Below are 57671 nucleotides of genomic sequence, written 5' to 3'. Positions count from 1 at the left end.
GGGCCTTAACGTCATCCGCAAGCACTACCTGGGCAATCGTGCCGGAGCGGCTATAGTCAAACTCGGGCGCCTTAAAGATGCCGGGGCGCACCGTTGCCATCTGAGGACGGTGGTTGGGGCAGATAATGGTGGCCATCAGGTTGCCGCCAAACGCCGGGCGCGTCTGCTGCAGCAGACCCGTCTCCGTATCCATAGAAAGCACCGTGCAATCGGCCGTAAGACCCGTCTGCAAGCGCACGGCCACACCGGGCGCCAGCTCGCGACCAAAGGCGGTCGCGCCGTACAGAATGGCCTCGGGCTTGCGCTCGGCTACCAAATCGCAGATCAAGCGAGCGTAGACCTCCGCGTCGTTCTGACGCAGGCGCTCGTCACGACAGACCAGAACTTCGTCCGCACCGGCGCAAATCAGATGCTCCAGGTCCCCGAGTGAGCCCTCGGGGCTCATGCCGACCAGTGCCACCAGACGGCAGCCGCGGGCATCGGCAAGCTCGCGCCCCTTGCCCATGAGCTCGAAGGCCACGGATGCAACGGCATCGTGCTCGTCAGTCTGCACGAAGATCCAGATGTCTCGATATGCGTCAAGGTCTGCCGCGCCGGCGGCCTCGTCGCGCTCAATCGAGATGGCGTTGACGGGGCAGGCGTCGACGCACCCACCGCACAGGATACAGCCGTCGGTTACGCGGGCACAGCGATTGGGGCGCTCACCCTCCACCACAATGCCGCCCGAGGCGCAGGCGCGAACGCAGCGACCGCAGCCGATACAGGCTTCGCTATCGATAATCAGCCCGCTCATCTATGCCATCCCCTCAATAATCTTGGCAAGTTTTACCGCCTGCTCGGACGCCGTTCCCTCAACGGCCTCGCACGTTTGGTCACGGTCGGGCACAAACGAGCGCACGACCTGCGTCGGTGATCCGGCAAGGCCGCAACGCGAGGGATCGGCGTTTACGTCGGCAGCGCTGGCCACACGCACGTCTGCATCCTCGGCCGCGCGAATACCGGCAATACTCGGCATGCGCAGCTGGCCAATCTCCTTGGCGGTCGTCATCGCACACGGCATCTCCAGGTACACCGTCTCCTCGCCGGCATCGCAGCCGTGAACGAGCGCCAGCGAGCCACACGTCGTAAATCCCGCGCTCTGCACACAGCTCACGTCGGTCACGCAGGGGACCCCAAAGGCGCCGGCCAGCTCGGGGCCGATCTGGGCCGTATCGCCGTCCACTGCCATCTTGCCGCAGATGAGCAGGTCAAAGTCCTCATCGAGTGCCTCGATGCCGCATTTGAGGGCATAGGTGGTGGCTAGGGTATCGGCGCCCGCAAAGGCGCGATCGGTCAGCAGCAGCGCGTCGTCGGCACCGCGGGCGATGCAGTCGCGCAGCAGCGATTCGGTCGCGGGGATGCCCATCGACACCACCGTCACACGCACGTCCATGCCAAAGCCGATAAAGTCGTCCTTCAGCGCTAGCGCACATTCGAGAGCACTTGCATCGAAGGGATTAACGACCGCCTGCTTGCCATCACGCACGATAGTATTGGTCTTGGGGTCCATCTTGACCTCGGTGCTTCCGGGCACCGCCTTGACGCACACCACCATATGAAAATCACTCATCTTCACGCGCCCCCTTTCTGGACGAGCTCATCCAAGAGCTTCTCCGTAAACAGGTTGCCGCGACCCAGCTGGCCGGCAGGATCGAGCTGGAGTTTGAGATGCGCCGACTCGACCATGGCCTCGTGGCCGTACATCGTCTCCAAGAAGCCCGCCTTGATCTTGCCGACGCCGTGCTCAGCAGAAACGGCACCGCCCATGGCCGTGACCTCGGAAGCCCACTGGGCAAAGAGTTCTCCACCACGACGGTAGTCTTGCGCATCGCGCGGCAGGATGTTCACATGCAGATGGTTGTTCCCGATGTGTCCCCAGGCAGCAGGCTCAAGCCCGCTTTCGGCCAGCGTGCGGCGATAGAGGACCACGACATCGGCAAGGCGTGCATTGGGCACCGACATATCCGATCCCAGCTTGGTAATGGTGGGGTCGGTGCGGCGACGCTCGTCAACGAGCATGTTGACACTCTCGGGGACCGCGTGGCGGAAAAACCGCTGGCATTCGCGATCGACTTCGGTGCGCGCGACCCATGTCGCATCGTCGCGGCCGCCCGCAAGCTCCAAAACCCATCCCAGGTGGTACAGCTCCTCGGTCGCCTGCGCCTCGTCGTCGCAGTCAAGCTCCACGTAGACACAGACCTTTGCCTCGTCGTCGAGCGCCGGCAGCGAGGCAAACGCCGTCGACTGCTCGCGCTGGCGACGTAGAATATCCAGGGCGCCAGCATCGAAGTACTCGATGGCAGCCGCATGGGACAGGACAGGGCGCACGGAATCGGTAAAGGACACCGCCTTGTCCTCGCTATCGAAAAAGCAACTCACACCCCATACGACCGAAGGTGCCGCCTGCAGGGCGATCTCGAGCTCGGTGACAACGCCGAGCGTGCCGCACGCGCCGATAAAGAGGTCGATGGCGTCCATATCGTCCGCAACGAAATAGCCTGAGGCATTTTTTGTCTCGGGCATGGTATAGCCGGGAAGATCGAGTTCGAGCGTACGGCCCGCTGCCGTCACGAGCGACAGGTGGCGGTCCTGGGCAAAAGCCTCGCCGCGCTGAAGCTCAAGCAAATCGCCATCAGCCAGCGCGACGTGGAGTCCCGTGATATGCGGGCGCATGGGACCGTAAGCGTAGCTGCGGGCGCCGGAGGCGTTGCATGCCGCCATGCCGCCCAGACAGGCAGATGCCTCGGTGGGATCGGTGGGAAAGAACTGCTCGGGGGACTCTTGGAACTCCTCGTAGGCCTCAAGCGATGCCTGGTCCCAACCAGCGGTCGGCAGTACCTTCTTGCTCAGCTGCTTACGCAGCTCCGAGAGCACAACGCCCGGCTCCACGCGCAGCAGAAATTGGTCTTGTTCATCGCGGCGAAGGCCCAAGTAGCGATTCATACGGGAAGTATTGAGGATATGCCCACCGTGGGGCACGGCACCGGCGGCAAGGCCGGTTCGGGCGCCCTGAACCGTTACCGGGACACGCTCGGCATGGAGCGTTTCCAAAATGGCACGGACCTCGTCTTCCGTTGTCGGAAACGAGATGCTCGATGCTTCGCCCGATGCGCGAGATTCATCGCGGCCATACTCTTCGAACTCGTCGGTGAAGGGTTTAATGGTTGCAGACACGCGAACTCCCCCTTTAGCTAACTACAGTGTTTGCAGGGAGATGTTACCGCATCGTTTCGTCGACGTGTTCGAGACCGTCTCCATAATTGGCGATTTTTACGTTTGTGCAATTCGGCGAACGGCAAGGCTTCCTCGGCAGACGATGCTTTTGACACATATCGCCCCGCCGTCGCCGACCGCTCGATTGTCGCTCGAAAAAAGTTGAAGTAATTTTTTCCACCTTTTACCTGCGGAGATGTCAATCCGTCAAGCATTTGGTCAGAAATTGGTCAAGTAGCGGCTGATACGGTCGGCGTCGACAGCCAAAACCGATAGAAGTTTTGGCCCCAGAAGCAGGGAGGTTCCCATGGCATATTACTGGCCCCAGTACGGCGTCGCCATCGAGGTCGACGACGATCCCTATCTCCTGCCTTTCGACGAAGAGGCGTTCCCCGAAACGGCGGTCTACCACGTCACCACCGATGTTATCTGCGACCCCGAGTCGTTCTCGGCGCTCGCCCACCACATCGCGCGTATCCACGACATCGAGCTCCCTCACGACTTTGACGAGCTCATCTACTCGCGCCGCCTGATGCTTCACATGCTCTTTGGAGCGGACCCGTCCACGTTCGCACGTGTCTACACCACCAAGGACGCCGCATGAGTGCGAAGAAGCCGCCCCGCCTCGCAGGACTGGGGCGTCGCAAGAAACTCGTCGTTGTCTGTCTGGCTATCGTCTGCGCCCTTGTCGCCGTAGGACTATACGCCTGGCAGTCGCAGCCCGTGCCCGAAGCGGGCGCCTCAGTCACGACGGCAGAGGGTAAATCGCGACAAGAAATCCAAGATGAGCTCGATGCCATCGTCCGCGACAACATGATGACGATTTCGGTCGCGCCGGTCGCTCAGCTACAGGAGGACGGCAAGCTGCGCGTCAACGTGCAAAACGTCCAAGACAATAAATTTCCCCAGCGATTCCGCGTCATCCAAAACGACGAGACCATGTACGAATCCGGTGTGGTCGAGACCGGCAAGACAATCGAGACGTGCCCCGCCGGCGACATCAAAGAAGGCGAGGCATACATCGAGATCCAGGCACTCGATGCCAAGACCCTCGACAGCCACGGCAATCCGACACGTGTCAAGGTACGGGTTGAGCAAGCCGAGAACTAGCTTTTTCGACCGACGCGGCACCGCACGCAATTCACCAGCATTCGTCCAATCATCGCGGGGACGGCCCGCGGCGAATAGAAAGGAACGACCATGGACATCACCAGGAACATGAACGGAGCCAGAGCGCTCGTCGTGGGCGCAGGGCTCGCGCTCTCGCTCGCAATGGGCGCCGCCCCGACGCCAGCTCTGGCAGCCGGGCGCGTTGGAACCACAAAAGTAATGGTCAGGACCGAGATCGACAACGTAGAGTTCAAAGTTCCGACGGTTATTCCCTTCGTCGCCAAGGCCGACGGCACGCTTCAGGGCCCCTCAGAAGACGCGACCACCATCGACAATCATTCGGCCTACGGCATCCATGTCACCAACATGAAGATCGACGCCATGAACACCTGGACCATTGCCGCCGACGCCAAGGCCGGAACCGCGCAGAATTCCATCGACTTTAAGGTCGGCCCCAACGGCGCACTCCAGAACGCCAGCGCCGCAATGCAGGAGACGGGCCTCGATCTTTCCAAGAATGCAGCCTTCGACATGGGCTACCAGGGCATTGCCGGCGGCACGGACAAAATTAAGCTCAAGACAAGCGGAAACGTCGCCCGCGTCACGCGCGACATCTTCCGCGTAACCGGCGAAGGCGATCAAGTTGCAACGATCACCTGGACGGTCGAGCCCGGTGCGCACACGGCATAAGGCCGTCGCCCTGGCCACCGCCGTCAGTATCCTAGCGTTTGGGCCAGCCATGGCCTTTGCCCAGCAAGAACAGGCGCAGGCCGCCACGCAGGTGACGGTCGACCTCTCGGAGCTCGACCGCGGCAACTGCAAGGAACCGTTGGCACAGACAGACGACAGACGATGGCTCTTGGCAGCAGGCGCCACGACAGCAGGCGCGGGAACCGCCGGCCTCGGTCTGCACATCAAACGCAGCCAGAAACGAAACACGGACAGGCCGCACTAAATTAGCTAAGGAGACCCCATGGCATCGAAGAACCTTTTGCCCGTCGTCGCACTCTGCGGCGCGCTCGCAACCGGAACGCCTGTCGCCGCTTGGGCGACTCCCGTCATGGCAGACTCCTTACCAGCAGCCCTAAGCTCCGCACCAAATCCGTCGAGCGCCATTGCGTGCAAGCGTTTTTCGTTCGCACAGGCCGCAATCTCAACCTCGGGATGCCTTCGTCGTAATACGGACGGCTCGATAGTCGTGGATATCAATCGTTCGAACAAGGCAAACGGCTCCCAGGCGGGGTGCGCCGTCTGCACGTGGCGCTCGATTGTGCTCGATGCAGATGGCGATCCGTGCGATTTGGGGTTGCGCATCGATATCGCTTCGGTCGATGACTCGGCGAACGGAGCGAAGGTCGCCTTCGACGGTGCGTTTTTCGAGAAAGGAGGCGGTATATGTCTGGGCTGCGCCGCCGCGAATGCAGACGATGTGCAGCCCACCCTCTCATTCACGGCATCGCTGCGGCTGACCAAGGCGGGCACCGATGCCATCGCGGCGGGAGAAGCATCCCTGCTGTTCTACGCCGCCAGCACCGAAGACACAGACATTCATTTCGAGAAGCCAGCCGGATCGCTCAGCCTTACGCGCGGGACGGAGGCAGGCCCTATTGCGATCGATACCCACACGCTAGGCAGGCAACGCATTCTTGCCGACCCGGCGCTTCTCGAGATGGAGTGGAACGGATCCGGAGCCGTCGGGATTGTCCCCTCCGCGCTTGACGCCAAGACGCTCCCCTCAAACGACGAACCCATCAACGCAACCATACAAGAAGAGAGCACGGACAAAGAAGCAGGTGCGGGCGACACGCCGTCGCCGACAAACAGCGTCCCAGCTTCTTTCGAAGCACCGAATGAGCCCGCTACCGGTCCAAACGATCCCGAGCTCGCGGACAGTCTGGGGCTTGCTGATCCTCAGGAGATCGATGAAGGTAACTGCTGCGTGCTTGCCGCCCTCGACCACACAGAGGTCATCGATGCTGCAAACATCGAAGTTGCCGCCGCCAATCAGCCCGTCCGCAAGTCGGCCATCATCGCATTTCCCGAATCCATCGAAGTCGTCTTTTTGCCATCGGGCGAGGTCGTGGCCCCAACACTGCTCACCTTGTTGGGCGCCAAGAATACTCGAAACGAAATTAAAAAGGTCACGGTTGTCGACCCTGCAACCACCGCTAAACTGCGTCTATACGCCGTTGCCCCAGACGGAGGCAAGACCTTGGAATTCGATGGCGACACACTTCTAGCCTGGCGACGTCTGGACATTATGCAAGACGTCTCGTATCAGATCGAACTCGAAGGGTTTGATCGTGCCCGCGATGCCAATATCATCGCCGCGGCTATTGAATCCCCGCAGCGGCTTATGACACTGCGCTTTGACTACTACCCCTATGTCCCGACAACCACCTGAGGCTTAAATGCTGCGCATCATTCCTAATACCACTTATATAACGTATTAGATGAGTCGCGATGTGCCTCGCATTTCGTTCTGCTACGATTGCCACGTTGGCATCAATACAGGAGGGCTCATGCCGGGCTTGGGAACAATCATCAACGTTGCGCTTTTAGTTGCGGGCGGTCTTTTGGGATTAGCGGGCGGCCGCTTCATTACACCGCGCATCCAAGACACGCTCATGAAAGCATCGGGGCTGTGCGTCCTGTTTATCGGCCTGGGCGGCACCATGCAAAAGATGCTCATCATCGATGGAAAGGCGCTAGCGACCACCGGTACCACCATGCTCATCGTCTCATTTGCGCTCGGCTCGCTCATCGGCGAGGCCGTCGACTTGGAAGCCGCCATTGAGAACCTTGGCGAATGGCTCAAGCGCAAAACCGGCAGCGAGGGCGATAACGAGTTCACCAACGCTTTTGTCTCGACTTCGCTCACCGTGTGTATCGGCGCCATGGCCATTGTGGGATCGATTCAGGACGGCCTGCTCGGCGACTGGTCAACGCTTGCCCTCAAGGGCGCACTGGACTGCATCATCGTCTGCACCATGACGGCCTCACTTGGCCGCGGCTGCATCTTTTCCGCCCTGCCCGTCGCCGTGTTCCAGGGGACGATCACGCTGTTTGCCGGTGCACTCTCCCCCATCATGACCACGGCAGCCCTCGACAGCCTTTCGCTCGTAGGCTCCATGCTCATCTTCTGCGTCGGCGTCAACCTCATCCGTCCTCAGACCTTCCGCACGGCCAATATGCTTCCCTCCGTCGTCATCGCCGTCATATACGCCCTCCTGTTCTAAATCTAGCAACGCAGCGGTATCTCGAACATCTGTTTGATGCTGTGCTATGATATGAGGTCACCGTAGCTGCGTTCGAGAGGAGGAGCGGTGGCCGACCAGGACATCAAGATGCTCATCGAGCGCATTATGGCCGAGGCCCGGACCCATCAGTCCGCCCGCTTCTCAAACGAAACCTACGCAGACGAGCCGATTCTCAAAACCGGCCGACAGATGCAGAATTTCCTCCCCGACCAGTACCGTAAAATGCGCGAGATATCGCGCTGGCAGGATGACCCCAAGGGCGGTGCGGGCCGCTGGCTTTCGGAAGCCGAGCTTTTTTACCGCCAGGGCCTGCTGATGGCCGACTTTGAGGACGACTGTCCCTACAACGGCACCTTTAAGTCGTACTTTCCCACCTACAACGCCATGAGCGACCGGCAACTGCGCGGCTACTTTACCTGGCGTGCCCAAGTGCGCCGCGGAACCGTCGAGGAAACGTCTACGTCCTTTGCCTTTCTGTATCTCTATGAGCTGATCTGCGGCATTGGCGTAGATAATCCACTCGATGGTTTTAACAAGATCAAGGCTTTTTGGGATGTCTATCGCGCCTTCGAGCCCGGCATCGACCGGTTTGCGCGCGTGTGGCTGCAAGATTACGCCGTGTTCCACGGGCTCGACCCCAAGCTGCTTCGCGACTCTAAAACCGTCATGTTCGATAACGCCCTTATCGAACTGCGGCGCGCGGCACGAGACCTTGTACCGGCACCGTCCGGCCAGACCCCTAAGCGTCGCAAAACCTCCGAGCCCACGCTCCCCCTTCCGCCCGATGAGGTGCGCGAGGAGCGACTCATGGCCGCCATCAACGCCCTCTCCACGTACAACCTAAGTAGCTCGCGGCTCGACCGCAGCCACCACCGTGATCTGCGCCACGTGGCGTGCGCCGTGTATGTCCGCATGGCGCGCTACTATGACACGCACCGAAAGACCGGCATCGTGGCAAGTTTATTTGGGGAGGAGACGGCCATGCCCTACACCATGTTTGCCTCGGCCGTATTCTTTGCGCCCGAGCGCCACGAGGACTGCGAATACCGTCTGGACCCCATCCATATCTACCGTTGCCAAAACGGTTTTTGGGAATGCATGCGGATTCACGGCAGCAGACAAAAGAGCAGCAAACTTGGCGAGATGATGCGCGCCTGCGACCAACGCCTGCGCCTGGCCCTAGACCCTGCCCATCCCCTTAAGGAAGAAAAGGTCCCCAAATATCTGGCCAAGATTATCGATGACGAGATTGTGGCATGGCTTTCGTGGGACGCCGCACACCAGCCCGTCAAGATCGATATCGATCTGAGCCAGCTGGGGCACATTCGGAGCGCTGCCGCACAAACGCGCGAAGCGCTTTTGATCGACGAGGAACGCGAGGACGGCGCGTCCGCAGAAGCCGAGGCAGCGGACTCAGGGCAACCGGAAGCCGAGCCCGTAGCCGACGCGACGGTCGAGGCGGTCGCGGCGGCCGCAGGGCAGGACGAGTCCGACGAGCCGACCATATCCACCGAACAGTTTGGTGTCGTGGCACCGCTTCTCGCGCCGACGCCCGCGTTCGCAGCGGCTGCGCCCGCTGACGCCACGAACGAACTCGCGCTCGCCGCAGACGCCTATCTCCGCGCGCTGCTCGAGCACAACGCAGTACAGGCGGAATCGGCGGTAGTGCAATCGGAGCAGAGCGAGGACATGCTCGTCGATACCATCAACGAGGCGCTCTTTGACCTGGTGGGCGACACCGTAATTGAATTTAGCGCGGCAGGGCCGCAGATTATCGAGGACTACGAAGCAGACGTGAGAGGATACCTAGACCATGAGTGATACCGCATCCGCAGCACCTCGCGTGCCCAAGCGCGTCGCTGCCGTCATTCTCAACTCGCTCAAGGGCGGCGTGGTCCCGCGCATCGGCCTTCCTTACATCACCGTAGGCCGCGAGGTCGAGATCCGCGCCCTGCTCACCGATCTGAGCCTCATCGCCGACGGTGGCGCGAGCTTCCGCTTTCTGGTCGGTCGTTACGGCGCCGGCAAGAGCTTTTTGCTCCAGACCATCCGCACGCACGCCATGGGCGAGGGATTCGTCGTCGCTGATGCCGACCTGTCGCCCGAGCGCCGCCTGCAGGGCGGTCAGGGACAGGGCCTTGCCACCTACCGCGAGCTCATCCGCAATATATCGACCAAGACGCGCCCCGAGGGCGGTGCGCTCAACCTTATCCTAGATCGCTGGGTCGCCTCATGTGCCGACGTCGACGAGCCTGCCGTCAATGCCCAACTGGCCCCGCTCGAGGAGATGGTCCACGGCTTCGACTTCACCCGCATGCTCCGCCGCTATCGCATGGCCGCATCCGGGGGCGACGAAGAGACCATGAGCCGCGTGACCAAATGGATCCGCGGCGAATACCGCACCAAGAGCGAGGCGCGCGCCGAGCTGGGCTCCTCGACCATCATCAGCGATGACGACTGGTACGACTACGTCAAACTCATCGCGCGTTTTTTGGTTTGCAGCGGCTACAAGGGCATGCTGGTGCTCATCGACGAGCTCGTGAATCTGTATAAGATTCCCAATGCCATCACGCGCCAGTACAACTACGAGAAGATCCTGACCATGTACAACGACACACTTCAGGGCAAGGCGCAGTACCTGGGCATGATCATGGGCGGCACGCCAACCTCCATCGAAGACCGCCGCCGCGGCGTGTTCTCCTACGAGGCTCTGCGCAGCCGACTCGCTCAGGGTCGCTTTGCGCGCCAGGACCTTAAGGACATGCTCGCACCCATCATCCGCCTGCAGCCGCTCACCTACGAGGAGCTACTGGTGCTCATCGAAAAACTCATGCAAATTCACGCCGGCTACTTTGGCTGGACGCCCACGCTTACCGAGAACGACTTGGTGGACTTCCTCAAGATCGAGTTCGGTCGTGTGGGAGCCGACACGCATCTGACGCCGCGTGAAGTCATTCGTGACTTTATCGAGTTGCTCGACATCCTATGCCAAAACCCCGACGCCAACGTGGCCGAGCTGCTGCAAAGCGTCGGCGGCGACGCGCTGGCGCCGGCAGCCGCAACAGGCGACACCGATACCGCAGGCGGCGACCGTAACTTCGCCGAATTCACCATCTAACCTGCCAAAAAGGGACAGGTTTATTTTGGCAGGCTCTATCTGGGCAAACGTTGAAGCAGTAATGCAGCAAGCCACTGCCCGCCGCGTTGAGAGATTCGCTTTTGAAAGGAGGCCTCGTGAACGCCTTTGACCGATATGCCCCGTTTATCCAAGACTTCATCTACTCCCACGATTGGGAGAGCTTGCGCTCTATCCAGGTTGCGGCGGCAGACGCCATCTTTAACACGCAGGACAACGTACTCCTGACGGCATCCACGGCTTCCGGCAAAACCGAGGCGGCCTTCTTTCCCATCCTGACCGAGTTTTGGGAGAACCCGCCCGCGAGCGTGGGCGCCCTCTACATTGGTCCCCTCAAAGCACTCATCAACGACCAGTTCGTTCGCCTCAACGACCTCTGCGAAGAGGCCGATATCCCTGTCTGGCACTGGCATGGCGACGTCTCGCAATCGCACAAGGCTAAGCTCATCAAAAAACCGAGCGGCATCTTGCAGATTACGCCCGAGTCGCTCGAGGCGCTCCTGATCCATAAGCACATGGCGATCCCGCGCATGTTTTGCGACCTGCGCTATGTGGTCATCGACGAGGTCCATTCGCTCATGCGCGGCGACCGTGGCGGGCAAACGCTCTGCCTTATTGAGCGCCTTTCGTGCATGGCGGGCGTACAGCCCCGCCGTATTGGCCTTTCGGCCACCATCGGCGACCCCGAGCGCACGGGTGCCTTTCTCTCACAGGGAACGGGCCGCGACTGCGTTATCCCCCGTTTTGAGGAACCGCGCCGCGTGTGGCGCATCTCCATGGAGCACTTCTATAACTCGGGTCCCCAGGCGCAGCAGCGAGGATTCGAGAGCGCAGGCCCGCAGGAAGCTGAGGTGCTCGCATGCGAGCGCATTGAGGCGGCACCACCCGCGGCACTGCCCGTCAGCACCCAAGACATGCGCCATAGCGGACAGCTCACACAAGAGGAGCGCCGTCAACGTCGTGAGCGGGCACGGGGCAAGGCTGCCCCCAAGGACAGTCGCGCTTCCTCGGCCCCCGAGGGCGAAGTCGACATCCCACGGGCAACCGAACAGGCACTTCTCAACCCCACCGACACCGCGCCCGAAAACGCCGACCCCGGCATGGGCTGCATCTTTGAACATACGCGCGGCCGCAAGTGCCTGGTCTTTGCCAACTCGCGCGAGGAGGCAGAGGCCGTATGCTCCATGCTGCGCAGCTACTGCGAGAGCCGGCACGAGCCCGACCGTTTTCTCATCCATCACGGCAATCTTTCGGCATCGCTACGCGAGACGGCCGAGGAGCTCATGCGCGACGAGGAGCAGACGCAGACAACCGTCACCACCTCTACGTTGGAGCTCGGTATCGATATCGGCCGCCTGGAGCGCGCCTTCCAGATTGACGCGCCGTTTACCGTTAGCTCCTTTTTGCAGCGCATGGGGCGCACGGGCCGTCGCGATCTTCCGCCCGAGATGTGGTTTGTCATGCGCGAGGAAGAGCCCGAGCCGCGCACGATGATGCCCGAAACCATTCCCTGGAAGCTCCTGCAGGGTATCGCGCTCGTACAACTCTATCGCGAGGAAAAGTGGGTCGAGCCACCCAAGCTCGATCGTCTCCCCTACAGCCTGCTCTATCACCAGACTATGTCGACCCTCACCAGCACCGGCGAGCTCACGCCGGCCGAACTTGCCCAGCGCGTGCTCACGCTCAGCTATTTCCACCGTGTCTCGGCAGACGATTACCGCGTGCTGCTACGTCACCTCATTAAGATCGACCATATCCAGGTCACCGAAGGTGGCGGGCTCATCGTGGGTCTCGCGGGCGAGCGCATCATCAACAACTTTAAGTTCTACGCCGTGTTCCAGGAAAACGAGGAGTTTACCGTCCGGAGCGAATCGGCCGAGCTGGGCACGATCGTTAATCCGCCCCCGCCCGGTGAGCGCATCGCCATCGCCGGACACTGTTGGATTGTCGAGGAAGTGGACTGGAAGCGCCACACTGTCTTTGCCACGCAGGTCAAGGGCCGGGTGCCGGCCTACTTTGGCGACTGCCCCGGCGACATTAACACGCATGTGCTCGAGCGCATGCGCAAGGCGCTCAACGAGCACGCGACATATCCGTACCTTATGGGTAACGCACGGGCCCGCTTGGCGCAGGCTCGTCATACCGCCGAGATTTCGGGTGCGGGAACCAAGCCGCTCATTAACCTGGGCGGCGATACCTGGGTGCTCTTCCCCTGGCTGGGCAGCTACGCCTTTTTGGCGCTCGAGCGCATGCTCAAGATTAAATGTGCCGCGGAGCTGGGCCTTCGCGGGCTCGATCCGTCACGCCCGTACTTTATGCAGTTTAAGATGAAGGCCGACGAGGAGACGTTCTTTGAGGTGCTCGCCGCCGAGGCCGAAAAGGACTTCGATCCCATCGAGCTCGTCTATCCTGGCGAGGTGCCTTACTTTGACCGCTACGACGAGTTTGTTCCCGAAGAGCTCGTGCGCAAGGGCTTTGCCGAAGGCGTGCTCGACATCGAGGGTATGAAGCAGCGCGTTCTCGGCTGGCGCGACCACGCCTAAGACCAGTCTTTTTTGGGACGGGGAGACTTACTTGTCGTGAAGGACGGTGCCGAGGAAGTCGGTGTCGAAGGGCACGGCTTCGGCAAAGGCGTAGTCGCCGTCGCTGGCGATGAGCAGGTAGTTCTCCTCGCCGCCGAACTCCGTATCGCCACAAGGCGCCACCCAAGCGCGGTTGAACACCTCAAGTGCCGTGGCAACGCAATCGCGCAGGAACGTCACATCGCTCCCCTCGTTTGCGCTCACGATATTGGCAACGTAGATGCCGCCGGCATTCAGGCTGCCCCGCACCAGGCGCAGCGCCTCAACGGTCGCCAGCTCGCGCACAGGCTCGGCACCGCCAAAGCAGTCGCTCACAACGACGTCGTAGCGACGATGGCCCACGCTCGTCACACCCAGATACGAGCGAGCCTCGGCGGTAATCACCCGCAGGCGATCGCCCACCGTGTGCTCCAGTTCATCCAGATAGAACCAACGGCGCGCCAAGCGCGTTATCTCTCCGTCATACTCGATGACGTCCATACGCAAGCCCTCATGCGACAACAGTGCAAACTTGGGATAGGAAAACCCACCGCCGCCGAGCATAAGCATGCGGTCGATGCCGTGACCATAAGCGTCGCGCATTGCATCCTCGGCCTCAAACACATCGTCAAATGCACGATAGTACGCAAAGGCCGGCTCCGCCCAACGATCGCCAACATAGCTCGCGCTTTGGTAGACGCCGCCCTGCACGAGCACACGGACCTCGTCACCGCCCTCATTGTGCACACGCTTCACACGTGCCAACCCGTTGCGGGTCCTCGCGACCTGCAGACAGGCAGCACGAACAGCGACAGCGGCCACACCAAGCGCCGCGGCTCCCAGAGCAACGCCGGCAACGACGCCGGCAGAAACACTTGGCTTGTTCATCTAGAGCTCCTTTTGCAGATAAAGGCCATGGTCATAAAATCCAAGATGGCGATAGTACTCGCGCGTACCGATCGCGCTGATCACGTTGATGTACGTATAGCCAGCGTCCCGAGCTATCTGGCACGCACGCTCCACGAGCAAACGTCCCAATCCATGGTGCTGCGCTGCCTGGCCCTGATCGCCCACGCGCGCCGCCATGCCATACACGTGCACCTCACGAATCATCGCCTCGTCCGGCATCGTCGGCAGCTCGTCCGCATGTGCGGCAACAAAAGCGCGATCGGGCAGCGACAACCGCAAAAAGCCCGCGATCTTGCCCCGCGGCGTCACCCACTGCAAAAAGCGCTCGTAAGTCACCGACGTCTCGTACGCTACTTCCTCATCAAGAGATAGCTCATCCAAGTCGGCACCCGCCGTGCTGATCTCGCGATAGCGAATCTCACGCACCGTCGCGCCCTCGCCACGGGCCGCCAAACGATTCTCGACGAGCTGGCGCAAGTTAGGTTTCTTGTTGCCCACCATGATATCGTCGGAGCTAAAGTCGCGAATCATACGGCTGATGCGGCAGAACGCCGGCGTCGCCACGATGTCGTCGGCCAGCACATCGAGCAGCTCTTCCTCGGTATAGGGGCGCCACTCGCCGCGCTCGTAGCAGCCCACCAGACGCGAGCCCTCGATGAGCGCACACGGGTAAACCTTGACCTCGTCGGGCATAAAGGCCCCTTCGGTCATAAAGCGCTCGTAGTCGCGCTTGTCCCCCTCGGGCGTGGCGCCCAGCAAGTTGAGCATAAAATGCGCGTGGATCTTAAAGCCAAACAGGCGCGCAAGCGAAAACGCCCGCTCGATCTGCGCCACCGAAATGCGACGCTCGTTGATATCGAGCAGATGCTGGTCGAGGCTCTGGATGCCCATCTGGATCTTGGTACAGCCCAGACGACGGATGAGCGTGAGCGCCTGCGGCGTTACAGCATCGGGGCGCGTCTCGATAACGAGTCCCACCACGCGATGCTTCGCCGTCTCGTTGATGCGCTGCTGACGCTCGAGCTCCTCCATCGTTGCCGTCTGCCACTCGGTGACCTCGCCCCACGGCGTACCGGGGCCGTACAGACGACGCACCGCGCGGTTATAGCCGCCCACGGCAACATCCACACGCTCCTGCTCGTCGGCAACGCCGGCAGCGAGCTTGGCCTCGTCTGTCGCAATGCCGGCAGCCCGATAGCGCTCGCGGCGCTCTGTTACCACCGGCGGCAGGGCATCGGCGGGAGCGTCATCGAGCAGGCGCCCCGCCTCGGCACGGCTGATGCCCGGACGCGCCAACATGGGGTTTGCCGCCACGCCCGCCACCGCATCATCATTGAGCGCACGGAAGAGCTCCGACATAAACCATGCCTGATACCCTTGCGAATAGTCGCTCCAGGTACCGCCGAGCACGATGAGCTCGATCTTGTCGGTCGCATGCCCCATCTGCGAAAGCGCCGTCAAACGGGCGCTCACCTGCAGATACGGATCGAAGCAGTTTTGCTCCGCACGGGCGCACGCCGGCTCGGCGTGCAGGTAGCTTTTGGGCATGCGCAGATCGTTGGGGCAAAACAGGCAATCGCCCGAGCATGGCCAGGGCTTGGTGATGACGGTAATGGTCGCCACGCCCGAGGCCGTTCGGCGCGGCTTCATACGCAGCACCTGCAGCAGTTGGCGTTCCAGATCGGCATCGACATTCCATCCAGCCCAACGAGCCGGCTCCTCGCGCTTCACCCGCTGGTAAAACGGCAGCAGGCGGCGCTTGGCCAAATCGCGTTTGTCGGCGCCCTCACGGCGCGCCTCGGCATGTATCAGCTTGACGAGTGCCTTGTCGTCCACGGTCTCGCCGCGACGCAGAGCCTCGAGTATGTTCAAAATAATCTGTTCCATGCCCCCATTGTAAAGGCAAAGGCGCCGGAGCCAGTCACGGCCCCGGCGCCTCCATCAAAGAGCATGCCTATATGCACCGATCTCCGAAAACCGCATGTCACACCGATTCGAACGACATGTCGCCCGAACCGACCTTAAAACGATACGTTGCAGACTTGTCACCGTTGTCGAATTCAGCATTCAATATGGTCTCGCCATCGTAGCCAAGCGGAAGGAAATCGCTCTCAAAGTCACCGCTGCCCACGGTGAGGCTCGCCTTAAAGCCCGTAGAGTTCGGAACCGATATCTCCACATCGCCCGAACCCACGCTTACGTCCATCGACTTCGCGGGGGCCTGGTAGAGCTCGAACGCCACATCGCCCGAACCGACCTCGGCATCCAAGGTGTCGGTTACGGTGCCCGCAAACTCGATGTCTCCCGAGTCCAAAGTCAAGTTGAGGTCATGACACGCAATGTCCGTGACCGTCAGATCGCCCGATCCTACATTCGCTGTAATGCCCACCATGTTATCGGCAACTTCGCGCGGCAGTTCGACGGTAACCGTGCGGTCAATGGCGCGCTCGTCATCGCAATCGAACTGGCGAATCTTGAGCGCAGAACCCTTAACCTCGGCCAGATTCTGAGTGGCAGCATCGTAGGTAGCTACCCCCTTTGCAACACGACCGCTCTCGATGACACGCACCTGCCCGCCGGAAACGCACTTGATCTCAACCTCACCCGATGTCACATCCAGGTCAAGGGACTGGAATGAGTCGGCATCAAACGTTTCGCTCGAAAGCTGCCGAGACTGAGCGGAATAGTTACCGCCATCCAAAGAATCGTCCCCGTCAACCACATCGTCCATACCGGACAAACCGGATGCAATATCGCCGAGATCCCACGGGCCATCAAAATGAAACAATATCCGCGAAGTGCCAAAGATAAGCCCGATGATGAGCACGAACGCTCCGATACCGACGCCCAGGCGGACCTTGGACTCATGCGAGAGCTTCATCATTCATCACCTTCTTTGGCGCTCGGCTCAGCGGCGGTCGAGGAAGCCACGTCAGTATCAACCGCAGCGGAAACATCCTGAGCCTTAGCCGCCTCCGGCGCCGGACCAACCTGAATATCCCCGCGTGCCCAATCGCCATCGAGCGCACGCGCCACCCAGTGATAGATGGGGATTGTAAAGAAGATCAGCGCGGCAAAGGAGCCACCAAACAGGAACATCAGCAAAAAGAACAGCAGCCAGCACACGGCCCAATACGGAAACGACTGGAACGGACCTTTCACCGGAGTCGAGCCAGCTGCGCCGCCACTCGTCACCTGCGCCGTAGCGGCATTGGCGGCCTGCGCGCTCCAGCTTGCCGCTTGCGCCGCCTTGGCGGCGGCATCACTCGCCTGTGTTGCCGCCTCGGTAGCACGTGCCGCTGCCTCATGGGTACGGGCGCGCTCCGCTGCCTCGGCCTCGCGCTGACGGGCGCGGTCCTCGTTCTCAAACTCGATATCGTCCTCGATCTCATCGCTCGGATTAAGGAGCTCATCCAAACTCACGCCATAGAGTTTTGCGAGCGAGATCAGGTTCTCGGTATCGGGCGAGCTCTCCGCACGCTCCCATTTACTGACCGCCTGGCGCGACAGCCCCAGCTTTCGCGCCAGCCCTTCTTGGCTAAAACCCTTGCTGCGACGAAGGTCGGCGAGCCGCTGCGCAGTTTCTACATTCATGGTTCCTCCCATGCGATGCCAGCCGTGCCGCCGGACCGTTTTTGTTCTTAAGGCGCCTTGCACAGTTAAAAATCTATCCGCCACCGCCAAAAGCATGCCACCTATTCTAGTGAGATTTTTGACAACCGGCGGTTGCGGGCATATATGAGCTGCGGAAATGTGTCCAAACAAAGCAATGACCCGCAGCTCGGTTGTCCCCGTTGCGGCGTTAACGGTAGTATGGTCGTACTGTTTATTCCGCACCGCCAACGGAGGGAGTTCCGCGCCGTGAACCGCGATTTCGCCTCATCGCTCATTCAGCTCAACAATACGTTCTATCGCGAGCACTCCGCCTCCTTCTCCGATACGCGCCAGGCACCGTGGCCCGGCTGGGTACGCACCATGGACATAGCGCTCGAGCAGCTCGACGTCGCCACGATCGAGCATCCCGTCCGCGTCTTCGATCTTGCCTGCGGCAACATGCGATTCGAGAACTTTGCCGCCGGCGGCGCACTTTCCGCCAAGGGCGTCGACGGCGCAAACCCCTCGGCAGACGCCAGTTGCCCGTTTGAGTTCTATGGTGTTGACTCGTGTCAGGATTTGGCTATCGATGCGCACGGTCACGCCCTGCGCATTCCCAACCTGCACTTCCAGGAACTCGACGTACTCGATGCCCTCATGAAGCTCAACCCCGCCGAGACACCCGACGTGCTTTTCGACGCCCCGCTCGCCGACATCTCGGTCTGCTTTGGCTTTATGCACCACGTGCCGTCGTGCGAGTACCGCGTACGCGTGCTCGACGCCCTGGTGCGCCAGACGCGCCCAGGCGGCATCATCGCCATCAGCTTTTGGGAGTTTATGAACGACGAGCGCATGGCGCGCAAGGCCGTTCGCGCCGAAGCCCGCGCCGAGCTCACCCCGCCGTTTGAAAGTTACGATTCCGCGCAGTTTGAAGCCGGCGACCACCTCATTGGCTGGCAAAACGACCGCCACGCCTACCGCTATTGCCATCACTTTGACGATCAGCAGATCACCGACCTGGTGCGCGGCGTGCGCACATTCTACAAGAGCGGCGAGGTCCCCGTGCGCGAGCTTGAGCGCTTCCATGCCGACGGTCGCAGCGGCGAGCTCAACCGTTACGTGATTCTCAAGCGCCTGTAGGCATCGGCGACTTGCCGCCGAGCCGCACCGCAACTTTCGGGCAAGCTATGCCCCACCCTTTTCAACCCATTGATGGAACGTGCTGCCATGCGTTCCATACTCATGATCAAGGAGCCTCATGGGAGCCGTCCACGTTCGCACGCCTAAGAACTTTGTGCTCGAGGAGCGCCTGGAGCGCTACGCCGATGCGATTGAGACGAACCCCGAGGCCTATGCCGGAGATTGGCGCGAGGCTTGCGCGCCAGTTGGCAGCAAGCCCTTCGAACACCTTCACCTGGATCTTGGCTGTGGCAAGGGAACGTACCTTGTAGAGCGCGCGGCCCACGAGCCAAACACCCTCTTTATCGGTATGGACCAGGAGCCCATCTGCATCGCCTATGCCGCACAGAAAATCTGCGAGCAGGAGCTGTCCAACGCACTCGTCCTGCCCCGAGGCGCCGCATCGCTGCCGCAGCTGTTTGCCGCAGGCGAGCTCGATGCCATTACCATTAACTTTCCCACGCCGCAGCCCAAGGCCAAGTACGCCAAAAAACGACTCGTCCATGTCGACCATCTGATGCTCTACCGCCCGCTCTTTTCAGCCGGCGCCACCGTCACACTGCGAACCGACAGTAAGCCATTGCGCGACTACGCCCTGGGGCAGTTTGCCGCGGCCGGCTACGACACGCTTTGGGTAAGCGACGACGTCCGCCGCGACCATCCCGAGCATCCCGAGACCGAGTACGAATGCCGCACGCGCGAGATGGGTGCCGTCGTCTATGGCATTTGCGCCACACCCGGCGCGCAGCCCAGCAATGAACAGCTCGCGGCGGGCCGCGCGCAGGAGCAAAGCCTTGCCTGCTACCTGCCCGAAAACCTCGATGAGCTCACCTATGTACCTCTGGGCATGGAAGAGGCCGTCGAGAACTTTAGAAACCGCGCCCGCAAAGGCAAGAAGCGCCTGCCGCAAGAGTCCTAGGGGCTTCTGATGGTCGCGGCGTCGGCAAACAAGCGCAAATTGGCGCCAGCGAACGGCCCTCAAACCTAAGTGAGTAGACTTTTTTGCAATAGCCAGGCACAGCCCGCATAGCGAAACATAAAACCGCAGGTAGAACCCTTGCGCAAAAGTCATGTGCTCGCAATATCGCAAAAAGTCTACTCACTTGGCTAGCGACTACACTAAACGGCTGGGCAGAACGCCCATTTCCTGCATTTTCTTGCCTGCGAACGCATCGATGCGACGCTACGCCATAATAGTTGGCGGACAATCGCGAGAGAAAGCAAACACATGGCACAGACCACGACAGATATCGCCGCCAGCACCGTCCCCGGTGCCGGAGCCGCCAGTTCATTCTCGGGCGGCACGGGAACCGAAGCCGAATTCGGCTCACTCGGTGCGCTCTCCCCCACCTGGTGGGAGCCCGAGGACGGCAGCGAGCCCGAACCGTGGCTCACGCCCGACCAGGCCTTCGAGCGCTTCTTTGAATGGACGAGCGATCGCGGTATTGAGCTGTGGGACCACCAGGAAGAGGCCCTCATGGATCTAGCCGCCGGCGATCACGTCATTCTGGGCACGCCGACCGGATCGGGCAAGTCGCTTGTCGCGCTGGGCATGCTCTTTATGGGCATGGCACAGGGCAAACGCTGCTATTACACGGCCCCCATCAAGGCTCTGGTCAGCGAGAAGTTTTTCGACCTTGTGCAGGTGCTCGGCCGCGATAACGTCGGTATGATCACCGGCGACACGCATATCAACACCAAGGCGCCCGTCATCTGCTGTACGGCAGAAATCCTCGCCAACGACGCACTACGCGAGGGCGAAGATGCCGATGTTGGCTGCGTCGCCATGGACGAGTTCCACTACTTTGCCGACCCCGATCGCGGTTGGGCCTGGCAGGTGCCGCTGCTCACCCTGCCTCACACGCAATTCATGCTCATGAGCGCCACGCTCGGCGATGTCACTGCCATCGCCGCCTCACTCGAGGAGCACACCGGCGCTGCTTGCGACTTGGTCGTCGACGCCCCGCGTCCTGTTCCGCTGAGTTACGACTATGTGACGACCTCCCTCGAGGGCACGGTCGAGCTCGCCATGCGCCGCGACGAGGCCCCACTCTATATCGTGCACTTTAGCCAGGATGCCGCACTTGCGACGGCACAGTCGCTCGCCAATTTTGGCATTGCCAACAAGGAGCAGCGCGAGGCCATCAAGGAGGCGGCCAAGGGCACGAGCTTCTCGACGGCCTTCGGCAAAATCCTCAAGCGCTTGCTCGGATGCGGCGTCGGCGTGCACCATGCTGGCATGTTGCCGCGCTACCGCCTGCTGGTCGAGCGCTTGGCGCAGCAGGGCCTGCTACCCGTCATCTGCGGCACCGATACGCTCGGCGTCGGTATCAACGTGCCCATCCACACCGTGGTGCTCACCGCGCTCACCAAGTTCGATGGCTATAAGATGCGTCGTCTGCGCGCCCGCGAGTTCCATCAGATTGCCGGTCGTGCCGGCCGCTCGGGCTTCGATACCGAGGGCATGGTCATCGCCGAGGCACCCGAGCACGAGATCGAGAATGCCAAGCTTATGGCCAAGGCGGGCGACGACCCCAAAAAGCTCCGCAAGATTAAAAAGAAGAAGGCCCCCGAGGGCTTTGTCACCTGGAACAAGCAGACGTTCGAGCGCCTGATCGAGACGCAGCCCGAGACACTCAAGCCGCGCCTGCGCATCACGCACTCCATGGTGATTAGCGTGGTCGAGCAGGGTGGCGATGCCCGAGCCCGCGTACACGACCTCATCGAGACGAGCCTGCAGACCCCCGAGGAAAAGGCTAAGCTCGAGGTTCGTGCCGACGAGATCTTCGCCACGCTCATCGATTCCGGCGTCGTCGTGCGCACCGAGGTGCCGCCCGCACCCGACGCTCCGGCTGACGCCGCGCCGGACATCGACTACGCACTGACGGTCGACCTGCCCGAGGACTTTGCGCTCGACCAGCCGCTCTCGCCGTTTTTGCTTGCCGCGTTGGAGCTGCTCGATCCCGAGAGCGAGACCTATACCATGGACCTGATCTCGATGGTCGAGGCAACGCTCGAGGATCCCAAGCAGGTGCTGCGCGCTCAGGAGCGCGCAGCGCGCGACCGCGCGATGGCCGAAATGAAGGCTGACGGCGTCGAATATGAGGAACGCCTGGAGCGCATCCAGGATGTCACCTACGAAAAACCGCTCGAGGACTTGCTCGACGCCGCCTTCGACAAGTACTGCCAGGAAGTGCCCTGGGCAAACGACTACCAGCTCTCTCCCAAAAGCGTCCTGCGCGATATGCTGGAAAGCGCGAGCGATTTTAAGGGTTACATTCAAAAGCTCGGCATCGCCCGTTCCGAGGGCATTTTGCTGCGTTACCTGGCAGAGGCCTACCGTTCGCTCGACCGCACCGTGCCCATCGAGAAGCGCGACGAGCGTCTGCGCGACATTATCTCGTGGCTCGGCTTTGTGGTGCGCTCGGTGGACTCGAGCCTGGTGGACGAGTGGGAGAACGCCGGCAACCCGGCAGCCCTCGATGCTGCGCCGCCGCAGGGCATCGACGAGGTCGTGGCGGACCGCCGCGGCTGCACGCTGTTGGTGCGCAACGCGCTCTTCCGCCGCGTGACCCTTGCCGCCCGCGAGCACGTTCGCGACCTGGGCGAGCTCGACGACGACTGGGGCATGAGCGAGATCCGCTGGCAAAAAGCACTCGACGCTTACCACGAGCAGCACGAGGAAATCCTCACCGACGGAGATGCCCGCAGCGCCGCGATGTTTTCCATCGACGAGTCCGACGAGAAGACCGCGCACGTATGGCACGTGCACCAGATCTTTGCTGACGAGGATGGCGACCACGATTTTGGCATCATGGGCGATGTCGATCTGGACGCCACGCAAGACGGTGGCGAGGTCATCTTCAAGAACTACCGCGTCGGTTTTATCGAGGATTTGCTCGAGGATTAGCCAAGCATATTGGGACGAAACGAAGCGGGGCTGTTGGCAACATCGCCAGCAGCCCCGCTTTTTCACTATCCGCTATGCCTTACTCGGCATCCTCGACCTCATACGAATCCGCCTCGGCTGGCTCATCGTTTGTCTCTGGTGTAGCCTCATGCGCCTCGTCAAACGCTGCCTTCATGGTCTTGTTGCCCCATGTGAGCTTGCGAATGGTAAGCTCATCGGCCTTGTTGTGGGCCAAGCGTAGGTTCTCGGTGCTGCGGCGCAAGTCGTCCTTGGTCTTCTCGAGCTGCTTAATGGCGGCATCGATCTCCTTGATTGCCGACTCGAATTGCTTGCTCGCCAGGTTGTAGTTGCGCGAGAAGCCATCCTTGAACTTCTCCATCTTGGCTTCGAAGTTCGTGACATCGATATTCTGCTGTTTGTACTCCGCCAGTTCCTGCTTATAGCGAAGCGAACCCATAGCGGCGTTGCGAAGGAGCGTAATCATGGGGATGAAGAACTGCGGGCGGATCACGTACATCTTCTCATAGCGGTAACTCACGTCGACGATACCCGCGTTATAGAGGTCACTCTCGGGCTCCAGCAGGGTGCAGAGCACCGCATACTCGCAGCCTTTCTGGCGGCGATCGTGATCGAGTTTCTTAAAGAAATCCTCGTTCTTGTGTTTGGTCGCGGTCTCGTCGTTCTCGTTTTTCATCTCGAACATGATCGAAATGATCTCGTTGCCGCTCTCGTCACACTCGCGGAAGATAAAGTCGCCCTTGGTACCCTCGGATGCATCGTTATCCTTCTCGAAATACGCGTTGGGAAACGCCGTCATGCGCAGGCGGTTAAACTCGGTCTCGCAGTGCTGCTCGAGCGACTCGCCCACCATCTTGGTGGACAGGCGGACCTTCATGTCCTTAAGGCGCTCAATCTCTTCATCCTTGTAGCGAATCAGCTCCTCGTTCGCGCGCTTGGTCTGCGCAAGTTCGAGCTCGTGTGCCGCCTTGGCCTGCTCCTCGCGTGAATCGCGCACCGCCAGCTCACTCGTGAGCTTGGCGCGGGCCTCGTCACGCTCACGCTCCGCCGCGGCGACCGCCGCCGATAGGTTCATCTTGGCCGTCAGTTCCTGTTCGCGCAGCTGAGCACGCAGACCCTCGGCCTCCTGCTCGGACTGAGCCTTTGCGACGGAAAACTTCTCCTGAACCTTCGCGCGATAGTCAGCAAGCGTACGTTCGGCCTCGCTGCGAGCGGCCTCGAGCTCACGCTGCGACTCGGCCGCAGCAGCAGCAAGCGCCATCTCCTGGGCCTTGTCCGCCGCGGCGAGCCTGGCTTGCAGCTCGGCAATCTGGGCATCACGCGCGGCTACATCGTTTTGAGCAGCGTTGCGCGCCGCCGACTCGGCAAGCTTGGCTTCATCATCCTTGCGTCCCAGCTGCGCACGCAAATTGTCGATCTCACGCTGGAGCTCGGCGTTCTCCTTTTGAGCATCGGCACGGGCCTCGACCGCCGCGCGCTGGCTTGCGCTCTCGCGCTCTGCGGCAGCGCCCTCGAGCTTGGCGCGTAGCTCGGCAAGCTCGGCATCGCGCTTGGCGACTTCTTGCGCCAGCTGTTGAGCCGCAGCGTTCTTCTGCTCTACGAGCTCAGCGTCGCGCTGAGACTCTGCCTTTTGCAAGGCAGCCGTCGAACGCGAGCGCTCAAGCTCCAGCGCCTGCTCGCCTTCGCGCTGGACTGCCTTCACGCGCTCGTCCAGGTCGCGCGAGAACTCGGCATCGCGCACCTGTTTGACGATATCCGCATAGCCGGACGCATCGACCTTAAACACTTCGCCGCAATGCGGGCACTTGATCTCGTTCATGGCAGCTCCTCGATGGACGAAAATTTAAACCGTCTACACTCTACCGCGCCGCGCGGACAAAAAAGGCGCCGCTGCCATAATGGCAACGGCGCCAGAACCACCACAAAGGTGCCTGTCCCCTTCGTGGCGGTTTGCGAGCTACAGGCCAAAGAAATTCAGGATCTGGTCTCGGCTTACGGGCTTGTAGTTGTTGGCGTCGAGGCCCACATCGTAGCGGTAAATGGGGCGCTCGCGATCGCGGTTGCGCGCGTTGACGCGGTCTCCCCTGCTGTGGATATGTCCGTGCAGCATGATGGCACCGCGCGCCTTGCCATTCCAGCTGAGCATGGGGTAGTGGCTCATAACTAGACGATGGCCCTTGGCATAGCCGGGAGCAATCTCCAGGTAATCGCGTACCTCATCCCAAATCTGCGGCACGTCGGGATCTTCCCAGTCGCCGTCATGGTTACCACGGATGAGCGTTACATTCTGGCATTCGATGCGCTCGCGCAGGCGAACCGCCTCCGCCAGGGGCAAACGATAGGTAAAGTCACCCAGAATATAGAGGCGGTCGTCCGTCGCCACGCACTCATTGATGGCATCGATGACCTTGCGGTTCATCTCCTCGACCGAATCAAACGGCCGATCCATATCGTGCAAGATATTCGTATCGCCCAGGTGCAGGTCGGCGGTAAACCACATCATCGTCTGTATCCTCATTTCGCAACGTGTCTAACACGTGCCTAGTATACAGACGCTTTGGCGCGTCGGTTAGCCAAAGAGCCCGCCGAACGGACCTCGGCGGCGTTTGTCTTTCTTTTTCGACGCATCACCCTGGGCGTTCTTGTCCTGCCGCTTCTTCCGGTCCTGCTCCAACTCATCGTCATCGAGTAGCATATCCCACTCAAACGGATCGTCTGTCAGATCGAACAGGTCGTCGTCATCAACCATGACCGCCTCCATTGCCGACTAGCGGGCATCCACCACATAGAGTCCAACGCGCACCTGATGCCACGGGCTGCGCTCGGGAGCAACCTGCTGCACACGGGCTTCAAATACGTCCCCATGCCCGTAATACATCATCAAGGACAGCGGGCCAACCTCGTCTCCCGGAACATAGCCAAGCTTGGTCTTGCCATAATAGATCGCAACCGCCTCGGGGTCGTGGGGATTATCACGTTCGGCACGCAGCGTCAGTTTATCGCCCGCTTTAAGATCGCCCAAGACCAAGGCGCCGTCGGCATACTGAAATCCCGCAATGTGAAACGACAGAAGAACACGTGAAGGCTCGTACATAGCAGCTCCTCTAACGGCCGGGATACCCGGCACTTAACCTTATCGAGAAGTCTACGGGCCCGTGCGGACACATATTCACCCTACCTGCGTCTTTCAATCGCTTGCCGCAACGTTTGCGCGGCAGAGCGCTTGCGGATAAGATAGGGACACGGATGGCACCCGTGCCCGCGGGTCTTGCCAACTCCGATACACGTTTTCATCGTGAGAAGTGGCCGTCTTCGCTTACGCGGGGCGGCCACTTTGTTTATCCCTATGCTATCGGTTCTATTGCACAAAATTGGCACGCCATACTACTTATTCAGCAAAGCAAGTGGGACACCGCGAGTCTAGCCCCGATGCCGGGCGATTGCCCAAAACGTGCAGGCGATAGCGGCCGTTGCCAGGCTTGCGCCAACAAGTACTCCCTGCACGCCAAAGGCATCGGCCAAAAACGGAGCCACAATCAGCGGCAGCACGCCGGCGCCATTGAGGCCCACGCGCATCACGCCCATGACGCGCCCCACCTTAGCAGGGTCGCTCAAGCGCTGGGTGAGCGTGACGCGCACCGGTCCCATGGCACCAAAACCGATGCCGCAGACAAGCTGCCCCACTGCAGCGACGGCAACAGAGGCGGTACCCACATACACAACGGAGCCCACGCCCGTCACCAGCAGCATCGCTGCCAAAAGCTCCAGCCTGATGCGTCCCGACGGCACGCGCATGATCAGGTACGATCCCAGTGTTCCGCCGATACCGGCAATGGCCGACAGCCATCCCATCCACTCCGCACCCACGCAGAGAACATCGCGGTAGAACAGTGACTCGAGCGAATCGAACGCCCCGTAGGCAAAGAAACCCATAAAGCCCATGAGAAAAATCAGGCGCAGGTCGGCATCGGCCGCCGTGGTAATAACGCCCTCCCAAAGCGATCGCAAGCCCGTCGCCCCATCGCGAGACTCCGGCTTGTCGACGCCCTGAACAGCAGTGCCTTCACGCAACGAGGCCACAAGCAGCAAAGCGGGAACAGGTGCTGCCGCGAGCAGGAAAAACACCCCTTGGTTGGAAAAGGCCGAGGCGATAACGCCTCCAAGGGCAGGTCCAACGATCACCGCGACACTTGTCGCGATATTGTTGAGGCCGTTTATGCGCAAAAGCTCCTCGGGCGCCTCCGTCAAAAAGCGCGGATAGGCGTCCATGGCCGTGGTCCCCGCGCCAAACAGCAACCCGGCAGAGATGGCGAGTAGCGCAAGCGCGGGATAGGACACGGGAGCTACAAGGCCAAAAACGCCCGATGCGCAAAGCAGGACGCAAACGGCTAGAAGCACATGACGCGGGCCCAAGGAGTCCACAAGTGCGCCGGCGCAAAACGTTGCAAAGATGAGCACCAGGTTGAGTCCAAACACGAGGGCGGACGTCTCAAATGCGCCGGCCCCGAGAACGTAGGTGCCGCAGCCAATGATGCCGACAAAATACGTCGACTGAAATGCAAGCTGAATAAAGAAATTTACCGCAACCAAACGGTGCGATGGAGAAAGAAGACGGGACAAAGTAAACCCCTCATGCATATGGAAACCAAACAAGACAACCTGAGCGTCATCAGTCCATGTAGGTCTCGAACATATGCATAATCTCCCCTTTGCTGCGGTCGTCCCGTATTCTAGCACCGATCTGGCGTCCCGCCCCTGCGCGTTGCCATCAGAACGCTCCACGCCCCAGCGCTTGGGCATGAGAAGTGGCCGTCTTCGCTTATGCGGGGGCGGCCATTTTGCTTATCTCTAAGTCATCTGATTCTAATGCACGAACATGCGCACGAACTTGTGCTTCCAGCTCGCATACGGGGCATAGCGGAATGGCACGTCCAGCCACGTTGCCTTGTTCACGATGCTCTTCTTGTGGCTAAACGTATCGAAGCTCTCGCGTCCATGGTACTGCCCCATACCGCTCGCGCCCATGCCGCCAAAGCCCATATGGCTCGTAGCCAGATGCATGATCGTGTCGTTGACGCAGCCGCCGCCAAAGGGCACATGGCGCACAAAGCGCTCCTGAACTGCGCGGTCCTGGCTAAAGATATATAAGGCCAGCGGTGTCGGACGATCCGTAATAAACGTCTCGGCCTCGTCTAAGCTCTCAAACGTCAGCACCGGCAAGATGGGACCGAAGATTTCTTCCTGCATCACGGCGTCATCGGGGGACACGCCGTCTAGGATCGTCGGCTCAATCTTGAGCGACGACTCGCGCGCCGTGCCTCCCAGCACAACCTTGTCGGGATCGATCAGCCCGCGCACGCGCGCAAAATGCTTGGCGTTGACGATGTGGCCGTAATCCTCGTTGTCGAGCGGATGCTCGCCAAACATGCGGCGGACCTCCTCCTTGATGAGGCCCAACAACTCATCGTGCACGTGCACGTCGACCAGCAGATAGTCGGGCGCTACACAGGTCTGGCCCACGTTGAGCCATTTACCAAAGGCGATGCGCCGTGCCGCGACCTTCAAGTTTGCCGTCGCATCCACAATGCAGGGACTCTTTCCGCCCAGCTCAAGCGTCACGGGCGTCAGGTTTTTACTTGCCCGCTCCATGACGAGTTTGCCGACCGGAACGCTGCCGGTAAAGAAGATCTTGTCCCAGCACTCATCGAGCAGCGCTTCGTTCTCGGCGCGCCCGCCCTCGATAACCGTCACCAGGCGCGGATCAAACGTCTCTTCGCAGATTTGCTTGAGCACCGCGCTCGAAGCCGGCGCATAGGCACTCGGCTTGATGACCACGGTGTTACCCGCAGCGAGCGCGCCGGCGAGCGGCTCGAGCGTCAACAAAAACGGATAGTTCCATGGAGCCATGATGAGCGTGACGCCATAGGGCACGGCTTGCGTTTTGCACACACTCACGGCATTGGCGAGGTCACACGGACGCAGGCGCGGACGACTCCATCGAGCCACATGCGCGATCTGATGGCGAATCTCGGAAAGCGACGTGCCGATCTCGCACATATACGCCTCGTCATGCGACTTTCCCAAATCGGTCTTGAGCGCATGGACGATATCGGCCTCGTGCGCACGAACCGCATCACGCAGGCGCACGAGCGCACGGCGGCGAGCGTCGACATCAAACGTGGCGTGCGTCTTAAAGTAGGCGCGCTGATCGCCGACGATGCGCGCAATTTCCTCGGTGTTCATGGCACTCTCCTAGTTCTCGTCCTCAAACATACCACCCGCGACGACCTCGTACATACGCTCGAGCTCCAAGCGGTCCATTAAAAGCGGAACGGGGTATAGCGGATTGGCCTCGGCGTCGGCATGTGCCGCCATTTCGGGAATGTCGGAGCGGCGAATGCCTGTCACATATTTGGGGATACCCAGGGCAACGTTCATGCGATCGACCCAATCGATAAATGCCTCGGCCGCAAGACTGTCCTGCGCGTTAGCCGGCGCAATACCGGCCATGCGGGCGAGATCGGCAAGCTTGGGAGCGGCAGCGTCACCATAAGCGCGAAGCATGTGCGGCAGGATGATCGCGTTGGCCAAACCGTGCGGAATTCCGTATCGGCCGCCCAGACTGTGCGCGATGGCGTGAACGTATCCCACATAGGAGCGGGTAAACGCAACGCCCGCCTTATACGCCGCCGAAAGCATATTGCGACGCGCACGCATGTCGTCGCCATACTCATAGGCCTCGAGCAAATTGTCGTGGATGAGCTGCACCGCCTGGCGCGCCATCTTGCGCGTGTAGGGCGTGGTGCCACGGCCGATAAAGGCCTCGACGGCATGCGTCAGGGCATCCATACCCGTCTGCCCCGTAATGGAGGCGGGCAGGCCACGTGTAAACTCGGGGTCGTGTACCGCAAAGCGCGGGATCAGCACAAAGTCGTTAATGGGGTACTTGTAGTGCGTCTCGTCATCGGTAATGACCGCTGCAAGCGTGACCTCGCTTCCCGTGCCCGCCGTGGTGGGGACGGCGATGAGCAGCGGCAGGAGACGGTGGACGCGCAACAGGCCGCGCATCTTGTTGATGGGCTTATTTGGCTGTGCGATGCGTGCGCCCACGCCCTTGGCACAGTCCATGGCCGAACCGCCGCCAAAGCCGATAATGGCCTGGCAGGCGCTCTCGCGATACAGGGACGCCGCTTCCTCCACGTTTGAGACCGTGGGGTTCGCACGCGTTTCGGCATAGACCGTAACGCCAATTCCCTTGGACGCGAGCGCCGTCTCGAGCGGCGCCGTGAGCCCCAGACGGGCAATACCGGGATCCGTCACGATAAGAACCCGCTGTATCGAGCGCTTTTGAAGCACCGCGGGCACGTCCTCGGCATGCTCCAAAATGCGCGGCTCGGTATAGGGCAGGATCGGCAATGCGATGCGAAAAACCGTCTGATATGTTCGGCACCAGGCACGACGGGCTAGATGCATAAAGGAAACTCCTTCATTTGTTGATAGGTCAACATTTGCTCGACCGATTGTACTCAGCGGAGGTCTCGAGCGGCCTGGCAATCGTTAATCAATCAACATCTTCACATGCCCAAAATTATTTTATTAAAAATCATTCCTAATAGGCTTCACATTTGGTTGCATTTATGGATAATAGAACTCGTCAAGACGCACGTCCGGAGAGGGCCCTTACGGGACCGGACGAGCGCACAATCGCCATCGATCGAAAGGATCGAATCATGAAGTTTGTTTGCCCCGTTTGCGGTTATGTGGAAGAGTTCGACGGCGACCAGCTGCCCGAGGACTTCAAGTGCCCCCAGTGCGGCGTTCCCGGTTCTCGTTTCCTGAAGCAGGAAGAGGGTCAGCTCGAGTGGGCTGCCGAGCACGTCGTGGGCGTCGCCAAGATGGAGGGTGTCTCCGAGGACATCGTTGCCGATCTGCGCGCCAACTTTGAGGGCGAGTGCTCCGAGGTCGGTATGTACCTGGCCATGGCTCGCGTCGCTCATCGCGAGGGCTATCCCGAGATCGGCCTGTACTGGGAGAAGGCTGCCCACGAGGAGGCCGAGCACGCCGCCAAGTTTGCTGAGCTCCTGGGCGAGGTCGTAACCGACTCCACCAAGAAGAACCTCGAGATGCGCGTTGAGGCCGAGAATGGCGCCACCGCCGGCAAGACCGATCTTGCCAAGCGCGCCAAGGCCGCTGGTCTCGATGCCATCCACGACACCGTGCACGAGATGGCTCGCGACGAGGCTCGCCACGGCAAGGCTTTCGCCGGTCTGCTCAAGCGCTACTTTGGTTAAGCCAACCGCCTGAGAGACAATCTCTAGCTCGATAAGGCCCGGACCGCAAGATCCGGGCCTTTTTCGTGTCTAGCGAACCAGTTAACGTCCCAAAAAAAGGACCACCTTCGGCATCGGCTTCGCGTCAAAAACTAAGTGAGTAGCCTTTTGGGAACTTGTCGAGCAGACCATCCGTATTGCTTTATAAAACCGCAGGTAGATAGCTTGCCGCAAAACAATCTGGTCGCCATCACGCTAAAAGTCTACTCACTTAGATTTGCAACCGTCCATGATCGGGCCTTTTTGTGTCTAACGGGCATCTTTTTGTCGATTTCTCCCAGTTTTGGCCAGTCAACGAATAGTTCAGACCGAAGTAATGCCTCGGCCCCTTGCTCCTCCAAGCTTTTATCGCGATATTCAACATCGAGCAACCTGCACACGGCCTTAACAATCACGTGGAATCTATCCTCATCGGATATCTGTCCGTGTGTCAGGAGAAATACATCGTAGCCCATGGCCTGAAGCGCCGTCATGCGGTCGACGTCGCGCAAGCCATCCCCGGCTCGCCCGTGTGAGCCCTTTCCTTGGCATTCAATGGCCACCTGTCGCTCTCCGTCCGGCGAAGACAGAAGTAGGTCAATGTATACGCGGGACTTGCCTACAATCGCCCGAGCACTTGCGCTTAGCGCCACTTCGACATTGAGCTCTATGCCGCAAAAACCTTCGCCTCCCAGGGATCGTGGCAACCCAAGCAACAAATACGTCTCAACCTCAAAAGGCGATGCGGCACCCAGTGGAACGAGATGAGATGCCGCGACAAATCGCTTGCCGTAACGCATCCCACAAACATCTGAGCAAAAACGGTCAAGGTCTTCGCCCAAAACCAAAGCGTCGCGCCTCCATAAATTTGAGGCGGAGCCGTCCTCGGACGGACAGCGCGCCCAACCCAAGGTTGCCGGAATCGCGCCCGACTCAATTGCACGCGAAAGCTCTGCCTCGAGTGCTGCTGGCAAGGCACAAACCGTAAACAAGCCGCACATCTCCGCCAACACCAAAAGAAGCTGGAGATCCGTCAGATGCCGCGACATGATGAATGCCGTCAGCAGAGGAGACGTAACCAAAAACCCATGTTCCGTTTCCAGCACGGATTCCCTGGGGAACTCGCCTAGGAACAGCCGCTGCCTAATGCTGACAGGGCAAGTCCGCTTGCCTCTCGTCCGAACCAATGTATACAGCGGAAAGCCGAGCACAACCGTAGCCGTCGGGTTACGGGCGAGCTCGCATCGCCGCCGGTCTTCTTCCGGTCGCGGGAGCGGCGGACACAGAGCGCGGGCCTGAGGGGGCAAGCGCCAGTACTTAAAAGCCGATATGTCACAAAGTAGATCCTTCATAGGCACAGGAAAACACGAATTTCAACCCGGGCGCTCACGCATTGGCGCGAACGCGCCGAAAAGGGCGCCGAACGGACTACTTAGTTTTCAACAGCCCTCCCCAACTGGCCAAAAGCTTGCCAAAAGCTGGACGGAGCGCTGTTGAAAACTCATTTTTCGCTCATGCGGAAGCCTTGCACAGCAAGTGAGTAGACTATTTAGGACCCGCCGAGCAGACCGCCCATACTGCTTTACAAAATCGCAGGTAGATGGATTGCTTCAAAACGGCCTGCTCGCCAAAGCGCCAAAAGTCTACTCACTTAGGTTAGAGGGCGCATCCATTAGCTGCGATTCCAGGGTATTTAGCGCATTTGGACTCAAATCGTCGTACTGGACAAGGATTCGAGTCGGGCTTGCAGGGACATATGCGCCATCGGCGCACCATAGACAGTCATTGATATCGATGTAAGGGGTGCTCGAGCGCGTGAGGGCGCGTGTAAAAGAGGTTCCGCCCGTAACACGCTGCGCAACCACGACGCAGTAAAGACCCGCATCCGCATGTTCGATCGAAACCTCCCCCGCCGGAAATGCCTTCCGTACAAGCGTCGCCAGGCCATCACGCGCCTCGCGAGCACGAACGCGCACGCGGTTCACATGCCGCTCGTAATCGCCCGATTCCAGCAAACGCGCCAAGGCGACCTGGTCAACAGAACTCACCGACGAGGCATAAAAGCCAAGGCTGCGTCTAAACCGTTCCATCAGCTCATCGGGCAGGACCATATACGCCAAACGCAGGGCCGACGACAGACTTTTTGAAAACGTGTTGGTGTAGATGACCGATTGGGCGGCATCAATCGACGCGAGCGCGGGAATCGGCTTACCGGCAAGGCGAAACTCGCAATCAAAGTCATCTTCGATGAGATACCGGTCCGGCTGCTCGGCGGCCCAGCCCAGCAGGGCATAGCGACGCGCAATGCTCGTCACAAGGCCGGTCGGATACTGATGGGACGGCATCAGGTGAAGGACATCCGCCCCGGTTTTCTGCAGAGCGCTCAAGTCCACGCCCTCACCGTCCAACGGGATATGCCGCACTTCGCAACCCATGGCCTGATAGATGCGCGTCAAACGCAAATACCCCGGATCCTCAACGGCATACACCTTGTCCGCGCCAAGCAGCTGAACCAACATGGTATCGAGCAACTGGGCGCCCGCACCGATAACGATGTTGTTGGGGTCGACATTCATACCCCTTGTCCCGCGCAGATGGTGAGCAATTGCGCGTCGTAGCCGAACGGTGCCCTGCGCCGGCGCGGGCGAAAAGATTTCACGTTCGTCTTCGGACGTCAGTGTCGCCCGTAGCGCGCTTTGCCAAAGCCGCGCCGCCTCCAAAGCGGAAGGAGAAAGAGCCTCGAACTGCTCGGTCTGTCCGTCGGAATCATGCGCGCTGGGGCCAACAGAGACAGCATCTCGGTCGATATCCCCCGCGGCCAAAGACAAAACCGGTGCATCGGGAAGCTCGCACGCGTAGTAACCACGCCGCGGCTTTGAGCAAATATAACCCTCGGCAAGCAACTGGCTATATGCATTCTCGATGGTAATGACACTGATTCCCAGATGACTCGCAAAGGCGCGCTTGGACGGCAGATGCTCCCCCGCCGCAATACGTCCAGCTACGATATCATCTCGAATTTGCTTGTAAATATACTCATAGAGCGATGCTTCGCCGCGGTTTTCCAAATTATAGTCAAGCATGAGTTTGTCACCTGACCTTATCGAGTCATTCAATCTGGTATTAGTCTGACCTTGTTATTATCTCGAAAACTGAGTATTTCGCCATGCCCAGCTCCCCGATAGGATATTCCGTCAAGCAATGCACATGCCAACCAAGGGAGCAACCATGGCAGAACAGACCAGCAAGGCCGATCGCGTTAAACTCAACCGCGAGCTCGCGCAGATGCTCAAGGGCGGCGTCATCATGGACGTCACCACGCCCGAGCAGGCACGCATCGCCGAAGAGGCGGGCGCCTGTGCCGTCATGGCACTCGAGCGCATCCCGGCCGACATCCGCGCCGCCGGCGGCGTGTCGCGCATGAGTGACCCCAAGATGATCAAGGGCATTCAAGAGGCCGTCTCGATCCCCGTCATGGCAAAGTGCCGCATCGGTCACATCGTCGAGGCGCAGGTCCTTCAGGCCATCGAGATCGACTACATCGACGAATCCGAGGTCCTCTCCCCCGCCGACGATGTCTACCACATCGACAAGACCCAGTTTGACGTGCCGTTTGTCTGTGGCGCCCGCGATCTGGGCGAGGCGCTGCGCCGTGTTGCCGAGGGCGCCACGATGATCCGCACCAAAGGCGAGCCGGGCACGGGCGACGTCGTTCAGGCCGTGCGTCACATGCGCAAGATCCAAAAGCAGATCCGCGACGTTGTCGCCCTGCGCGATGATGAGTTGTTCGAGGCGGCCAAGCAGTTGCAGGTTCCGATCGAGCTGGTGCGCGAGGTCCATACTACGGGCAAGCTTCCCGTCGTAAACTTTGCCGCCGGCGGCATAGCGACCCCCGCCGACGCCGCATTGATGATGCAACTGGGCGCCGAGGGCGTCTTTGTCGGCTCGGGCATCTTTAAGAGCGGCGACCCTGCCAAGCGCGCCGCCGCCATCGTCAAGGCCGTGGCAAACTTCACCGACGCCAAACTCATCGCCGAGCTTTCGGAGGACCTGGGCGAGGCCATGGTCGGCATCAACGCCGACGAAATCGAAATCATCATGGAGGAGCGCGGGCGCTAGTCCAGCAGAAAGGATCGCACATGAGCGATTACGCAGACCAGACGGTCGCCGTGCTGGCGGTCCAAGGTGCTTTTGCCGAGCACGAGGCGAGACTGTCCGAGCTGGGCGCACGTTGTATTGAGCTGAGGCAGGCGGCTGATTTGAAGCAGGACTTTGACCGTCTAGTACTTCCCGGCGGCGAGTCTACCGTTCAAGGGAAGCTGCTTGACGAGTTGGGCATGCTCGAGGAGCTTCGTGCCCGTATCGCTGAAGGCATGCCCGTCCTGGGCACCTGCGCCGGCCTGATTCTGCTGGCGCGCGACCTTGCCGCCCATGACGATAAGGGCACGCCGCGTTTGGCAACCATGGATGTACTTGTCGAGCGCAATGCCTACGGCAGGCAGCTCGGCAGCTTTCGAACCAAAGGGCAAGTAGCCGGCATCGACGGTGAAGCGCCGCTGACGTTTATCCGCGCACCCCGCATCGTCGAGGTCCACGGCGACGCCAAGGCCCTGGCCGAAGTCGATGGCTGCATCGTCGCTGCCCGCCAGGGCAACCAGCTCGGCGTAACCTTCCACCCCGAACTCGATGAAGACACCCGCCTCCACGAATTGTTCCTACAAATGTAGACAGAGTAGAAACGAGCGTGGATTTTCGGACACATAACAAATGAGAGTGGATAATCTCCCACTTTGAGCTTGAATGCAGGCTCAAACCGGGAGATTATCCACTCTCATGCTATGTAGTCGTTTAAGAACGTCCCCAATGACTACCTTGGATCATGGCAACGCCGATGTTTTGGCAACGCCAGCGAGCGCCGCCCAGGGCGAACAAGTTGGCATGAAAAAGGCAAGGCATAGACCTTCTGGTCATGCCTTGCCTTTTGAATGACAAATTGTCGCCCTGGGTGGCGCGCAGCGTCAACTAGTTACGCGGTTCGTAGAACCGCGTAACCCCTAAAAGCGGTTGCCGCGGAAGCCGCCACCGTTGCGGCCGCCACGATCGCCACCGCGACCGCCGCGGTCGTTACCACGGTTGCCGCCGAAGCCGCCACGGTTGCCACCACGGTCGCCATAGCCACCACGGTTGCCGCCAAAGCCACCGCGACCGCCACGGTCGCCGCCACGGTCACCAAAGCCGCCACGGCCGCCACGATCGCCACCGCGACCGCCGCGGTCACCACCACGGCCACCGCGATCGCCAAAGCCACCGCGACCGCCGCGGTCGCCGCCACGGCCACCGCGATCGTCACGGCCACCGCGAGGACCGCGGTCCTCGTCCAGGCCCATGGCGACGAGCGGAGCGATAACCTTATCGAGAGCGGCCATCAGCTCGGTGGCCTCCTCGTAAGAAAGCTCGGGCAGGAGCTTCTCCTTCTTGTTGGCAAGCTCGACCAGGCCCTCAGCGGCATCCTCGGCAGCGAAGACGACGATCTTGCGCATATCGCCCTCGGCGTCGTCGATGCGGCCGACCAGATCGGCAGCCTCGGCCTCGGCCATCAGGCCATCGAGTTCACGAAGGCGCATGCCCAGCAGGTCGGACATCTCCTTCTGCTCCATCTTGGGCTTGAGGTCAAGCAGCTTGATGGCGCGCTCAATGTTCGCCATACGCTCGGCCTTGGCCTCCTCCTCCTTGGAAATAGCAAAGCGACGGCTACGCAGCAGGCGGGCGGCCTTCTGCATCTTGTCCATCAGCTCTTCGTCATCGTAATCAACGGCGGCCTCGACAACCTCGGCCTCCTCCTCGGCGGAAACCTCGTCAGCAGCCTCAACCTCGGCAGCTTCGGTCTCCACGGTCTCGACTGCCTCGACCTCGGCAGCCATGGTCTCGTTCTCGGTCTCGTTCATGATCTCTTCGTTCTCGGACATGAGACTCCTTCTTGGCCCTCTCGGGCATCATCGCCCCATTCGCGGGGCCCGTCGCGCACTCTTTGCGCTTTAAACATTCATGCCTCTCGGCAAAACGTCAATTAGTTTATGGTGTCGCCATCCAATCTAGCTGCAGAATCTATGTGCACACATTAATGCGACATGTACGACTCGCTGCGAGCGTACACAACCGACACCGCGAACCTGACAACGGCAATCGCAGCCGCCACGCGCACGGCAGCCGCAAATCCAATCGCCTGAGCAACGTCCGTCACGACGCTGGCGGCACCGGCAGCCGCTGCAGAACTCGAAAGCAGGCCGATAAACAGCGACGGGCCAAACGAGGCGGCGATCATGTTCCACGTGTTGAGCAGCGCCGTTCCGTGGGGATGCTCGGCAGCGGGTAGCGTCTCCAAGCCGGCCGTCTGCGAGGGGCTCAGCACCAAACCGACGCCGGCATACACCACAACGGTCAGTGCAACGACAACGCCAATGTTCATGCTTGCCGCAGTCATCGAGATTGCGGTCTGCCCCACGGCAATCAAGGCAAAGCCGACCGGCAGCAGCGGCCATGCGCCACGGGCGTCCATCACGCGTCCGCCCACAATCGAGGTCACGGCGTTGCAGGCAATCGCCGGCATAATGAGCAAGCCCGCAACAAGCGCGGTCATGCCGTATGCGCCCTCAAAATAGAGCGGCAACAAAACGCTCATCGAGAACGTCGTCATCATCGACACCACCACAAGCAGGCACGCAGGCCAAAAACGAACGCTCGCCATGGGGCGCACGTTAAGCACCGGATGCTCGAGCTTGAGCTGGCGGGCCGCAAACAGGCCGAGCAGCACAATGGCGGCGAAGAGCGCCACGATACCGGCAATCAGATTGGTCGAGAACTCTCCTACGGAATACACGAACGCCGTAATGCCGGCGGCGAGCAAAATAACCGACAGAATATCAAGCTTAGTGTTCGAGCGCTCTCCAACATTTCGAACGAGCTTTGCTGCCGCCGCGGCGACCACGACACCGCCCACCAGCGGCACTACGAACACCGCCCTCCAGCCAAACAACGTGCACATAAGACCACTGATCACAGGTCCAAACGCCGGCCCCAGCGTAATGCAGGCACCGCCCAGACTCAGATACAGACCGAGCTTCTCGCGCGGAGCGCAAGACAGCACCACATTCATCATGAGCGGAAACAAGATGCCCGATCCCGCAGCCTGCAAAATGCGACTTGGCAGCAAGACGGTAAACGTTGGGGCGACCAGGCACAGGACTTCTCCGGCGACCATGCATCCGCATGCGAAAAACAGCAGCCTGCGCGTCGAGAAACGACCGGAAAGAAAGGCCATGATGGCCGTAAAGATCGACGTCACGATCATGTAGCCCGAAACAAGCCACTGCGCCGTGGTGGCACTCACCGAAAAGGCCGCCATGATGTCGTGCAACGCCACGTTAATGATGTTCTCGTTAAACGCGGCAACAAAGGCTGCGATATACATAACGATGAGAAACGCCGAAGTGCCCGATGGCGTTGTCCTAACTTGTTGCTGAGATTTGTTCCCCACGCATTTCCTTCCTCTTGGAACGACAGTCGTATCGCCCCAGAGGAACAGTCCAGGGCGAGGATGAGCCCTAGACTTACGCCAGACGCCGCACGCGACGAGTCTGGCAACATGGTCCAACGTCGAAAGATTGTAACGCGAACGCGCAGCTTTCCTTCCGCGCTATTATTGAAAGTCCACGAAAGCATGAGACATGAGGAGCCCTCCATGATTAAGCCCATCATGAAATCCGAGTTCTTTTTGCGCCTGCCTTCCGAAGACGCGGGACCCGACGATGCCGCGACCGGGCAGGACCTCCTGGATACGCTCCATGAGCATGAGCACGAGTGCGTGGGGCTCGCCGCCAATATGATTGGCGTGCGCAAACGCATCATCTGCGTAAAGGACGGCAGCAAATCGCTGCTTATGTACAACCCGCAGATTCTTGAGCAGGTCAATGCCTACCAGACGAGCGAAGGATGCCTCTCGCTGATCGGCGAGCGTCCCTGTACCCGCTATCGCCGCATTAAGGTTGAGTATCTGGACGAGAACTTCGTCCACCGCATCAAAAACTTCTCGGGCTACACCGCCGAGATCATCCAACACGAAATCGACCACTGCCAAGGAATCGTGATCTAGGTTACTTGCCGACATGAGGGAACCGGAGGCTACCCTATGGATATCAGCCGTTTTGGTGAGTTCGCCATCTTGGCGCAGTCGCGTACGTTTCTCGATGCGGCGGAGCTGCTCTTCATGTCGCAGTCGACTCTCTCCAAGCACATTATGGCAATGGAGCGCGAGCTCGGCTGTAATCTCATCGATCGGAGTCAACGCCACGTTACGCTCACCGCGCAAGGCGAAGTGCTCCTCCCCTATGCACAAAAGATAGCGACGCTCCAGCATCGCTATCTCGCTGCCATCCAGATAGCCGCAGATGAACCACTCGAACGCATCACCGTGGGCTCCATCCCCATCATGGCTCCCTATGGAATCACGGACGCCGTCATCGATTTCCAGCAGGCGAACCCCTCGTATTCCGTTGAGCTCATCGAGGGCGAAGGCAGCGCACTCAAGCAGATGCTCTTGCGCGAGGACATCGACCTCGCCTTCATCCGCGACGGCGGCGCCATCGAGCCGGAGTTTAAAAAAATCCCCTTTACAACCGACCGGCTCGTGGCCGTTATCCCGCTCGACCATCCACTCGCCAAGCGCAACGCCATCGAGATCGACGACCTTATCGATGAGAATTTCCTTATGCTTCCCCAAGGCTCGTTCGTGAGCGAACTCACCCTCTCCCTTTGCCGCAAGGCAGGATTCAGCCCACGTGTCACGTTTACCGGCAAACGGGCAGAAAACATCATCTCGCTTGTCGCGCGCGATGCCGGCGTCTCGCTGCTCATGCGCAAGCCTGCCGAATCACTCGCCGGCGGCAAGGTGGCCCTCGTGCCGCTCGAGCCTGCAACGACCTCCGAGGTCAGGCTCTACCTCAAACGGAGCGCTGCGTACTCGCAAGCCGTCGTCTCGTTTATCGGCTTTCTCCCCTATCGCCAGCTTCTACAGGGCGGCCGCATGACCTCCGAAGCGCCGCAGTCGTCGTAATCCCAGCACACACCGCCACTTTTGAGATGCCCCACAAACCAACCGGCAACGGTACAAAACGCAAAAGGCCCCGGACAGCACAGCTGCCGTCCGAGGCCTTTTAAATCAAAGCGGGTAGATGGACTAGTCCACCGAGATGTTGAGGGTCTGACCGCCCTCGTCCTTCTTGGTGCCGATCACCATAGCGGCGATAAGCGCCAAAATAAAGGCGACCAGACCGGAGATGACAAGACCGATAAAGCCCGAATCGATGCCAGCGGGGTTGATAAAGCTCGGGAAGCCGAGCGGACCGGAGGCACCGAAGGCATAGAGCTTGGCACCCATAAGGCCGGCAATGGCGCCGCCGACACCGGCGGAAATGAAGGTCGCCCACATGAGACGCTTACGCGGCAGCAGGATGGCGTAAAGCGCGGGCTCGTTGACGCCGAAGATCGACGAGACGAGAGCAGGGATGTTGATGACAGCGTTTTCCTCGGAATCCTTGGTTCGAATGATCATGCCGAGCACGGCACCGGCGATGGCGCACCCACCTGCGTATACGAGAGGGTTGATGAGGTCATAGCCGTAGGTTGCGACATCGATGAACCACAGCGGAATGACGCCCCAGTGCAGACCGAACATGACGAGCAGGCTCCAGAACGTGCCGATGACAAAACCGGCGATGGCGGGCTGGAAGTTGATGAGCGCCAGGATGATTTGGGCAACGATGTTGGAGAGGACCGTCATGACCGGACCGACCACAAGCAGGCCCAGGATGCCGCAAATGAGAAGCGTCAAAATGTTGGAGAAGAACGAGCTCACAAGCGCGGGCAGTGCGCCAGAAAGGAATTTGTGCACCTTCGAGGCGATCCAGACGATGAAAATCGCAGGCAGAATCGTCGATGAATAGTTCTGCATAATCAACGGGATGCCAAAGATATCACCGTAGACATTGGACTCAAGGACCGTACCGGTGCCGAGCGTGTAAAGCGGGTCTCCACCCATAAGGGCAACGAGCGTCGGGTAGACGAGGATGCCGCCGAGGGCCATACCCATAACGGGCTTAAGTCCGAACTTCTTGGCAGCCGTCCAGCCGATGATAAGCGGGAAGTAATAGAAGACCGAATCTCCGATTGCCGAGAGCGTCACATAGGTATTGCTGTCCTTGGCGAGCCAACCGGCAACCGTGCAGAGGGCGAGCATCGACTTGATGAAGCCACCGACCATAAGCACGCCAAGAACCGGTTGCAGGATCTCGGAAATGATGGCGAGTAGGCGCGAGAACGGATCGCCCTTCTTGACATTGTCGCCCTCATCGATATCAAGCGCGGGCTTGGCGTCGAACCCGCCGATCTGAACGAGTTCATTGTAGACGGACTCGACGGTGGCACCGATTACGACCTGATACTGTCCACCGGCCTGGATGACGTCAACGACACCCTTCATGGCCTTGAGCTCATCGGTCTGGGCGAGCGATTCGTCCTTGAGGTGAAAGCGGAGACGCGTAATGCAGTGACTCACGTCCAGCACATTGTCTCGGCCACCGACCTTTGCGATGATTCCATCGCAAAGCTGCTGGTATTTCATGGTATTCCTCCTTTTTCTGAGCGGGGCATGGCATTGATTCCAGACCCCCGTAGTCGACGTGGGGAGCCACAGAACCCGCCTCCCCTTTAAAATCCGCGGGCGCATATACGTCCGGGATGGGAGATAACAAGGGAAATAAGAACGCCGATCACACGGCCGCGACCCTCATGGGTCCCATGCCGTGGCGGCAAAACTACAGGCGCGAATCTGGCGCGCCGAGAAGGCGCGCGGTTTGACAGAACTTATCGCATAGGCGCTCCGGTTCGCCTTGGGGAATCTGGGTACGTTCGGTCTCAAAGGAGAGGCCGTATTCACGCGCCGGAAGGAAGTACTCGTAATAGCCGTTGGTATAACCGCAGACAATCCCCTCAACCGGACATTCGCGCTTCATGCGAACGCCAAGGTCGCTGCCGAGCTCGCTCGGAAACACAAAGAGGTGCATACCACCCAAGCTGATAACGGCGCACTTGAGCGTGAGCGAAAAATCGTCATGGGCGACGGTGTGATAGAACGTCTGGGGCTCGATACGGTCGAGTTTAACCTCGCGATCGAGCTTGATTTGGGAAATCGCCTCGGCAAGACCGGTCGACACGCGCTCGACCTCGGGGATGCCACGACCTTGGCGAAAATTGCGATCGCTGCAGTCGCCAGCAGCGCCCACGACCATGGCAGGATAGTACCCGAGGCTCGGGGCGAGCTTTTTACCGGTAAGGCCGGCAAGCTCACTCGTGAGCTCCGTACAATCGGGCCCGACGCAAGCGGAATGCACCGCCCAGTTCACAAAGCCCGCAAATGGCTTGCCTTCGGTATCGAAGAACGAAACGACAATGACCTCATTGTCGGCGAGTTCGCCTGGGATGATGCGGTTGTCATAGAAACCGGTGACGACCTGCTTGCCCAGGCGGCAAATCGCGGGCTGTGCATTGGCGCGGCACTCCTCAAAGCATTGGCAAATGGTATCGAGGAGCCAGCGATAGTAGTTCTCGTCGAATTTTCCCGTCCACCAGCTGCGGTGGTAAGCGACGATTGAAGTATGGTCGTGCGTCGCCGAGAGCAGGACGCAATCACGGTCAATGCCGTAGCGCTCGGCGAGCATTGTCTTGACTTCCTCGGCCATGCTTTCCTCGAACTCGAGGACATCGGCATTAAAGAGAAACACCTCGCGTTCGCCTTGCTGGAAGAGAATGGCGTTGGCGTAGACGTCGTCATGGATGCCCGTCGCAGGCTCCAGGCGGTTGGGAAGATTGCGATAGCCAATCAGGTAGATGTCGCCCTGTGGGGTGATTTTGCGGCGCGCGTGTCCAATGTTCATGCACGTTCTCCTTCTGTGTTACGCCGCATTCAAGGCGGCAATGATGATATCGACGAGGCGCTCATGGGAGCCGGCGGCAAAACCAGAGTTCATGGCCTCATAGGTGATCTTTTCGTACGCGTCGGGGGCCGGTAGGTATTTCTGTCCGCCGTTGACGAGCGTGGCAAAGAGCACAGAGCCGGACCGGGCGACGCGCACGGTGGCGCCGAATGTACTCGAGACCTCGGGCTGCACGCCGACAAGCTCGACGTTTCCCAGCCGAAGCAGATAGACCCTCGTGTGCTGCTCACCGGCAGCATGAAACTCATACGTTCGATGCGGAGCCAAAGAGTAAAAATCGGCGCGTGTCTGAGCGGGCAGGAGGACGTCGACCGTGCGAGCATCGATGCCGGCAGCGCTATCCTCACGTGCCATGCGAGCAGCCTCAATCAAAGCATCGCCCAAGACCTGCCCCTGCTGGTGCAGCATGCGGTATCCGTCCTCATGGGCATCGACCGTCCGCTTCACGCCGGCGGCATCGAACGTGACGTTCATGGCGCGCTCCGCCGGACCTTGGTCGCCCGCGGCGCCCGGCAGCAACAGGGCAACGCCGCCCAGCTCACGCTCGAGTGACATGGCGGCAAAACCAAAGAGATCTCCGCTCGCCACGCGTCTCCCCTCGGAGTCGCGCGACCCGTCGAGCACGGAGGACTGGACGTCCGCCGCCGCAAGTACGGCAACGTACTCGCCCCCGGCATCCCTCATGGCGAGCACGGGCATCGCGTGGTCGGCAAACCCCTCGGGATTCGAGCCCAACCACCAGCCGGCCGGCGTCTCGATGTCGCGATTAACGTTCACGGGGCAGTCGCCCTCCGCCGTGGCGAGTGTGACGGAGCGAATGCCCGCAACAGCCCGCTCGACAGCCGTGCGGGCGGCGGCGATGAGCGCTGCGCGATAGCGCTCGTTGCGATCGCGGGCAGCAGCATCGGCAAGATGCCCGGGAGTGCGAACGTGAGGCATGGAAAACGTGTGGGTAGGAACCACCCAAGAGTAAGCGCCACTGCAGCCGGCGGCATCCTCGACGACCTCACGCAGATCGGCGAGCAGAGCCGGAGCAATCGATGTGACCTCAAGCGAAAGAATGCAGGAGCGTCGCCCCGCCCCCTCGATGACAAGAGCACGGGCAAAGACCTCATGGCGGAGTTCGTCGAAACCGTCAAACGGCAATACGCCCCCAAGATCGATGGCCGCACGGGCGGCCCCAGCCCTCATCTCTCCTTTGTCCATGGCAGACACCCCCTCTGATTGCCGCTCACTCGACACCGTACAGTCGCTGCGCCGTGCCGCCAAGCACAAGATCTGTGTCTGCATTGCTCAGACTCGCGGCACGAACGCAGGCGACACCCTCGGTGAGCCACTCGCGTTTAACCGGATAGCTCGTGCCAAAAACAATATGGTCTGCACCCAACACGTTAACCGCGCAGGCGAGGAGTGCCTTGCCCCAAGGCTGGGCATGGGACATGTCGAAATAGATGTTGTTCTCGAGGCGCTTGGAAACGGTCTCGGTATCGACCTGAAAACGTCCAGAGGCATCAGGGCGCTTGGGGCCGTGAGGCAGCAGCATCTCCTTGAACGCAAAGTATGCGCCACCGAGCATGGAGTGGACCATCTTGATATTAGGATAGCGCTCGAAGAAATCACCAAAGATCTCGCGGCCGATCGCCGTAGTTTGGTCGACGCAGCGACCATAAGAGCGGCGAAGGCTGTCGTACGCGAGAAGCGACTCGTTCTCGACCGGTACGGGAACATGGTGGACGTAAACGGTGACGTTGCGCTCGTTCAGGTGCTCGAAGAAGCTCGAGAAAACCCGGTCGTCGAGATAGCGCTTGCCGTAGTGAGCGCAGAGCTGCACACCCGCAAAACCATCGTCGAGCCTGCGGTCGAGCTCCTCTAAATTTGCCTTGGTGCCAAAGGGTGGCACAGCGACAAGCGGAATCAGGCGGCCATTTGACGCCTTCGCGTCAGCGGCCATACCGTCGTTGAAGCGCCGACACATCTCGAGCGACATCCACTCGTGGCAGCCGGGGAGCTTGAGGATCGCCTTGTCGACCCCCGCCTCATCCATATCGGCCAAGCGCTTCTCGAGGGTGTAGTCGCCCTCGATGTAATTAAGGCCCGGAGAACCGGCGGGCATCTCGATCACGATCTGTCGCTTGCCGACGGAATTCACGGTCAGATAGCCTTCGGTGTCGTAGGCGCGGGGCACCTCGGCCAAAAACTGTTCGCAGAGCGTCTCGTCATGAAAGATGCGCTCGTCGAACCAGTAGGAATTTGCATCGATAATCATTGGTTGGAACCGCCTTTCATCTTGTTGAGAACATTCTAGAAAAGCGGGTACCCGGGCATCAATTCCAGCTTAAGCCTACTGTATTCCATTTTGGAATAGAACTTACCGCTCACACGCGAACCTTGCTCGCTCAAAGAGACAAAGCGTTAGCAGCACGGGCTTAGACAGAAAACGGCCGGCCCGCATCCGTTGCGGGCCGGCCGTTTTAGTACAGGCTACCTTTGTCGTTACGACTGGCGGTAATGATCGAAGAAGTCGGCGAGGTCTTCGAGGGACTCTTTGAGCACTTCCATGCGCGGCAGGTACACGATACGGAAGTGGTCGGGCTCAGCCCAGTTAAAGCCGCCGCCGCGCGTGATCAGGATCTTCTTCTCGTGCAGCAGGTCGAGGGCAAACTGCTCGTCATCGGTGATGTTGAACTTCTTCACATCCATCTTGGGGAAGATGTAGAACGCCGCGCGCGGCTTGACCACCGAGATACCATCGATCTTGTTGAGCGCCTCATACACAAAGTTGCGCTGCTCGTAGACACGACCGCCCGGGCGGATATAGTCGTTGACCGACTGATGGCCGCCGAGCGCCGTCTGGACGATCGACTGAGCCGGCACGTTGGAGCACAGACGCATGTTGGAGAGCATGTTGATGCCCATGATGAAGTCGCTCATGCAGCGCTGGTTGCCCGAAAGCACCATCCAGCCAATACGATAGCCCGCGATCATGTGCGACTTGGACAGACCGCTAAAGGTGACGCAGGGCAGATCGGGAGCGAGCGAGGCAATCGAGACGTGCTCGTAGCCGTCCATGCACAGGCGGTCGTAGATCTCATCAGCAAAGATCATCAGCTGATGCCTGCGTGCAACCTCGACGATGCCCTCGAGCACCTCGCGTGGATAGACGGAACCCGTGGGGTTGTTGGGGTTGATGATGACGAGGGCTTTGGTCGCGCTCGTGATCTTGGACTCCATATCCTCCAGGTCGGGATACCAATCCGCCTGCTCATCGCACAGATAGTGCACGGGATGACCGCCGGCAAGGGTTGCGCACGCCGTCCAGAGCGGATAGTCGGGGCTGGGGATCAGAATCTCGTCGCCATTGTCGAGCAGCGCGTTCATCGAAAGCTGAATGAGCTCGGACACGCCGTTGCCCGTGTAGATATGCTCCATCTGAACGTTGGGCAAGCCCTTGATCTGCGAATACTGCATGATCGCCTTGCGCGCGGAGAACAGGCCACGCGAGTTGGAATAGCCTTCGCAGTCGGGCAGCTGCTGGCGCATGTCCTTGATGACCTCATCGGGCGTGCGGAAACCGAAGGGCGCCGGGTTGCCGATATTGAGCTTGAGGATGCGCTCGCCCTCGTCCTCCATACGGGCGGCCTCGTCGACGACGGGACCGCGCACGTCATACAGGACGTTATCGAGCTTGGCGGATTTAGAAAAAGTACGCATGGTGGTGCTCCTTGCAATTTGAGCTGAGGGATGGGATTCGGGCCTGGAATCGTTGCGGGGAGATGATTCCTCGCCTTGGTCGGCGTCACCGGCGAGCAGCCAGGTAACATCGACCTCCAAAATACGGGCGAGCAGCTCTGCCACATCGCGCCGCGGAATCGTCTTGCCGCTCACATATTGGCTCATCTGGCTCTTGCCGAGTTTTTTGCCGAGCATCTCCGATGCGCGGATCACGTCCGACTGGCGAACGTCGCGATCGGACATAGCCTGTCGCAGACGATCGCTAAACGTCTCTTGGGCCACTAGAACCTCCTTGCTGGCAAAGTTCAATTTATACAACACGAATTGAACCTGAGTTCAATTTAGGCAGCAGTATAACGCCGTGCTATTTCGAAAAGTTCAATTTTAAAAATAAAATGAGCAAGACTTCGAAATTTATCCCAAGGCGATAACGACGTGCACGCATTTAGAGGTATTCGAGGAAACGAGCGGCGGCAAGCGAAACATCGGCCGTTCGATATATGGCGTTGATCTGCCGATGGGGATGCCCTTCGAGCGGACGCACAGCAACATCAAACTGGCAGCGACGCAAGATGAGCGCGGGAAGAATGCTCACGCCCAAGCCATCCTCGACCATAGCCATAATCGCATAGTCATCCCAAGTCGACAGTTTTGAGCGCACTGACAGCCCCGCCCGACGGAATAGCGGCGTAATCTCATCATCGGTACCCCGTTCCAGCAGAATAAACTGCTCGTTGGCTAAATCGGCAAGAGAAACGACCTCCGCCGTGGCAAGCGAGGAGTCCGCTGGCACCACGGCCATCAACTCGTCTTGCACCAACGGTCGCGACGCCATGCCGGCGCCACGTGGCTCGCGCGGAATAAAGCCCAGGTCGCAGCGGCCTTCCGCCACCCATTGCTCAATCTCGGAGTAATCACCCATCAGCAGCTCGTAATCGACATCCGGATGATCGGCGCGAAAGCGCGCAATCACCGGCGGCAGTACATGGGTCGCCACACTCGAAAACGTACCAATGCTGATCTTGCCGCGCATGAGCCCACGCATCTCGTCCACGTGTCGCTGCAGGCGGCCAAACTCCTCGCAGAGCGCCTCAACCGCCGGCATGATCTGCCGCCCATCGGCAGAAAGCACCACACCCTCGCGGCTGCGGTCGAGCACCTTAAAACCCCAATCGGTCTCAAGGTCGCCCACCATGCGGCTCACGCCCGACTGCGAATAGCTCAGCCGCTCGGCGGCGCGCGTAAAACTGCCGGCCCGCACCGTCTCGAGCAGCACCTGCATCTTTTGAATATTCGTTTCCACGGCACCCCTCCACCTTTACATGAGTTTTTGTCATGTTATCCATGCATTATATTCGCTTTTCTTCTAAAGCCAGTTCACCCATAGTGAACATGCTCGGATATAGAGGGGATGTCAGCACATGAACAACGGATTGTTTACGTACTTAGCAGCATTGCTGTTGTTTGGCTCCAACGGCATCATCGCCGCTGCCATCGCGCTGCCGAGCTCCGATATCGTACTGTTGCGCACGTTTTTGGGCGCTCTCACCCTTGCCGCCGTCCTCTTCATAACCAAGCGCCATAACCTGCAGGCTCCGTCTCGCCCCCGCGAGGCCGCAGCGCTCATCGTCTCGGGCGCCGCGCTGGGCGCCAGCTGGATTTTTCTGTTCCGCGCCTACCAGACGATCGGCGTCGGCGTATCCTCGCTGCTGTACTACTGCGGCCCCATCATCGTTATGGCCCTCTCCCCGCTCATTTTTGGCGAAAAGCTGACCGGCAGCAAAATCGCCGGCTTTATCGCCGTCGCCTGCGGTGCTTTTCTCATTGCAGCGCAAGGTCTAGGCGGCAATATGCCCATTGCGGGCATCGTCTGTGGAATCGCCTCGGCCTTCTGCTATGCATTGATGGTCATCGCCAGCAAGGGTGCGCCTCACATCGAGGGCCTCGAGAACTCCGCACTCCAAGTGAGCGCCGCCTTTGTGACCGCACTGGCCCTCACGCTCATCACGCAGGGCGCTCCCTCGTTCCTGTCCGCCGGCGTCGCCGCCAGCATTGATTGGCGCGCCGTCGCTATGCTCGGCGTCGTCAACACCGGCATTGGTTGCCTGCTCTACTTTAGCGCCGTCGCCAAGCTGCCCGTTCAGACCGTCGCCGTCGTCGGCTACCTCGAGCCGCTTTCGGCGGTCGTGTTCTCAGCCGCCCTTTTGGGTGAAGCCATAACACCGGTCCGCCTGATGGGCGCCGCGCTTATCATCGGCGGCGCGATTTTTTGCGAACTCGCCGGCAAACGCGCAAACGCCAAGGCTGGCATCGCCCAGATAGCACGTGCTTAAAAGCCCCTGCTTTGAAATGCTACCTGCGTAGATAAATAATCCCCAGCTGAGGATTATTGTCTAAAATAACCCGATGTGCCAAACTGCTCTTGTATGTATAAAGACGGCATAAAGTTTTTTGTCCTAGACAGATAACCGGATGTCTAAGGGAGTCCTCGTGGCACACAACAAACTGGAGGCAAACCTCCAAGACCAGCGCGGGCAAGGCGGGCACGGAGCCATCCCCCTCTCCGCTGGCATGCTGCTCGTAACGCTCGGCGTCGTCTATGGCGACATCGGCACGAGCCCCATGTACACCATGAAATCAATCGTCGCCAACAACGGCGGCATCGGTACCGTCAGCGAGGACATGATCCTGGGCGCGCTTTCGCTCGTCATCTGGACCATGACGCTCGTGACCACGGTCAAGTACGTGGTAATCGCCATGAAGGCCGACAACCACAACGAAGGCGGCATCTTCGCCCTGTTCAGCCTCGTACGCAAGGTGGCACCATGGCTGATTCTGCCCGCCATGATCGGCGGTGCGGCACTGCTTGCCGACGGCATCCTCACCCCCGCCGTCACGGTCACCACAGCCATCGAGGGTCTGCGCACCATCGAATGGGGCCATGCGCTGCTGGGCGACGGGCAGACCAACGTCATCATCATCACCATCATCATTATCTGCGGCCTATTTGCCATGCAGCGCGCCGGCACCTCGTCAATCGGCAAGCTGTTCGGCCCGCTCATGACGCTGTGGTTCCTGTTCCTGGCAGGCGCCGGTCTGTTCAACATGCTCGGCAACCTGTCCATCTTGCGCGCGCTCAACCCCATCCGCGGCATTATGTTCCTGTTCTCGCCCATCAACCATTCGGGCATTATGGTGCTCGGCTTTGTCTTCCTGTCGACAACCGGTGCCGAGGCACTCTACTCGGACATGGGCCACGTGGGCAAGGCAAACATCTATGCATCCTGGCCATTTGTTAAGGCGGCCCTTATCCTCAACTATCTGGGTCAGGGAGCTTGGCTACTCGCCAATAACTCCAACCCCCAGATGCTCGCGATGGATATCGTCAACCCGTTCTATATGATGCTCCCCGAGCCCCTGCGCCCCTTTGCCATCGTGCTTTCGGCCGTGGCGGCCATCATCGCCTCACAGGCGCTCATCACCGGCTCGTTCTCGCTGGTATCCGAGGCAACGCGCCTCAACCTTATGCCGCACCTGCGCATCCACTACCCCAGCGACACCAAGGGCCAGCTCTATATTCCACTTGTCAATAACATCATGTGGGTCGGCTGCATCTTCATCGTGCTGCTGTTCCAAAACTCCGAGCGCATGGAGAGTGCCTACGGCCTCGCCATTACCGTGACCATGCTTATGACCACCACGCTTTTGACGAGCTATATCGTCGGCATCCTCAAGCACAAGCTGGGCGCCTGCGTCTTCGCCCTGCTCTTCGGTGCCATTGAGCTGTGCTTCTTCGCCTCGTGCCTCACCATGTTCTTTGACGGCGGCTACGTAATGATCTTCTTGGCCTCGCTGCTGTTTGGCCTTATGTACGTGTGGCGCCGCGGCACCGCCATCGAGCGCACGCAGACGATCCTGCTGCCCGTCTCCAAGTACATTGACCAGCTCAACCGCCTGCGCAACGACGAGACCTACCCCGTGCTCGCCGACAATCTGGTGTTCCTCACCAACAGCCCCGATCCGCTCACGCTCGACCGCGACGTGCTCTATTCCATCCTGGACAAACATCCCAAGCGCGCCAAGGCATACTGGTTCATCAACGTGCACGTTACCGACGAACCCTATACGCACGAGTATTCCGTCGAGACCTTTGGCACGGACTTTTTGTTCCGCGTGCGCCTGGACCTGGGCTTTAAGGTCAACCAGCGCGTCAACGCCTATCTGCGTCAGATCGTCGGCGACTTGATGGCATCGGGCGAGCTGCCGCCGCAACATCACACCTACTCCATCTACGAGACGCGCGGCAACGTAGGTGACTTCCGCTTTTGCATGCTGCGCAAGATGCTTGCCCCCGAAACGGACATCAACCGCAATGACCACCGCGTGATGGCCATCAAGTACGCCGTCCGCCGCGCCTGCGGAAGCCCGGCACGCTGGTACGGTCTCGAGAACTCGGCCATCATCATTGAGTACGTACCGCTCTTTGCCCGCATGCGCCCGGCCGTCAAACTTGTGCGCACCCAGGTGCCGCTCGAGGTTCAGATCGAAGAGGCCGAGAAAATGGAGGTCGACATCTTCTCGGACGACTTGGTCAACGGCAACGAGGCCGGCAAGAGCATGAACGTCGATCCCACCGAGCTGCTCGAGAGCGTCGCCGATACGCCCGAACAGCAACTCGACGGACTCGAGAGCACCCAGTTCAACGACGCCAACTTCTAACACGCCACCAGCCATTGACGACAACGGCCTCGCATCTCATAAGAGGTGCGAGGCCGTTTTATGTCGCAACGGACCAGTGAGCTACGAACGACGCGGCTCGGGAACCACGAGCCTATCGGGGCTCGCGCCCTCGGCATCCATCAGGCTCACGTAACGAATCGACGGATCCCCATACATCGCGTAGTAATAATTGCCCGTGCGCGCGCTAAAGCATCCGGTATAGATAGTCTTCTCGAACTTGCCATCGCCCATCCTGGACGCCCCCTCAATCATCACCACGCCCTCGAGCGAGCGGAACATGCGAACGACGTTTTCGGTCTCGCTCTCCTTTTGCGGGTAATTGGCATTGAGGTACGCCGCCTTTACAAAACGGCTCGGCGAATAGCAATCGCCCGGAATGCCGCGCATGCCGGCACCGGCTCCATAGGGCTTAAGCTCGGCGCCACGCCATGTCGCCGTCTGCGGAAAATCGCTTGTGGCGGTGATATAGGTGCGCAGGTTTTCCATGTGCCACGGGAAGGTCGGCTGGTTGGCAAGGGTGTCGACCGGATCGTCGTATACATGCAGGCCGTCAGCCATCATCTCGACCACGATGCTGCGCTGGCTGTCGCCGATAATCCAATGGAGCAGCGACACGCCCAGCCCCTCTCCGGCAGATTTGGCGACAATCACCGTGTCGCGCAGCGCGGCCTCGACCTCATCGACCGTCGAGAACGTCGCTGCCACCCACAGGGGAAACTCATAGGCCGCGATATTGTTCTTGCCGTCGACAGGGCCCTCGGCATACTCGGCATAGCCGGGAAAGTTGAGCCCCGCCACAGCCAGACCCGCATCGTTACCACAGTCGAAAAACATGGGATAGTTCTTGTAATCGATGCACATGCCGATTACCGCGTGTGCCGCCGACGCATCGTCGATAAACGAATACGGAATGTGGAACCCGCGCGGCATCACGCGAACCTGTTGGCCGTAGTCAAAGCTCCAGTCGAGGTTGCGGCCCAGATACATGTGGCCAGAATTATCGGTAAATCGAATGCTCGTGCACATAGCGCCTCCTAGCTTTACGGTCCTGCTAAGGTTATTGTCACCAAACAAAAAGGCGCTAAACACAAAAGCCCAGACATGACAACAATGTCACGCCCGGACCAAAAGAGACGAAGTGCGGTGCTTTGGTCCCCTTAGACCAACTTTCCAAGACAGTGGTCGATCATATGCTGGACCATCTGCGCCTCAAAGCCCGCGTAGTCGCGGCGGCACTCCTTCATCTTGCCGTCGACGATCTGGTCAAAGGCAACCTTGCACTTGATGTAGCGTGTGGACTTGGTGACCTCCTCGTGCGTCAGGCAGCTCTCCTCCATCTTGCTGGCGCCCAGGCCAAACACCAGACGGGGGTTGTAGAGCACGTGGGGCTCGCCGGCATCGTCCAGGTAGACGCAGACCTTCTTGGTAACGCCAATCTGATTGGCGGCCAAGCAGCCGGCATCATCGAGCGACTTGATGGTATCAATCAGATCCTGAGCGACCGATTCGTCCTCGACAGTCGCAACCTCGCAACGCTGAGACAGGATAGCCTCGTCGCGGCAGAGCTCTTTAATCATACGTTCCTCCATAGGGGTCGTTGTAACCGCTTAAGTATACGGTACCTACACAATTTCATGCGAAAGATACCGCCCGTCCGTTACAAACCGCCGAACATCAACATGTGAGGAACACCAACTTCACAAAGGCGATATAGTGGGTGAGTTCGTGTCAATCGGCCTAAACTCGGGGCCGAACAAGGAAAGGGTATGCATGGACGAACTATTTCACGTCAGTGAGCGCAAGTCCACAATCGGGACCGAACTTCGCGCTGGACTGACAACATTCCTGGCGATGGCCTACATCATCGCCGTCAACCCCGCGGTACTCTCGGGCGCTGGCATCGATGCGGGAGCGCTCGCCTGCGCCACCTGCCTGGGCGCCGGCATCATGACCATCTGCATGGGCATCTTCGCAAACCGCCCGCTCGCCTGCGCGTCGGGCCTGGGCATCAACGCCATGATCGCGGGCATCGCCACCACCATGTGCGGCGGCGACTGGCACGTGGCCATGAGCGTTATCTTCCTCGAGGGCATCGTCATCTTGCTGCTCGTCCTGTGCGGCCTGCGCGAGGCCATCATGGACGCCATCCCCGTGGTCCTGCGCCACGCCATCTCGGTGGGTCTGGGCCTGTTTATCGCCATGATCGGCCTGTGCGACGCCGGCATCATCACCGCTGGCGCCGGTACGCTTGTCGGCCTGGGCGACATCACCTCCCCCACCTTTATTGTCGGCATCATCTCCATCGTCGTGACGGTCGCCCTGGCTTCCCGCAACGTGCCGGGCTCGCTGCTCATCGGCATCATCGTCGCCGTTATCGCCGGTATCCCGCTGGGCGTCACTCATGCGCCCGAGGGCCTCATCGCACCGCTCGACTTCTCGACCTTTGGCGCCCCGTTTGCCAGCACCGCCGATGGCAACATGGCCATCGTGAAGGTTCTGACCGACCCGATGCTGCTCGTCGTGGCCTTCTCGCTGCTCATGAGTGACTTCTTCGACACCATGGGCACCGCGATGGCCGTCGCCAAGCAGGGCGAGTTCCTGACCGAGGACGGCAATGTCGAGGACATCCGTCCCATCCTGGTCGTCGACTCCGTGGCCGCTGCTGCCGGTGGCTTTATGGGCGTCTCCTCCATCACCACTTTCGTCGAGTCCACGTCCGGCGCTGCCGACGGTGGCCGCACGGGTCTCACCTCCGTCACCACCGGCGTGCTGTTCATCCTCGCCGCGTTCTTCTCCCCCATCGTCACCATCGTTTCCAGCGCCGCCACCTGCGGTGCTCTGGTCTACGTCGGCTACCTCATGATGAGCGAGGCCTCCGAGATCGACTGGTCCGACGTGTCGCAAGGTTTCCCGGCGTTCATGATTGTCGCCGGCGTGCCCTTCACTTACTCCATCTCTGCCGGCATTGGCCTGGGCTTTATCGCCTACGTGATCGTCGCGCTCTTTAAGGGCGAGGCCTTCAAGATCAAGCCGCTCATGTGGATCGCAGCACTTGCCTTCCTCGTCTACTTCTTTGTAGCGTAGGCGCAAGATTTGCAATACCAAACAGCAAAGCGCGGGGGCGCATCGAGCGGCTCCGCGCTTTGCTTTTAAAGCCAGGCGCCACACGGACGCGCGATGTATTGCTTCGCAAGTTTTGGACGTTTTGCTCTCCAAACGGCACTACCGCCGGCTACATCCTGCAGATATGCTGGGCGTAATCGCATAGGCCCTATGAGGATGGGAGTAACCATGGCCGCCTTGTTCACGACCCCCAAGCGCAATGACAAAACCTCTGGAGCCCATTTTGTCGAGCCCGACGTGCGCCGTCGCACGCTGCTCGCACACGGCAGCTGGCGCCGCGTGACACGCCGCATCGTTGTAGGCGCCGTATGCGCGCTCACGGTAAGTTCGCTGCTCATGCCGAGCGTCTCGCTCGCGGCCGAGTGGGTGGACGTCGGCGGCACCCAATACAACGCCGGCACCGCGGCGGGCGACGCCGCCGGCACCTGGAGCTGGGACGGCGCCAACGACATGAAGCTCAACGGCTATAACGGCGGCGCGATCGAGGCAGCGGGCAAGCTCAACGTGAGCTACGAGGGCAACAACACCGTCACTAACGACAACGGCCGCGGCATCAAGGTTAAGGATGGCGCGAACGAGAACGCCGAGCTTAATATTCAGGGCGACGCGTCCAGCACGCTCAACGTGACATCTTCTCGTGACGCCATCACTTCCGTCGGCAACATCAACATCGACGGCGCTGGCACTGTCAACGCCACGAGCACCGAGCACGATGCCATCGATGCCGGGGGCGATGTCACCATCAAGGGCTCGGGAAACGTTAACGCCACGGGCGATTCGGATGGCATCAGGGCCGACGGCAACATCACGATCGACAACAGCGGAACCGTCACCGCCAAGGCCACCGAGGATCAGGGTATCGATGCTAACGAGAACCTCATCATAAAGGGCGGCGGCAAGGTAGAGGCAAGCTCTATCAAAGACAATGCGATTTGGGCCGACGGCAACATCGAGATCTCGGGTGGCAGCCAGGTCAAGGCAAGCTCCGAGGAAGACGCCGCCATCGACGGTAAAAACAGCCTCACGGTCACGAACGCTTCCCTCAACGCAAGTGGCGTTGGGTATGGCATCTATGTCTACAAGGGCATCACGCTCGATGGCGCGACCGTGACGGTCCGCGCAAGCTCAGATGGCGGGGAAGCCAGCGCACTCTTCACCGATGAGGACGACATCGTCATCAAGAACGGCTCGACTGTGGATGCGCTCGCAGAAGGCAGGTTCTCGGTTGCAATCTCCACCAGTAATTTCTACTCCGACGAAGCGGGTGGCCATATCTACATCAGCGACTCCGTTGTCAAGGCCATAGCCCGCTATGCCGAGACCGGCGGCGACGGCCCCGACCACTACAGTGGAGACCAAAACGACGAAATCATCCCTGAGTCCGAGGGCCTGAACATCGGCATCTTCGCGCAGACCGAGAAGGGCATCACGCCCGCGACCATCTCGATCGTCCGCAGCAAGGTCACGGCCGAGGGAGACACGGCGGCTATCTTCGCCCTTGCCATGAGCGCGGACGGCAAGGCGATCGGCACCATCGAAATCAAGGACGCCATCATCCAGACGCCTGCAGGCGGCAAAGTCATTGACTATCGCAACAAGGAAGAGCTCAGCGACGGCATCGTCTACGAGGCGGGGCAGACCATTGGCACGGGCGATGCCACGATTGACTCCCCCTATGACGCCGCTGTCGCCAAGAGCACGGTCATCGTGCCTCCCGAGGAGACCAAGCCCGAGGAAAAGCACGGCAAGACCAAGCCCGAGGGTTCCAAGTCCGAGGGCACGAAGACAACCAAGACCGTTGCAGTTGCAGCCAAGGGAGCCAAGACCGTCGGCAAGCTCGCGGCAACCGGCGACACCTCGAACACAGCCATCGTGGCAGCCGCCCTTGCGGGAACAGCCGCCATCGCCGCAGGCGCCCTGGCGAGTCGCAAACGTTCGTAAACACTTTTTCGCACAGGACGGGTGGATCGCAGCCCTTGCCTTCCCCGTCTACTTCTTCGTAGCGTAAGGGCAAGGCTGCAAAAGCTGAACAATAAAGCGCGGAGTCGCCATGCGGCCCCGCGCTTTTCTTTTAGCGTCAGTCCCTGCGCCGGCGTGCGGCCTATTTCTCCCCCATTTTGGCCATTTTGCCCTCCAAACGGCACTACCGCCGGCAACATCCAGCAGATACGCTGAACCTAGCCGTATAGGCCCTATGAGAACGGGAGCAACCATGGCAGCCTTGTTCACGACCCCCAAACGCAATGACACTACCGCCGGAACCCATGTTGCCGAACCCGACGTTCGCCGTCGCATAGGACTCGCGCACGGCAGCTGGCGCCGCGTGACGCGCCGCATCGTCGTAGGCGCCGTGTGCGCGCTCACGGTGAGCTCGCTGCTCATGCCGAGCGTCTCGCTCGCGGCGGAATGGGTCAAGGTCGGCGAAACCAAATACAACGCCGGCACTGCGGCGGGCGACGAGACCGGCACCTGGTCGTGGGACGGCGCCGACGACTTGAAGCTCAACAACTATAACGGCGGCGAGATCCAGGCCGCAGGCAAGCTCAACGTGAATTACTCGGGAAACAACATCGTCACTGCCGACTGGATCGAAGGCATCAAGGCTTCTCATGGCAAGAATGAGAACGCCGAGCTCAATATCCAAGGCGACGCGGGCAGCGCGCTCAGCGTGACATCTACTGAGGACGCTATCCTCTCCACGGGTAATATCAACATCGACGGAGCCGGATCCGTCAACGCCACGGGCGCATCGGATGGCATCAGGGCAAACGGCAATATCACGATTGACGAC

General features: G+C 60.1%; 48 protein-coding genes (2 of these 48 cut by a window edge). 21 read left to right on the top strand and 27 right to left on the bottom strand.

Annotation, left to right across the window (positions count from 1 at the left end):
* The 3 genes in view from DXD77_RS01460 to DXD77_RS01450 are tightly spaced (at most 2 nt apart) and all read right to left on the bottom strand, a layout consistent with a single transcriptional unit that may run on beyond the window.
* Nucleotides 1–793, bottom strand: partial view of an electron transfer flavoprotein subunit alpha gene (locus DXD77_RS01460; RefSeq protein ID WP_117647481.1) — the 5' portion only. The gene continues 413 nt to the left of window position 1, outside the view; the window shows 793 of its 1206 coding nt (coding positions 1–793); its start codon is at nt 791–793; the stop codon falls past the left edge of the window.
* Complete coding sequence (locus DXD77_RS01455; RefSeq protein WP_117563500.1) at nt 794–1609, bottom strand: electron transfer flavoprotein subunit beta/FixA family protein; 816 nt, start codon at nt 1607–1609, stop codon at nt 794–796.
* Nucleotides 1610–1611: 2 nt separating this feature from the next.
* Nucleotides 1612–3213 carry an FAD-binding oxidoreductase gene (locus DXD77_RS01450; RefSeq protein ID WP_117563501.1) on the bottom strand — a complete coding sequence of 534 codons (1602 nt, stop codon included), beginning with the start codon at nt 3211–3213 and terminating at the stop codon, nt 1612–1614.
* 346 nt (nt 3214–3559) lie between these two features.
* On the opposite strand from DXD77_RS01450, the gene DXD77_RS01445 reads away from it, so the two are divergent.
* The 3 genes from DXD77_RS01445 to DXD77_RS01435 all read left to right on the top strand — a co-directional run bounded on the left by DXD77_RS01445 (nt 3560) and on the right by DXD77_RS01435 (nt 5052).
* Nucleotides 3560–3856 (top strand): hypothetical protein, encoded by a 297-nt coding sequence (locus DXD77_RS01445; RefSeq protein ID WP_117563502.1) that lies wholly within the window; start codon nt 3560–3562, stop codon nt 3854–3856.
* Nucleotides 3853–4362: a hypothetical protein gene (locus DXD77_RS01440; protein ID WP_117647479.1), complete on the top strand. Its 510-nt coding sequence runs from the start codon at nt 3853–3855 to the stop codon at nt 4360–4362. Before DXD77_RS01445 ends, DXD77_RS01440 begins: the two co-directional genes overlap by 4 nt.
* 90 nt (nt 4363–4452) lie before the next feature.
* Complete coding sequence (locus tag DXD77_RS01435) at nt 4453–5052, top strand: hypothetical protein (protein WP_117563504.1); 600 nt, start codon at nt 4453–4455, stop codon at nt 5050–5052.
* Nucleotides 5053–5083: 31 nt separating this feature from the next.
* On the opposite strand, the gene DXD77_RS10335 is transcribed toward DXD77_RS01435, so the two are convergent.
* On the bottom strand, nt 5084–5314 hold the full coding sequence (locus DXD77_RS10335; protein ID WP_158549068.1) for a hypothetical protein: 231 nt from the start codon (nt 5312–5314) through the stop codon (nt 5084–5086).
* A gap of 21 nt (nt 5315–5335) precedes the next feature.
* Here DXD77_RS10335 and DXD77_RS01425 point away from each other — a divergent pair, with 21 nt between their 5' ends.
* The 5 genes from DXD77_RS01425 to DXD77_RS01405 all read left to right on the top strand — a co-directional run bounded on the left by DXD77_RS01425 (nt 5336) and on the right by DXD77_RS01405 (nt 13301).
* Complete coding sequence (locus DXD77_RS01425) at nt 5336–6766, top strand: hypothetical protein (RefSeq protein WP_117563506.1); 1431 nt, start codon at nt 5336–5338, stop codon at nt 6764–6766.
* 118 nt (nt 6767–6884) lie between these two features.
* Entirely contained in the window at nt 6885–7601 is a 717-nt protein-coding gene (locus tag DXD77_RS01420; RefSeq protein WP_199408982.1) for a DUF554 domain-containing protein, read from the top strand.
* Nucleotides 7602–7688: 87 nt separating this feature from the next.
* Nucleotides 7689–9443, top strand: coding sequence for a TerB N-terminal domain-containing protein (locus DXD77_RS01415; RefSeq protein ID WP_233506685.1), 1755 nt, complete (start codon nt 7689–7691; stop codon nt 9441–9443).
* Nucleotides 9436–10740: an ATP-binding protein gene (locus DXD77_RS01410; RefSeq protein ID WP_117647477.1), complete on the top strand. Its 1305-nt coding sequence runs from the start codon at nt 9436–9438 to the stop codon at nt 10738–10740. The genes DXD77_RS01415 and DXD77_RS01410 overlap by 8 nt, the downstream gene beginning before the upstream one ends.
* A gap of 116 nt (nt 10741–10856) precedes the next feature.
* Entirely contained in the window at nt 10857–13301 is a 2445-nt protein-coding gene (locus tag DXD77_RS01405; protein WP_117647475.1) for a DEAD/DEAH box helicase, read from the top strand.
* 27 nt (nt 13302–13328) lie between these two features.
* On the opposite strand, the gene DXD77_RS01400 is transcribed toward DXD77_RS01405, so the two are convergent.
* From DXD77_RS01400 to DXD77_RS01385, 4 genes are all read right to left on the bottom strand, one after another.
* The gene (locus tag DXD77_RS01400; RefSeq protein ID WP_117647474.1) at nt 13329–14207 is read right to left on the bottom strand and encodes a spermidine synthase; all 879 of its coding nucleotides are present in this window, start codon (nt 14205–14207) and stop codon (nt 13329–13331) included.
* Nucleotides 14208–16115 carry an elongator complex protein 3 gene (locus tag DXD77_RS01395; protein WP_117647472.1) on the bottom strand — a complete coding sequence of 636 codons (1908 nt, stop codon included), beginning with the start codon at nt 16113–16115 and terminating at the stop codon, nt 14208–14210.
* 97 nt (nt 16116–16212) lie between these two features.
* Complete coding sequence (locus tag DXD77_RS01390; protein WP_158549067.1) at nt 16213–17109, bottom strand: DUF4097 family beta strand repeat-containing protein; 897 nt, start codon at nt 17107–17109, stop codon at nt 16213–16215.
* Entirely contained in the window at nt 17109–17822 is a 714-nt protein-coding gene (locus DXD77_RS01385) for a helix-turn-helix domain-containing protein (RefSeq protein WP_117640543.1), read from the bottom strand. Before DXD77_RS01385 ends, DXD77_RS01390 begins: the two co-directional genes overlap by 1 nt.
* A gap of 219 nt (nt 17823–18041) precedes the next feature.
* Here DXD77_RS01385 and DXD77_RS01380 point away from each other — a divergent pair, with 219 nt between their 5' ends.
* The 3 genes from DXD77_RS01380 (at nt 18042) to DXD77_RS01370 (ending at nt 22911) form a co-directional block, all read left to right on the top strand.
* Nucleotides 18042–18962, top strand: a complete 921-nt coding sequence (locus DXD77_RS01380) for a hypothetical protein (protein ID WP_147334514.1) — start codon at nt 18042–18044, stop codon at nt 18960–18962.
* Nucleotides 18963–19080: 118 nt separating this feature from the next.
* A complete protein-coding gene (locus DXD77_RS01375) occupies nt 19081–19920 on the top strand; it encodes a tRNA (guanosine(46)-N(7))-methyltransferase TrmB (RefSeq protein WP_117647468.1) in 840 nt (279 codons plus the stop codon).
* Nucleotides 19921–20229: 309 nt separating this feature from the next.
* Nucleotides 20230–22911 carry an RNA helicase gene (locus tag DXD77_RS01370; protein WP_117647466.1) on the top strand — a complete coding sequence of 894 codons (2682 nt, stop codon included), beginning with the start codon at nt 20230–20232 and terminating at the stop codon, nt 22909–22911.
* A 79-nt stretch (nt 22912–22990) separates the two neighbouring features.
* On the opposite strand, the gene DXD77_RS01365 is transcribed toward DXD77_RS01370, so the two are convergent.
* The 7 genes from DXD77_RS01365 to DXD77_RS01335 form a co-directional block, all read right to left on the bottom strand.
* Nucleotides 22991–24748, bottom strand: coding sequence for a DUF2130 domain-containing protein (locus DXD77_RS01365; RefSeq protein ID WP_117647465.1), 1758 nt, complete (start codon nt 24746–24748; stop codon nt 22991–22993).
* 138 nt (nt 24749–24886) lie between these two features.
* Nucleotides 24887–25447 (bottom strand): metallophosphoesterase, encoded by a 561-nt coding sequence (locus tag DXD77_RS01360; RefSeq protein ID WP_117647463.1) that lies wholly within the window; start codon nt 25445–25447, stop codon nt 24887–24889.
* A gap of 51 nt (nt 25448–25498) precedes the next feature.
* Nucleotides 25499–25678: a hypothetical protein gene (locus DXD77_RS01355; protein ID WP_117647461.1), complete on the bottom strand. Its 180-nt coding sequence runs from the start codon at nt 25676–25678 to the stop codon at nt 25499–25501.
* 18 nt (nt 25679–25696) lie between these two features.
* Nucleotides 25697–26023, bottom strand: coding sequence for an HIRAN domain-containing protein (locus tag DXD77_RS01350; protein ID WP_117647459.1), 327 nt, complete (start codon nt 26021–26023; stop codon nt 25697–25699).
* Nucleotides 26024–26349: 326 nt separating this feature from the next.
* The gene (locus DXD77_RS01345) at nt 26350–27519 is read right to left on the bottom strand and encodes an MFS transporter (RefSeq protein ID WP_158549066.1); all 1170 of its coding nucleotides are present in this window, start codon (nt 27517–27519) and stop codon (nt 26350–26352) included.
* A gap of 273 nt (nt 27520–27792) precedes the next feature.
* Entirely contained in the window at nt 27793–29172 is a 1380-nt protein-coding gene (locus tag DXD77_RS01340; protein ID WP_117647455.1) for an aldehyde dehydrogenase, read from the bottom strand.
* A 9-nt stretch (nt 29173–29181) separates the two neighbouring features.
* Complete coding sequence (locus DXD77_RS01335; RefSeq protein ID WP_117647453.1) at nt 29182–30402, bottom strand: iron-containing alcohol dehydrogenase; 1221 nt, start codon at nt 30400–30402, stop codon at nt 29182–29184.
* 254 nt (nt 30403–30656) lie between these two features.
* On the opposite strand from DXD77_RS01335, the gene DXD77_RS01330 reads away from it, so the two are divergent.
* Nucleotides 30657–31220, top strand: coding sequence for a ferritin family protein (locus DXD77_RS01330; protein ID WP_070097113.1), 564 nt, complete (start codon nt 30657–30659; stop codon nt 31218–31220).
* A 242-nt stretch (nt 31221–31462) separates the two neighbouring features.
* Here the strand turns inward: DXD77_RS01330 and DXD77_RS01325 are convergent, their stop codons facing one another.
* Both DXD77_RS01325 and DXD77_RS01320 read right to left on the bottom strand, forming a co-directional pair.
* Nucleotides 31463–32344: a hypothetical protein gene (locus DXD77_RS01325; RefSeq protein ID WP_117647451.1), complete on the bottom strand. Its 882-nt coding sequence runs from the start codon at nt 32342–32344 to the stop codon at nt 31463–31465.
* A 537-nt stretch (nt 32345–32881) separates the two neighbouring features.
* The gene (locus tag DXD77_RS01320; RefSeq protein WP_117647449.1) at nt 32882–34321 is read right to left on the bottom strand and encodes a PLP-dependent aminotransferase family protein; all 1440 of its coding nucleotides are present in this window, start codon (nt 34319–34321) and stop codon (nt 32882–32884) included.
* A 145-nt stretch (nt 34322–34466) separates the two neighbouring features.
* Here DXD77_RS01320 and pdxS point away from each other — a divergent pair, with 145 nt between their 5' ends.
* Both pdxS and pdxT read left to right on the top strand, forming a co-directional pair.
* Complete coding sequence (gene pdxS, locus DXD77_RS01315; protein WP_089573346.1) at nt 34467–35357, top strand: pyridoxal 5'-phosphate synthase lyase subunit PdxS; 891 nt, start codon at nt 34467–34469, stop codon at nt 35355–35357.
* A gap of 20 nt (nt 35358–35377) precedes the next feature.
* Nucleotides 35378–35965 (top strand): pyridoxal 5'-phosphate synthase glutaminase subunit PdxT, encoded by a 588-nt coding sequence (pdxT, locus tag DXD77_RS01310; protein ID WP_089573347.1) that lies wholly within the window; start codon nt 35378–35380, stop codon nt 35963–35965.
* 327 nt (nt 35966–36292) lie between these two features.
* On the opposite strand, the gene DXD77_RS10460 is transcribed toward pdxT, so the two are convergent.
* Both DXD77_RS10460 and DXD77_RS01300 read right to left on the bottom strand, forming a co-directional pair.
* Nucleotides 36293–37204 carry a hypothetical protein gene (locus DXD77_RS10460; protein WP_035137032.1) on the bottom strand — a complete coding sequence of 304 codons (912 nt, stop codon included), beginning with the start codon at nt 37202–37204 and terminating at the stop codon, nt 36293–36295.
* A gap of 152 nt (nt 37205–37356) precedes the next feature.
* Nucleotides 37357–38706 (bottom strand): MFS transporter, encoded by a 1350-nt coding sequence (locus tag DXD77_RS01300; protein ID WP_233506684.1) that lies wholly within the window; start codon nt 38704–38706, stop codon nt 37357–37359.
* Between the two features lie 270 nt (nt 38707–38976).
* Between DXD77_RS01300 and DXD77_RS01295 the strand changes: the two genes are divergently transcribed.
* Together DXD77_RS01295 and DXD77_RS01290 are read left to right on the top strand one after the other, a co-directional pair.
* A complete protein-coding gene (locus DXD77_RS01295; protein WP_117647445.1) occupies nt 38977–39387 on the top strand; it encodes a peptide deformylase in 411 nt (136 codons plus the stop codon).
* Between the two features lie 36 nt (nt 39388–39423).
* Entirely contained in the window at nt 39424–40347 is a 924-nt protein-coding gene (locus DXD77_RS01290; RefSeq protein WP_117647444.1) for a LysR family transcriptional regulator, read from the top strand.
* A 123-nt stretch (nt 40348–40470) separates the two neighbouring features.
* On the opposite strand, the gene DXD77_RS01285 is transcribed toward DXD77_RS01290, so the two are convergent.
* The 6 genes from DXD77_RS01285 to DXD77_RS01260 form a co-directional block, all read right to left on the bottom strand.
* Nucleotides 40471–41913 carry a PTS transporter subunit EIIC gene (locus DXD77_RS01285; protein ID WP_117647442.1) on the bottom strand — a complete coding sequence of 481 codons (1443 nt, stop codon included), beginning with the start codon at nt 41911–41913 and terminating at the stop codon, nt 40471–40473.
* 193 nt (nt 41914–42106) lie between these two features.
* The gene (locus DXD77_RS01280) at nt 42107–43225 is read right to left on the bottom strand and encodes a neutral/alkaline non-lysosomal ceramidase N-terminal domain-containing protein (RefSeq protein ID WP_117647440.1); all 1119 of its coding nucleotides are present in this window, start codon (nt 43223–43225) and stop codon (nt 42107–42109) included.
* Nucleotides 43226–43243: 18 nt separating this feature from the next.
* Entirely contained in the window at nt 43244–44491 is a 1248-nt protein-coding gene (locus DXD77_RS01275) for a hypothetical protein (protein WP_128620467.1), read from the bottom strand.
* 25 nt (nt 44492–44516) lie between these two features.
* Complete coding sequence (locus tag DXD77_RS01270; RefSeq protein WP_117647437.1) at nt 44517–45551, bottom strand: amidohydrolase family protein; 1035 nt, start codon at nt 45549–45551, stop codon at nt 44517–44519.
* Between the two features lie 227 nt (nt 45552–45778).
* Entirely contained in the window at nt 45779–47260 is a 1482-nt protein-coding gene (locus DXD77_RS01265) for an aminotransferase class I/II-fold pyridoxal phosphate-dependent enzyme (protein WP_117647513.1), read from the bottom strand.
* 202 nt (nt 47261–47462) lie between these two features.
* Complete coding sequence (locus DXD77_RS01260) at nt 47463–48320, bottom strand: LysR family transcriptional regulator (RefSeq protein WP_117647435.1); 858 nt, start codon at nt 48318–48320, stop codon at nt 47463–47465.
* Between the two features lie 118 nt (nt 48321–48438).
* Between DXD77_RS01260 and DXD77_RS01255 the strand changes: the two genes are divergently transcribed.
* Both DXD77_RS01255 and DXD77_RS01250 read left to right on the top strand, forming a co-directional pair.
* Entirely contained in the window at nt 48439–49350 is a 912-nt protein-coding gene (locus DXD77_RS01255) for a DMT family transporter (RefSeq protein WP_117647433.1), read from the top strand.
* Nucleotides 49351–49489: 139 nt separating this feature from the next.
* Nucleotides 49490–51736 (top strand): KUP/HAK/KT family potassium transporter, encoded by a 2247-nt coding sequence (locus DXD77_RS01250; RefSeq protein WP_117647431.1) that lies wholly within the window; start codon nt 49490–49492, stop codon nt 51734–51736.
* Between the two features lie 81 nt (nt 51737–51817).
* Here the strand turns inward: DXD77_RS01250 and bsh are convergent, their stop codons facing one another.
* Together bsh and DXD77_RS01240 are read right to left on the bottom strand one after the other, a co-directional pair.
* The gene (gene bsh, locus DXD77_RS01245) at nt 51818–52783 is read right to left on the bottom strand and encodes a choloylglycine hydrolase (protein WP_117629622.1); all 966 of its coding nucleotides are present in this window, start codon (nt 52781–52783) and stop codon (nt 51818–51820) included.
* Between the two features lie 131 nt (nt 52784–52914).
* Nucleotides 52915–53334: a peptide deformylase gene (locus tag DXD77_RS01240; protein WP_117647429.1), complete on the bottom strand. Its 420-nt coding sequence runs from the start codon at nt 53332–53334 to the stop codon at nt 52915–52917.
* Nucleotides 53335–53527: 193 nt separating this feature from the next.
* Here DXD77_RS01240 and DXD77_RS01235 point away from each other — a divergent pair, with 193 nt between their 5' ends.
* From DXD77_RS01235 to DXD77_RS01225, 3 genes are all read left to right on the top strand, one after another.
* Nucleotides 53528–54841: an NCS2 family permease gene (locus DXD77_RS01235; RefSeq protein WP_117647427.1), complete on the top strand. Its 1314-nt coding sequence runs from the start codon at nt 53528–53530 to the stop codon at nt 54839–54841.
* A 207-nt stretch (nt 54842–55048) separates the two neighbouring features.
* Nucleotides 55049–56821 (top strand): carbohydrate-binding domain-containing protein, encoded by a 1773-nt coding sequence (locus tag DXD77_RS01230; RefSeq protein ID WP_158549065.1) that lies wholly within the window; start codon nt 55049–55051, stop codon nt 56819–56821.
* Between the two features lie 271 nt (nt 56822–57092).
* Nucleotides 57093–57671, top strand: partial view of a hypothetical protein gene (locus DXD77_RS01225; RefSeq protein ID WP_117647425.1) — the start only. The gene runs 1110 nt beyond the window's last position; only the first 579 of its 1689 coding nucleotides appear in the window; the start codon lies at nt 57093–57095; the stop codon falls past the right edge of the window.

It is taken from the genome of Collinsella sp. TM09-10AT, from assembly GCF_003436275.1.
In the GTDB taxonomy this organism is placed as follows: domain Bacteria; phylum Actinomycetota; class Coriobacteriia; order Coriobacteriales; family Coriobacteriaceae; genus Collinsella.
The sequence above is the reverse complement of the archived record's forward strand: the minus strand, read 5'-3'. Positions and strand labels throughout refer to the sequence as shown.

Bases quoted from the DNA above. Each gene is read 5' to 3' on its own strand.
- DXD77_RS01455 (WP_117563500.1), bottom strand. From the start codon at position 1,609: ATGAGTGATTTTCATATGGTGGTGTGCGTCAAGGCGGTGCCCGGAAGC.
- DXD77_RS01445 (WP_117563502.1), top strand. From the start codon at position 3,560: ATGGCATATTACTGGCCCCAGTACGGCGTCGCCATCGAGGTCGACGAC.
- DXD77_RS01440 (WP_117647479.1), top strand. From the start codon at position 3,853: ATGAGTGCGAAGAAGCCGCCCCGCCTCGCAGGACTGGGGCGTCGCAAG.
- DXD77_RS01435 (WP_117563504.1), top strand. From the start codon at position 4,453: ATGGACATCACCAGGAACATGAACGGAGCCAGAGCGCTCGTCGTGGGC.
- DXD77_RS01425 (WP_117563506.1), top strand. From the start codon at position 5,336: ATGGCATCGAAGAACCTTTTGCCCGTCGTCGCACTCTGCGGCGCGCTC.
- DXD77_RS01420 (WP_199408982.1), top strand. From the start codon at position 6,885: ATGCCGGGCTTGGGAACAATCATCAACGTTGCGCTTTTAGTTGCGGGC.
- DXD77_RS01410 (WP_117647477.1), top strand. From the start codon at position 9,436: ATGAGTGATACCGCATCCGCAGCACCTCGCGTGCCCAAGCGCGTCGCT.
- DXD77_RS01400 (WP_117647474.1), bottom strand. From the start codon at position 14,207: ATGAACAAGCCAAGTGTTTCTGCCGGCGTCGTTGCCGGCGTTGCTCTG.
- DXD77_RS01395 (WP_117647472.1), bottom strand. From the start codon at position 16,115: ATGGAACAGATTATTTTGAACATACTCGAGGCTCTGCGTCGCGGCGAG.
- DXD77_RS01390 (WP_158549067.1), bottom strand. From the start codon at position 17,109: ATGAAGCTCTCGCATGAGTCCAAGGTCCGCCTGGGCGTCGGTATCGGA.
- DXD77_RS01385 (WP_117640543.1), bottom strand. From the start codon at position 17,822: ATGAATGTAGAAACTGCGCAGCGGCTCGCCGACCTTCGTCGCAGCAAG.
- DXD77_RS01380 (WP_147334514.1), top strand. From the start codon at position 18,042: ATGGTCGTACTGTTTATTCCGCACCGCCAACGGAGGGAGTTCCGCGCC.
- DXD77_RS01375 (WP_117647468.1), top strand. From the start codon at position 19,081: ATGGGAGCCGTCCACGTTCGCACGCCTAAGAACTTTGTGCTCGAGGAG.
- DXD77_RS01370 (WP_117647466.1), top strand. From the start codon at position 20,230: ATGGCACAGACCACGACAGATATCGCCGCCAGCACCGTCCCCGGTGCC.
- DXD77_RS01365 (WP_117647465.1), bottom strand. From the start codon at position 24,748: ATGAACGAGATCAAGTGCCCGCATTGCGGCGAAGTGTTTAAGGTCGAT.
- DXD77_RS01360 (WP_117647463.1), bottom strand. From the start codon at position 25,447: ATGAGGATACAGACGATGATGTGGTTTACCGCCGACCTGCACCTGGGC.
- DXD77_RS01355 (WP_117647461.1), bottom strand. From the start codon at position 25,678: ATGGTTGATGACGACGACCTGTTCGATCTGACAGACGATCCGTTTGAG.
- DXD77_RS01350 (WP_117647459.1), bottom strand. From the start codon at position 26,023: ATGTACGAGCCTTCACGTGTTCTTCTGTCGTTTCACATTGCGGGATTT.
- DXD77_RS01340 (WP_117647455.1), bottom strand. From the start codon at position 29,172: ATGAACACCGAGGAAATTGCGCGCATCGTCGGCGATCAGCGCGCCTAC.
- DXD77_RS01335 (WP_117647453.1), bottom strand. From the start codon at position 30,402: ATGCATCTAGCCCGTCGTGCCTGGTGCCGAACATATCAGACGGTTTTT.
- DXD77_RS01320 (WP_117647449.1), bottom strand. From the start codon at position 34,321: ATGCTTGACTATAATTTGGAAAACCGCGGCGAAGCATCGCTCTATGAG.
- pdxS (WP_089573346.1), top strand. From the start codon at position 34,467: ATGGCAGAACAGACCAGCAAGGCCGATCGCGTTAAACTCAACCGCGAG.
- pdxT (WP_089573347.1), top strand. From the start codon at position 35,378: ATGAGCGATTACGCAGACCAGACGGTCGCCGTGCTGGCGGTCCAAGGT.
- DXD77_RS10460 (WP_035137032.1), bottom strand. From the start codon at position 37,204: ATGTCCGAGAACGAAGAGATCATGAACGAGACCGAGAACGAGACCATG.
- DXD77_RS01300 (WP_233506684.1), bottom strand. From the start codon at position 38,706: ATGTATATCGCAGCCTTTGTTGCCGCGTTTAACGAGAACATCATTAAC.
- DXD77_RS01295 (WP_117647445.1), top strand. From the start codon at position 38,977: ATGATTAAGCCCATCATGAAATCCGAGTTCTTTTTGCGCCTGCCTTCC.
- DXD77_RS01290 (WP_117647444.1), top strand. From the start codon at position 39,424: ATGGATATCAGCCGTTTTGGTGAGTTCGCCATCTTGGCGCAGTCGCGT.
- DXD77_RS01285 (WP_117647442.1), bottom strand. From the start codon at position 41,913: ATGAAATACCAGCAGCTTTGCGATGGAATCATCGCAAAGGTCGGTGGC.
- DXD77_RS01280 (WP_117647440.1), bottom strand. From the start codon at position 43,225: ATGAACATTGGACACGCGCGCCGCAAAATCACCCCACAGGGCGACATC.
- DXD77_RS01275 (WP_128620467.1), bottom strand. From the start codon at position 44,491: ATGGACAAAGGAGAGATGAGGGCTGGGGCCGCCCGTGCGGCCATCGAT.
- DXD77_RS01270 (WP_117647437.1), bottom strand. From the start codon at position 45,551: ATGATTATCGATGCAAATTCCTACTGGTTCGACGAGCGCATCTTTCAT.
- DXD77_RS01265 (WP_117647513.1), bottom strand. From the start codon at position 47,260: ATGTCCGATCGCGACGTTCGCCAGTCGGACGTGATCCGCGCATCGGAG.
- DXD77_RS01255 (WP_117647433.1), top strand. From the start codon at position 48,439: ATGAACAACGGATTGTTTACGTACTTAGCAGCATTGCTGTTGTTTGGC.
- DXD77_RS01250 (WP_117647431.1), top strand. From the start codon at position 49,490: ATGTCTAAGGGAGTCCTCGTGGCACACAACAAACTGGAGGCAAACCTC.
- bsh (WP_117629622.1), bottom strand. From the start codon at position 52,783: ATGTGCACGAGCATTCGATTTACCGATAATTCTGGCCACATGTATCTG.
- DXD77_RS01240 (WP_117647429.1), bottom strand. From the start codon at position 53,334: ATGATTAAAGAGCTCTGCCGCGACGAGGCTATCCTGTCTCAGCGTTGC.
- DXD77_RS01235 (WP_117647427.1), top strand. From the start codon at position 53,528: ATGGACGAACTATTTCACGTCAGTGAGCGCAAGTCCACAATCGGGACC.
- DXD77_RS01230 (WP_158549065.1), top strand. From the start codon at position 55,049: ATGGCCGCCTTGTTCACGACCCCCAAGCGCAATGACAAAACCTCTGGA.